Source organism: Flavobacterium jejuense, assembly GCF_006491595.2.
Classification (GTDB): Bacteria; Bacteroidota; Bacteroidia; order Flavobacteriales; family Flavobacteriaceae; genus Flavobacterium; species Flavobacterium jejuense.
The window spans coordinates 286,821-344,491 of the sequence record NZ_VEVQ02000004.1; the positions used below are offsets into that span (position 1 = coordinate 286,821).

At 30.1% G+C, this 57,671-nt stretch carries 45 protein-coding genes (2 of these 45 cut by a window edge); 27 read left to right on the forward strand and 18 right to left on the reverse strand.

The features are described from left to right. The 3 genes from feoB to FIA58_RS08260 form a co-directional block, all read right to left on the reverse strand. Positions 1-1,525, reverse strand: partial view of a ferrous iron transport protein B gene (gene feoB / locus FIA58_RS08250; RefSeq protein WP_140962003.1) — the 5' portion only. Its footprint begins 590 nt before the window's first position; only the first 1,525 of its 2,115 coding nucleotides appear in the window; it begins with the start codon at positions 1,523-1,525; its stop codon lies off the left edge, out of view. A gap of 3 nt (positions 1,526-1,528) precedes the next feature. Beyond that, on the reverse strand, positions 1,529-1,765 hold the full coding sequence (locus tag FIA58_RS08255; protein WP_140962004.1) for a FeoA family protein: 237 nt from the start codon (positions 1,763-1,765) through the stop codon (positions 1,529-1,531). 81 nt (positions 1,766-1,846) lie between these two features. Continuing rightward, a complete protein-coding gene (locus FIA58_RS08260; RefSeq protein ID WP_140962005.1) occupies positions 1,847-2,509 on the reverse strand; it encodes an SCO family protein in 663 nt (220 codons plus the stop codon). Positions 2,510-2,637: 128 nt separating this feature from the next. Here FIA58_RS08260 and FIA58_RS08265 point away from each other — a divergent pair, with 128 nt between their 5' ends. The 3 genes from FIA58_RS08265 (at position 2,638) to FIA58_RS08275 (ending at position 11,143) form a co-directional block, all read left to right on the forward strand. Next, a complete protein-coding gene (locus FIA58_RS08265; protein WP_140962006.1) occupies positions 2,638-6,087 on the forward strand; it encodes a T9SS type A sorting domain-containing protein in 3,450 nt (1,149 codons plus the stop codon). Positions 6,088-6,140: 53 nt separating this feature from the next. Then, positions 6,141-8,999, forward strand: coding sequence for a M4 family metallopeptidase (locus tag FIA58_RS08270; RefSeq protein ID WP_140962007.1), 2,859 nt, complete (start codon positions 6,141-6,143; stop codon positions 8,997-8,999). Between the two features lie 71 nt (positions 9,000-9,070). Continuing rightward, positions 9,071-11,143 carry a M13 family metallopeptidase gene (locus tag FIA58_RS08275; RefSeq protein WP_140962008.1) on the forward strand — a complete coding sequence of 691 codons (2,073 nt, stop codon included), beginning with the start codon at positions 9,071-9,073 and terminating at the stop codon, positions 11,141-11,143. A 52-nt stretch (positions 11,144-11,195) separates the two neighbouring features. On the opposite strand, the gene FIA58_RS08280 is transcribed toward FIA58_RS08275, so the two are convergent. Continuing rightward, entirely contained in the window at positions 11,196-13,400 is a 2,205-nt protein-coding gene (locus FIA58_RS08280; RefSeq protein ID WP_140962009.1) for a bifunctional alpha,alpha-trehalose-phosphate synthase (UDP-forming)/trehalose-phosphatase, read from the reverse strand. Between the two features lie 73 nt (positions 13,401-13,473). On the opposite strand from FIA58_RS08280, the gene FIA58_RS08285 reads away from it, so the two are divergent. Next, entirely contained in the window at positions 13,474-15,276 is a 1,803-nt protein-coding gene (locus FIA58_RS08285) for a glycoside hydrolase family 15 protein (RefSeq protein ID WP_140962010.1), read from the forward strand. A gap of 17 nt (positions 15,277-15,293) precedes the next feature. Here the strand turns inward: FIA58_RS08285 and FIA58_RS08290 are convergent, their stop codons facing one another. The 9 genes from FIA58_RS08290 to FIA58_RS08330 are packed head-to-tail and all read right to left on the reverse strand — an operon-like array spanning position 15,294 to position 22,504. Then, positions 15,294-16,220 (reverse strand): DMT family transporter, encoded by a 927-nt coding sequence (locus FIA58_RS08290; RefSeq protein ID WP_140962011.1) that lies wholly within the window; start codon positions 16,218-16,220, stop codon positions 15,294-15,296. Between the two features lie 2 nt (positions 16,221-16,222). Beyond that, positions 16,223-17,059, reverse strand: coding sequence for a Rossmann-fold NAD(P)-binding domain-containing protein (locus FIA58_RS08295; RefSeq protein WP_140962012.1), 837 nt, complete (start codon positions 17,057-17,059; stop codon positions 16,223-16,225). Then, positions 17,052-18,479 (reverse strand): hypothetical protein, encoded by a 1,428-nt coding sequence (locus FIA58_RS08300; RefSeq protein ID WP_140962013.1) that lies wholly within the window; start codon positions 18,477-18,479, stop codon positions 17,052-17,054. Before FIA58_RS08300 ends, FIA58_RS08295 begins: the two co-directional genes overlap by 8 nt. A gap of 13 nt (positions 18,480-18,492) precedes the next feature. After that, complete coding sequence (locus FIA58_RS08305) at positions 18,493-18,843, reverse strand: hypothetical protein (protein WP_140962014.1); 351 nt, start codon at positions 18,841-18,843, stop codon at positions 18,493-18,495. A 42-nt stretch (positions 18,844-18,885) separates the two neighbouring features. Further along, on the reverse strand, positions 18,886-19,434 hold the full coding sequence (locus tag FIA58_RS08310; RefSeq protein ID WP_140962015.1) for a GNAT family N-acetyltransferase: 549 nt from the start codon (positions 19,432-19,434) through the stop codon (positions 18,886-18,888). Beyond that, a complete protein-coding gene (locus FIA58_RS08315; RefSeq protein ID WP_140962016.1) occupies positions 19,434-19,973 on the reverse strand; it encodes a YfiT family bacillithiol transferase in 540 nt (179 codons plus the stop codon). Before FIA58_RS08315 ends, FIA58_RS08310 begins: the two co-directional genes overlap by 1 nt. A gap of 25 nt (positions 19,974-19,998) precedes the next feature. After that, entirely contained in the window at positions 19,999-20,484 is a 486-nt protein-coding gene (locus tag FIA58_RS08320; RefSeq protein WP_140962017.1) for a hypothetical protein, read from the reverse strand. 14 nt (positions 20,485-20,498) lie between these two features. Continuing rightward, positions 20,499-20,978 (reverse strand): DUF6265 family protein, encoded by a 480-nt coding sequence (locus FIA58_RS08325; protein ID WP_140962018.1) that lies wholly within the window; start codon positions 20,976-20,978, stop codon positions 20,499-20,501. Beyond that, complete coding sequence (locus FIA58_RS08330; protein ID WP_140962019.1) at positions 20,978-22,504, reverse strand: carbon-nitrogen hydrolase family protein; 1,527 nt, start codon at positions 22,502-22,504, stop codon at positions 20,978-20,980. The genes FIA58_RS08325 and FIA58_RS08330 overlap by 1 nt, the downstream gene beginning before the upstream one ends. Before the next feature lie 148 nt (positions 22,505-22,652). Between FIA58_RS08330 and FIA58_RS08335 the strand changes: the two genes are divergently transcribed. The 3 genes from FIA58_RS08335 to FIA58_RS08345 all read left to right on the forward strand — a co-directional run bounded on the left by FIA58_RS08335 (position 22,653) and on the right by FIA58_RS08345 (position 25,479). Then, positions 22,653-24,440, forward strand: coding sequence for an SLC13 family permease (locus FIA58_RS08335; RefSeq protein ID WP_140962020.1), 1,788 nt, complete (start codon positions 22,653-22,655; stop codon positions 24,438-24,440). A gap of 208 nt (positions 24,441-24,648) precedes the next feature. Beyond that, positions 24,649-24,972 (forward strand): single-stranded DNA-binding protein, encoded by a 324-nt coding sequence (locus FIA58_RS08340; RefSeq protein WP_140962021.1) that lies wholly within the window; start codon positions 24,649-24,651, stop codon positions 24,970-24,972. 66 nt (positions 24,973-25,038) lie between these two features. After that, positions 25,039-25,479 (forward strand): HRDC domain-containing protein, encoded by a 441-nt coding sequence (locus tag FIA58_RS08345; RefSeq protein WP_140962022.1) that lies wholly within the window; start codon positions 25,039-25,041, stop codon positions 25,477-25,479. Here FIA58_RS08345 and FIA58_RS08350 read toward each other — a convergent pair. The 5 genes from FIA58_RS08350 to metG all read right to left on the reverse strand — a co-directional run bounded on the left by FIA58_RS08350 (position 25,476) and on the right by metG (position 31,252). After that, positions 25,476-26,375 (reverse strand): histone deacetylase family protein, encoded by a 900-nt coding sequence (locus FIA58_RS08350; protein ID WP_140962023.1) that lies wholly within the window; start codon positions 26,373-26,375, stop codon positions 25,476-25,478. The two genes, FIA58_RS08345 and FIA58_RS08350, sit on opposite strands and share 4 nt — an antisense overlap. A 6-nt stretch (positions 26,376-26,381) precedes the next feature. Continuing rightward, complete coding sequence (locus FIA58_RS08355) at positions 26,382-27,782, reverse strand: hypothetical protein (protein ID WP_140962024.1); 1,401 nt, start codon at positions 27,780-27,782, stop codon at positions 26,382-26,384. A gap of 89 nt (positions 27,783-27,871) precedes the next feature. Continuing rightward, positions 27,872-28,501, reverse strand: a complete 630-nt coding sequence (locus tag FIA58_RS08360; RefSeq protein ID WP_140962025.1) for a chloramphenicol acetyltransferase — start codon at positions 28,499-28,501, stop codon at positions 27,872-27,874. After that, entirely contained in the window at positions 28,501-29,187 is a 687-nt protein-coding gene (locus tag FIA58_RS08365; RefSeq protein ID WP_140962026.1) for an HAD family hydrolase, read from the reverse strand. The genes FIA58_RS08360 and FIA58_RS08365 overlap by 1 nt, the downstream gene beginning before the upstream one ends. A 1-nt stretch (position 29,188) precedes the next feature. After that, the gene (metG, locus tag FIA58_RS08370) at positions 29,189-31,252 is read right to left on the reverse strand and encodes a methionine--tRNA ligase (RefSeq protein WP_140962027.1); all 2,064 of its coding nucleotides are present in this window, start codon (positions 31,250-31,252) and stop codon (positions 29,189-29,191) included. A gap of 185 nt (positions 31,253-31,437) precedes the next feature. Here metG and FIA58_RS08375 point away from each other — a divergent pair, with 185 nt between their 5' ends. The 20 genes from FIA58_RS08375 to FIA58_RS08470 form a co-directional block, all read left to right on the forward strand. Continuing rightward, positions 31,438-32,337 (forward strand): S66 peptidase family protein, encoded by a 900-nt coding sequence (locus FIA58_RS08375; RefSeq protein ID WP_243754652.1) that lies wholly within the window; start codon positions 31,438-31,440, stop codon positions 32,335-32,337. Positions 32,338-32,347: 10 nt separating this feature from the next. After that, positions 32,348-32,707: a YraN family protein gene (locus tag FIA58_RS08380; RefSeq protein WP_140962029.1), complete on the forward strand. Its 360-nt coding sequence runs from the start codon at positions 32,348-32,350 to the stop codon at positions 32,705-32,707. 54 nt (positions 32,708-32,761) lie between these two features. Next, positions 32,762-33,427, forward strand: coding sequence for an aspartate kinase (locus FIA58_RS08385; RefSeq protein ID WP_140962030.1), 666 nt, complete (start codon positions 32,762-32,764; stop codon positions 33,425-33,427). Positions 33,428-33,533: 106 nt separating this feature from the next. Next, complete coding sequence (gene porW / locus FIA58_RS08390; protein WP_140962031.1) at positions 33,534-36,125, forward strand: type IX secretion system periplasmic lipoprotein PorW/SprE; 2,592 nt, start codon at positions 33,534-33,536, stop codon at positions 36,123-36,125. Between the two features lie 30 nt (positions 36,126-36,155). After that, positions 36,156-36,551 (forward strand): bactofilin family protein, encoded by a 396-nt coding sequence (locus FIA58_RS08395; RefSeq protein WP_140962032.1) that lies wholly within the window; start codon positions 36,156-36,158, stop codon positions 36,549-36,551. A gap of 312 nt (positions 36,552-36,863) precedes the next feature. Further along, positions 36,864-39,752 (forward strand): TonB-dependent receptor, encoded by a 2,889-nt coding sequence (locus tag FIA58_RS08400; RefSeq protein WP_140962033.1) that lies wholly within the window; start codon positions 36,864-36,866, stop codon positions 39,750-39,752. 93 nt (positions 39,753-39,845) lie between these two features. Next, positions 39,846-40,307 carry a T9SS type A sorting domain-containing protein gene (locus FIA58_RS08405; protein ID WP_140962034.1) on the forward strand — a complete coding sequence of 154 codons (462 nt, stop codon included), beginning with the start codon at positions 39,846-39,848 and terminating at the stop codon, positions 40,305-40,307. Between the two features lie 3 nt (positions 40,308-40,310). Next, entirely contained in the window at positions 40,311-47,279 is a 6,969-nt protein-coding gene (locus tag FIA58_RS08410) for an RHS repeat-associated core domain-containing protein (protein WP_140962035.1), read from the forward strand. A gap of 26 nt (positions 47,280-47,305) precedes the next feature. Further along, entirely contained in the window at positions 47,306-47,746 is a 441-nt protein-coding gene (locus FIA58_RS08415) for a hypothetical protein (RefSeq protein WP_140962036.1), read from the forward strand. Positions 47,747-48,089: 343 nt separating this feature from the next. Continuing rightward, the gene (locus FIA58_RS08420; protein WP_140962037.1) at positions 48,090-48,302 is read left to right on the forward strand and encodes an AtpZ/AtpI family protein; all 213 of its coding nucleotides are present in this window, start codon (positions 48,090-48,092) and stop codon (positions 48,300-48,302) included. A gap of 49 nt (positions 48,303-48,351) precedes the next feature. After that, a complete protein-coding gene (locus tag FIA58_RS08425; protein WP_140962038.1) occupies positions 48,352-48,744 on the forward strand; it encodes a hypothetical protein in 393 nt (130 codons plus the stop codon). 117 nt (positions 48,745-48,861) lie between these two features. After that, positions 48,862-50,037 (forward strand): F0F1 ATP synthase subunit A, encoded by a 1,176-nt coding sequence (atpB, locus tag FIA58_RS08430; protein WP_140962076.1) that lies wholly within the window; start codon positions 48,862-48,864, stop codon positions 50,035-50,037. A gap of 36 nt (positions 50,038-50,073) precedes the next feature. Next, positions 50,074-50,265 carry an ATP synthase F0 subunit C gene (atpE, locus tag FIA58_RS08435; RefSeq protein WP_026992764.1) on the forward strand — a complete coding sequence of 64 codons (192 nt, stop codon included), beginning with the start codon at positions 50,074-50,076 and terminating at the stop codon, positions 50,263-50,265. 88 nt (positions 50,266-50,353) lie between these two features. Beyond that, complete coding sequence (locus FIA58_RS08440) at positions 50,354-50,854, forward strand: F0F1 ATP synthase subunit B (protein ID WP_140962040.1); 501 nt, start codon at positions 50,354-50,356, stop codon at positions 50,852-50,854. Positions 50,855-50,856: 2 nt separating this feature from the next. Continuing rightward, the gene (gene atpH, locus FIA58_RS08445) at positions 50,857-51,390 is read left to right on the forward strand and encodes an ATP synthase F1 subunit delta (RefSeq protein ID WP_140962041.1); all 534 of its coding nucleotides are present in this window, start codon (positions 50,857-50,859) and stop codon (positions 51,388-51,390) included. A gap of 44 nt (positions 51,391-51,434) precedes the next feature. Continuing rightward, the gene (gene atpA, locus FIA58_RS08450) at positions 51,435-53,009 is read left to right on the forward strand and encodes a F0F1 ATP synthase subunit alpha (protein WP_140962042.1); all 1,575 of its coding nucleotides are present in this window, start codon (positions 51,435-51,437) and stop codon (positions 53,007-53,009) included. Positions 53,010-53,084: 75 nt separating this feature from the next. Further along, positions 53,085-53,942 (forward strand): ATP synthase F1 subunit gamma, encoded by an 858-nt coding sequence (atpG, locus tag FIA58_RS08455; RefSeq protein ID WP_140962043.1) that lies wholly within the window; start codon positions 53,085-53,087, stop codon positions 53,940-53,942. Between the two features lie 159 nt (positions 53,943-54,101). Beyond that, the gene (locus tag FIA58_RS08460) at positions 54,102-54,788 is read left to right on the forward strand and encodes a hypothetical protein (RefSeq protein ID WP_140962044.1); all 687 of its coding nucleotides are present in this window, start codon (positions 54,102-54,104) and stop codon (positions 54,786-54,788) included. 5 nt (positions 54,789-54,793) lie between these two features. Further along, a complete protein-coding gene (locus FIA58_RS08465; RefSeq protein ID WP_140962045.1) occupies positions 54,794-55,915 on the forward strand; it encodes a DNA repair protein RecN in 1,122 nt (373 codons plus the stop codon). 30 nt (positions 55,916-55,945) lie between these two features. Then, positions 55,946-57,671: the 5' portion of an OmpA family protein gene (locus FIA58_RS08470; protein ID WP_140962046.1), read on the forward strand. It continues 89 nt past the right edge of the window; only the first 1,726 of its 1,815 coding nucleotides appear in the window; it begins with the start codon at positions 55,946-55,948; the stop codon falls past the right edge of the window.

The window sequence follows — 57,671 nt, forward strand, 5'->3', positions numbered from 1 at the left end:
ATGCTTTTGTTTTTTCGATTACATTTAAAGCTACATTTTTAAACATAGGTACTTTGTAAGAAGGCATTTCAATAACGAAATAAGATTTACAATTTAATTTTAAAAAGTAGTTTAATAAAGTAGCAGAAAGTACAGCCATTCCAAAACCTATTAAATATAACAACATAAGTGTTAAACCTTGTAAGCTAAGAAAACCAAACACTCTTTCTTCTGGAATGATTAAAGAGATTAATATAGCATAGACAGGTAATCTTGCTGAACAAGTGGTGAATGGAGTTACTAAAATAGTTATTAAACGTTCTTTCCAGTTTTCAATATTTCTAGCACTCATAATCGCAGGAATGGCACAAGCTGTTCCAGAGATTAAAGGGACAATACTTTTTCCTGAAAGTCCAAATCTTCTCATTATTTTATCCATAAGAAAAACAACACGACTCATATAGCCACTTTCTTCAAGTATAGAAATAAATAAAAATAAGAAAGCTATTTGAGGTATAAAAATTACAATTCCACTTATTCCTGGAATAATTCCTTCGCTTAAAAGATTGGTAAATTCACCTGCAGGAAGATGGTTTTTTGTGTAAGCACTCAAAGAGGTAAATGTTTCATCTATAAAATCCATCGGAATTTTACTCCAATCAAAAATAGATTGAAAAATGAGCATCAATATTCCAAAAAAGATAAGATATCCAAAAACTTTATGTGTTAAGACGCGATCTAATTTGGCACGCAAGTCGGTAGCTTTTGATGCATCAATTTTTTGGCCAATTTTTAAAGTGTCATTTATAAATTGATATCTTTTTATTGTTTCTTTTTGTTGTAATCGTTTTAAATCGGAATGTGATTTTGTAAAAGAATTTTTAATTTCATTTCGTTCTAAATTTAAGAAATTAACGTCTTGCGTGATTACTAACCATAATTTATACAAAAGCTGGTTTGGAAAGGCTCTTCTTAAATTGTTAAAATAATCTGGATCTATAACAGAAGCGTTTAAACAAGGTTCGGTTGAAAGTGATTCATAATTTAAGATAAGCGATTTAAGTTCAGAAATACCAGTTTTTTTTCTAGAACTCACTAGTGCTATTTTAGTTTTTAATTCTCTTTCTAAAATTGGAAGATCAAATTCAATTCCTTTTAAACTCATTCTATCAGCCATATTAATAACTAAAATGGTAGGAATTTCTAAATCTTTAATTTGGGTAAAAAGGAGTAAATTTCGCTTAAGGTTTTCCACTTCAGTAACAACTACAGCTACATCTGGAAAATCTTCATCTTTTTTGTTTAAAAGTAATTCAATGACAACATTTTCATCAATGGAACTCGCATTTAAACTATAGGTTCCTGGTAAGTCAATTATTTTTGCTTTAACATTATCTGATAGTTTGCTAGCCCCTTGTTTTTTTTCAACAGTAATTCCAGGGTAATTCCCAACTTGTTGGTTTAATCCTGTTAATTGATTAAAAACAGAAGTTTTGCCCACATTTGGATTTCCAATTAAAGCAACTTTTATGGTAGATTTGGACATTAATTAAATCGTGGTTTCTAAAGTTACGATTATTTCTTTTGCAGTTTCTTTACGAATAGCAACATGAGAATCGTTAATATTAAAATAGTATGGGTCACCAAATGGTGCGATTTGAATTAATTCAATAAAATTGCCTGGTAAACAACCCATTTCTAATAATTTCAAAGGAATTTCATCTACATTTATTTCGCTGATGTAGCCTTTTTCACCTTTTTTAAAATTTGATAAATTTTTTTCCAAACTTATTTAGATTGAATTAAAATACAAAGGTAGCTAATAATTAGAAATAGAATGGTTTTTTTGAGTAAAATTTAAGAATTCTTATTCGCAAAGAAAGAGGATATCTTCATATAATTTCTTTACTTCTTCAAGATTTGTTCCATCATAAAAACCACGAATTCTTCTTTTTTGGTCGATTAAAACAAAATTTTCAGTATGAACCATATCATATAATTCTTCTGGTTTTCCTGTTTTTACAACTAAGTAGGATTTTCTAGCTATATAATAAATGTCTTTTTTATTTCCTGTAACTAAATTCCATTTTTCATCAATTACACCTTTTTCTTTTGCATAGGCTTTAAGTACTGGAACACTATCAATATCAGGTGTAACAGAATGAGATAATAACATAACTTCTGGATTATTTTTAATCTTTTGTTGTAGCCATACCATATTATCAGTCATAATTGGACAAATAGAGGGGCAAGTTGTAAAAAAGAAATCAGCTACATATATCTTACCTTTATAATCTTCTTGAGTAATAACTTTACCATTTTGATTAATAAAAGAAAAATCTGGAATAGTATGATTATATCCGATGTGTTGTATGGTTGAATCTACAAGCTCAGGATTTACGTCTCTAGGGTTAAATATTTTTAATCTTTTTTGAGGTTTTAAAAGGGAATAAATACCTATGAATATAATAATAGAGATTATAGTAAATAGGATAATAAAACCTGAGTATTTATTTTTACGTATATTCATAATAGAATACAAATTTAATTTTTTATACCTAATATATTACAAAGACAGTTGTTAATCTTTTAAAAATCAACAAACTTTCAGGTAAAACTAGTTATATTTGCAAAATTTAAAATTTAATAGTTAATATTATGAAAAACAGCTACTTTTTTTTATTGTTGTTTACTGTTTTGGGTTATTCTCAATTTAATCCTTCCGCACCATGGAAAGAAAATAACGTATTAGCTAAAAAAGGAAAATTAACTTTAGATGAAGAAGTTAATTTATTTAATGAATATTGGTCTACCAGAAATAAAAATATAAAAGGATCTGGATACAAACCTTTCATGAGGTGGGAAAATCATTGGAAAAATTTAGTCAATGATCAAGGATATGTTATAACTCCACAAGAATTTTATACTGCTTGGAATGAGAAAAACAATGCTAAATTGAATAAAAATTCAACTTTTTCTTTACCAACAAGTAATTGGCAAGCAGTTGGGCCGTCAACACATACAAATACTGGGTCATGGTCTTCTGGACAGGGAAGAGTTAATGTTGTGTACCAAGACCCTACAAATGCGAATACGGTATACATTGGAGCTCCTGCAGGAGGAATTTGGAAATCAACTGATGCAGGTGTAAATTGGACTCCATTATCTGATTATTTACCACAAATAGGTGTTTCAGGTATTGTAGTAGATCATACAAATTCAAATATAATTTATATAGCAACGGGAGATAATGATGGTAGTGATTCTTACTCTGTTGGTGTCTTAAAATCGATTGATGGAGGACTAACTTGGAATACTACAGGTCTAAGTTTTAATACGACTAATACCTATGCAGGTGATATTATTATGCATCCTACAAATCATTTGATTTTATTTTGCGCCACTAGTACAGGTTTATACAAAACTATAGATGGAGGAACTTCTTGGACAAATGTAAGATCAGGAAATTTTTCTAGAGGTTCTGTACGTTTTAAACCTAGTGACCCAACAATAGTGTATGGTGTTACTAATACTATATTTTATAAATCTATAAATACGGGTAGTACTTTTACTCAAATAACTTCTGGACTACCAGCATCTTCAAGTCGATTACGACTAGATGTTACTCCCGCAAACCCAAATTATGTTTATATATTAAGTCATTGGAGTAGTTTGCCTCCATTTGATCCAGTAAATCAACCAGATAATAATAGAAATGGTTTTCAAGGAATTTATAGATCTACAGACAGTGGTACTACTTTTACATTAAGAAATAACAGCACTAATGTTTTAGAATCACCTCAGTCTTATTATGATTTAGCATTAGCAGTATCTGATACAAATGCTGATGAAATTTATACAGGTTGTTTAAATGTATGGAAATCTACTAATGGAGGAACTTCACTTACAAAATTAAACAACTGGAATTCACCTACTGCTCCAGCTTATACACACGCGGATATTCATTATTTAAGATTTTATAACGGAAACTTATTTTGTGGTAGTGATGGGGGTGTTTATAAATCTACAAATGGAGGAACCAGTTTTACAGACTTAACAGCTACAGCACAAATAAGTCAATTTTATAGAATTTCAGTTTCAAAACAATCCGCAGGAAATATGGTAGGTGGTCTTCAAGATAATGGAGGTCATGCCTACAGTGGTGGTGGATGGAAAAATTATTATGGAGCTGATGGTATGGATACAGCTATAAATCCAAATGATCCAAATGCATATTATGGATTTATTCAGTTTGGAGGAACACTGTATTTATCTAATAATGCTGGAAATAATAGAACAGGAAGTGTCAGTGCTCCAGCTGCAGAAACAGGTACAAATGACGATGGAGGAAATTGGATTACTCCTTTAAAAATAAATAGTGCTGGAGAAGTATTCGCAGCTTATGAGAGATTATATAAGTTGAATGGAGGAAGTTGGGTTCAACAAAGTTTAGGGACAATTGGTTCAGGTAATATTGAAAATATTGAAATTTCTCCAATTAATGATGATATCATGTTTGTTTCGAATGGAACAACTTTATATAAAAGTATAGATCACGGAATAAACTTTACAATTTCATATACTGCTTCCTCAACAATTACATCAATTGAATGTCATAATTCGGATGTAAACATTATATATTTAACTACTAGTGGTGCTTTTGGAAAGGTTTTACAGTCTACAGATGGAGGATCGAATTTTATAGATATTACCTCTGGAATACCTAATGTTGGTAAAAATATAATTGTTCACCAAAACCAAAATACAGACAACCCTATTTATGTAGGAACTAGTTTAGGTGTATATTATAAAGATGACACAATGTCTTTATGGGAACCGTTCGATACTAATTTACCAAACGTATCTGTTACTGATTTAGAAATTAATTTAAATGATGCAAAATTAATTGCAGCCACTTACGGTCGCGGAATTTGGCAAACAGATATTCCCATTCAGATTCCTTCAAATGATATAAAGTTAGTTCAGATTCAAAATCCAACAACAAACATTAGTTGTGGTGCAAATCTTTCTCCTGAAGTTGAAATTAAAAATAATGGTTTAAACCCTATAACTTCTGCGACTTTTAATTACACTATAGATGCTACACCATATAACTATAATTGGAATGGTAATTTATCTCCTAATACTTCAACTGTTGTAGTTTTACCTTTTGTCACTTTGTCTAGAGGGCAACATAGTATTTCTATTTCCACTACTACAACTAATGATGCTTTTCCAGATAATAATAATGGAAGTACAACATTTAATGTAAACGATAATGGAACAATAGGAATAGTGAACACTTTTACAACAGCAGCAGATGAACTTATTTCTTATAATGAAGGAAGCACAGGATCTCAATGGACAAGAACAGTACGTTCAGGAGGTTTAATGGACAGTGCTGGTAATTCCGTTTATTCTACAAACTCAACAGGTAATTATCCTGACAATACTAAATCATATTTAGTTTCTCAATGTTATGATTTAACTTCGATTTCAAATCCTGAAATAAGATTTTCTTTTAAATATGATTTAGAAAATAATTGGGATATAGTTTATGTGGAATATTCTACAGATTTTGGTGCTAACTGGAGTGTGCTAGGTGAAAAAGGACCTAATTGGTACAATAGCGATAGAACAAACGCAACATCTGGAGCATCAGATGATTGTCAAAATTGCCCAGGAGCACAATGGACAGGAGCAAATACAACAAACACTTCTTATTTTTACCCATTAAATACTTTAAATTCAGAAGCAAATATTATTTTTAGAATTGTTTTTCATTCTGATCAATCGGTTAATAAAACAGGAGCAAATCTTGATAATTTTGTTATAAATGGAACCACATTGTCTTCAGATTCCTTTGAATTAGATTCTGTTTTTGTATATCCAAATCCTTCTAATGGATTATTTACTGTCTCAACTAAAAATAGACAAGTTACTTCAATTGAGGTTTATGATGTCTCTGGAAAAAATATTCTTAACAGAACAGATATAGAAAGTTCTAATGAAATAACATTAGATTTAACACATGCTTCAATTGGAATTTATTTTATGAAAATTAACTCCGAAATAGGCTCCATTACTAAAAGAATTATAAAAAAATAAAAACAAAGAAGTTGGCTTATATAGGTCAACTTCTTTGTTAATAATTTAAGGTTATGAAATATAAATTGCTTCCAGTTACACTTTTGTTTTTATCTGTCTTTTTTGCCCAAAAAAAAGACCAAACAAAAATTAATTTAGAGAAACAAAAAACCTTATATCTTACCTCAAACAAAAATTCTTCAGAACAGGCATTAGTTCAATTTGCAAAATTGTATGATTTAAATGACAATTATTCTTTCGAACAGTTATATTCTAATGAGGATAGAATTGGGCAAATACATAGGAAATATGGACAATTTTACAAAGGTATAAAAGTTGAATTTGGAACAGTAATTACGCATTCAAAAGAAGGAAAGATTAGAATGATTAATGGAGAATTATATAATGCAAATGAATTGTCATTAGTTCCTCAATTAAGTGCAAATGTTTGTTTACAGTTAGCTATTCAAAAAATAAATGCAACTACTTATTTATGGCAAAATGAAATGCAAGCTAAATTAATGGACTACAAAAAGCCAAAAGGAGAACTAGTTATTTTTCCTGATAGCAATACTGAAACAATTCATTTGGCATACAAATATGATATTTATGCTACTAATCCTATTTCCAGACAAGAGATTTATGTAGATGCAAATAATGGACAAATTTTATTTTCAAATCAAATTATTAAACACGCAACCAGTTTAGTAACAAATAAAGAAATTAAGGAAAGAAAGAAACTTCTTGAAGAGAAAATAATTTTTTCTTCAGGAACTGCCGATACAAGGTATAGTGGTACAAAAAATATTGAAACAACTTTTAACGCAGATAATTCCAATTATACTTTAAGAGATCAAACGCGAGGTTCTGGGATTTTTACTTTTAATTGTCAAAATTCAAATACTTTTCAAAATGTTGATTTTACAGATGATGATAATAATTGGTCATCTATAGAATTCGATAATGTTGCAAAAGATAATGGTGCTTTAGATGCTCATTGGGGAGCTGAAACCACTTATGACTTTTGGTCAACTATTTTTGGTAGAAATAGTTTTGATGATAATGGTGGTGCTATAAGAAGTTATGTTCACTATGGAATGGATTATAATAATGCAAGTTGGAATGGTTTCGCAATGAGTTATGGAGATGGGGATAGTTTTGATATTTTAACATCAATTGATGTATGTGGTCATGAAATTGGTCATGCCGTTTGCACTTATACGGCTAACTTAGTGTACCAAAATGAATCAGGAGCCATGAATGAAGGGTTTTCGGATATTTGGGGAGCTTGTATAGAGCATTACGGAAGAACAGGTGGACTTTTAAATCCAATTCCAAGTTCAGTTTGGCTAATTGGTGAAGATATTGCTTCTTCAGCACTTCGCTCTATGGAAGATCCAAACTCTAGAAATGACCCAGATACGTATTTAGGAACAAATTGGTATTCTGATACAGGGGATAGTGGTGGTGTTCATACTAATTCAGGAGTTTTGAATCATTGGTTTTATATTTTAACCATCGGAAAATCCGGAACGAACAACGCTCCTATTCCAGATACTTATTCTGTTACAGGAATTGGTATGCAGAAAGCTTCTGAAATTGCTTATTTAGCAGAACGAGATTATCTAACTCCAAATTCAACTTATGCAGATGCTAGAAATGCAACCATTACTGTAGCAAATGATTTATATTGTGCTAACAGTCCAGAAGCAATAGCTGTTACTAATGCTTGGTTTGCAGTGAACATTGGTGATGAATATGTTGCAGCAGCAGATGATGTTGCTCTACAAGCGATAGATAATTCTGAAACTATTTCTTGTACAGCCTCTTCTATAACAACGAATGCTTTACTAAAAAATCAAGGTTTAAACCTAATAACTTCAATATCTATTTCTTATACTGTTGATGGAAATAATCCAGTGAATACAACTTGGACAGGAAATTTAGCTCCTTGCTCTGAAGCCATTTATCCAATCACAGTAAATGGATTAACAAGGGGTACTCATAATTTGAGTGTTACCACTACTATCGTTAATGACGGAAGACCAGAAAATAACACAAAGGAAATTATTTTATTAATTAACGATCAAGGTTCTGTAGGTGTAATTAATGAATTTACTTCAACTTCGGATGAATTAATTTCTTATAATGATGGAGAAATAGGTTCTCTATGGACAAGAGGAATTCATACCGATAGTCCTACTAATGATATGGATAGTAATGGTAATACTGTTTATACCACAAATACCTCAGGAAATTATCCTGATAATACAAAAGCATATTTAATTTCGCAGTGTTATAATTTATCGACAATTTCAAATCCAGAGATTAGTTTTTCTATGAAGTATGATTTGGAAAACAATTGGGATATTGTATACGTAGAATATTCAACTGATTTTGGAGCTAATTGGGCAGTTTTAGGTTATAATGATATTTCTAATTGGACTAATTGGTATAACAGCGATAGAACGGAACAAACTTCTGGAAACGATTGTTTTAATTGTCCTGGAGCACAATGGACTGGTACCAATACAACTTTAACAACATACACTTATCCTTTACAAACTTTGAGTACTCAATCTAGTGTAATTTTTAGAATAGTATTTCATTCAGATCAAGCAGTTCATGAATTAGGTGTTAATATTGATGATTTTGTAATAAATGGAACTTTGTCAAGTACTAGTTTTAATCAAGATGTAATAGCAGTGTATCCTAATCCATCAAATGGAATTTACACTATTTCATTAGGGAATGTTCAGCCTATTTCAATTAAGGTATATGATATAAGTGGTAAAACTATTTTGTTTAAAAAGGATATTTTGGTAAGTGAGAATAGGACAAGTGTTAATTTGACTGCAGTTTCAAAAGGGATTTATTTTATTGTAATAAATTCAGAAAAGGGAATAATTTCTAAAAGAATTGTTAAAGAATAAAGGCATATTTTAAGAAATAATGCAAATAAGGTATATTTGTCTAACAACGGTACTTTAAAAACTTAATAAAAATGAAAAATTATATTTTTAAAGGAAGCTTGGGCTTCCTTTTTTTGGTTTCGATTCTTAATTCCTGTAAATCAAGTGAGGGAACAGTGAAAGAAAAGGGTTCAGCTATTGGAATCAATACAAACTTCATGGATAAAACGGTTGATCCAGCAGATGATTTTTTCCGATTTGTAAATGGCCAATGGTTAGATAAAACAAAAATTCCTGCAGATAGAACTAGATGGGGTAGCTTTGATGAACTTCGAAAGAAGACTGATGAAGATGTAATGATTATATTAAAAGATGCTTTGAAAGATAAAACAATCGAACCTAATTCAGATCAAGGGAAAGCATTAAGTCTTTATAAGTCTATTTTAGATACTGAAACTAGAAACAAACTAGGTATTACGCCATTAAAGCCTTATTTAGATAAAATTGATAAGGTAAAAAATGCAGAAGAAGTAGTAACATTGGTTACCCAAATGGAGCCTGAAGTAGGTTTAGGATTTTTTGGAAGTTATATTGGAACTGATGCCAAAAATAGTTCAAGAAATGTTGTTTACATTGGAACAGGAAGTTTAGGATTACCTGATAGAGATTATTATGTTTCTGATGCAGCTGATAATAAAGAAAAAAGAGAAAAATATGTACTTCATGTAGCAAAAATGCTTAAATTCATAGGTGAAGATGAAGCTACTGCGAAAGCAAATGCTGAAAAAATATTAGCTCTAGAAACTAAAATGTCAGAAGCGACATTTGACAGAGTAGAAAGAAGAGATAGAAGAAAAAGCTATAATCCAATGACGGTTGCTGATCTAGAAAAAATCACTCCTACTGTAAAATGGAATGATTATTTAGAAGGAGTAGGTATAGGAAAAATAGATTCTTTAATTGTTTCACAGCCAAAATACATGGCAACTTTAGAAACTATTTTTAAAGAAAATGACTTAGACGCTTGGAAAGCTTATATGAAGTGGACACTTTTAAGAGGTGCCTCTGATGAATTAAGTACAGCTATTGAAGATGCCAACTTTGAATTTTATGGTAAAACATTAACAGGAGCAGTAAAACAAAGACCTGCTGATGAAAGAGCTTTACAAGTAGTAAATAGAAGATTAGGAGAAGCTTTAGGGAAATTATATGTGGCTAAGAAATTTCCACCAGAAGCGAAAGCGAAAGCACAAGCTATGATTGCTAATGTGTTTAAAGCTTTTGAAAATAGAATTGACAATTTACCTTGGATGACAAAAGAAACTAAGGAAAATGCCAAATTAAAATTAAAAAAATCAAGAGTTAAAATTGGTTATCCGGATGTATGGGAAGATTATTCAAAATTAAGTATTACTGCTCCAAAAGATGGAGGTACTTATTTTAAAAATTCAAGACAATATGCTATTTGGAGACATAATGATAATTTAGAAAAATTAGGAAAGCCAGTAGATAAAGAAGAATGGGGAATGTCTCCACAAACGGTGAATGCTTATTTTAATCCATCAAATAATGAAATTGTTTTTCCAGCCGCTATTCTTCAGCCACCTTTTTATGATTACAGAGCAGATGAAGCGGTAAATTATGGTGGAATTGGAGCTGTTATTGGTCACGAAATCTCTCATGGCTTTGATGATTCAGGATCACGATATAATGCAGATGGAAACTTAGTAAACTGGTGGAGTGATGAAGATTTATCCCAATTTACAACATTAGGAACAGCACTTGCAGATCAATATTCAGCGTTACAACCTTTACCTGGAATTTATGTAGATGGAAAATTTACTTTAGGAGAAAACATTGGAGATTTAGGAGGTGTTAATGCTGCTTATGATGGTTTGCAAATCTATTTAAAAGAAAATGGAAATCCTGGTTTAATTGACGGTTTTACTCCAGAACAAAGATTCTTCATTTCTTGGTCAACAATATGGAGAAGTAAAATGCGTGATGAAGCTATTAAGAGTCAAGTAAAAACAGACCCTCATTCTCCAGGAATGTATAGAGCTTATGTACCTTTGCAAAATGTAGATGCTTTTTATCAAGCATTCGGAGTAGAAGAAGGAGATGGTATGTATGTAGCTCCAGAAAATAGAGTTAAAATTTGGTAATATTAATTTCAGATTAAAACAAAAACCACTTCAACAGAAGTGGTTTTCTTTTTTAAAATAATTCAATTAAAAAAGCTCTAACTTTTTCAGTGTCTTTAATATAATATTTTGCTTTGGTTTTTTGAAATCCAACTTTAATTGTTGTTGCATAATCGGGTAATTCTTCAAACATAAATTCATCTGTATAATCATCACCAATGGCTAAGATATAGTCATAATCAGTATTGATTAATAAGTGGGTGCTTGCTTTTCCTTTGTTTACACTACTATTTTTTATTTCAATTACTTTGTTCCCATTCAAGATGCTTAAATCATGATTAGCAATCAAACTAGATAAAACGGTATTCACTTCCAAGGTTCTTGTTTCGGCTAATTCTGGATCTGCTTTTCTATAATGCCAAGCTAAAGAGTATTCTTTTTTTTCTACAAATGTTCCAGGAGTATTATCTGCAAAATTTTCTAAGACGGGTAAGATACTTTCCATCCATTCATTTTTTAAAATAGCTAATTCTTCCCATTCTTGTTCTGGCTTTTTTAGCCAAACACCATGATCGGTAATTAAAGTATACTTTTTATTAGGGAACCAATTATGAAATGTTTCTTTATCTCTACCGCTAATTAGGGAAAGAGTCGTGTTTTTTTGACTACTAATTTTATCTAATAATTCATACAATTCATTGTCAGGTGAAGCCTCTTTAGGATTGTCTTTAAAGGAACTTAAAGTGCCATCATAGTCTAATAAGATTAATCTGTTCTTTGCTTTTTTAAACTTTTTAATTTCATTTTCTTTTTCATTTTTACTAAAGAAAGTGGCTTGAACCGTTTTTTGATTTTTATTAGTATTTGACAGTGATTTCATGAATTCACTTGCCCATTTTTCTACATTATATCGTTTTAATCTTTTTTGTAAAATTTTCATTCTAGAATTTTGCTCTTCTTCAGACATCTCTAATGCTTGTTTTATAGCATTTGAAAATTGTTCAAAGTTATTTGGATTTATGATGATGGCTTCATTCATTTCTTTTGATGCTCCTGCCATTTCACTTAAAATTAGTACTCCATCCTGATTTGTTCTTGTAGCAACATATTCTTTAGCTACTAAATTCATTCCATCTCTTAGAGGTGTTATTAAGGCAACATCAGAAGAAGTATATAAATCAATTAAATTTTCAAAAGGAAAAGAACGATAGAAATACCAAATAGGTGTCCAATTTACCGTTGAAAATTTACCGTTAATTCGTCCAACTAATTCATCTGTTTCTCTTTTTAGTCTTTTGTATTGTGGTACATTTGATCGAGAAGGAACAGCTAACATTATCAAACGTACTTTTTCCTTATATTCGGGATATTGATTTAAAAAATATTCAAAAGCTTTTATTCGATTTGGAATTCCTTTAGTATAGTCTAATCTATCAATTGAAAGGATAAGTTTTGTGCCTGAAGCTGATTTGTGATGTTCTTCTAATCTAATTTGTAAGTCAGATTTTTCTGCTTGTGTGTTTTCGTTTTTTAATTTGGAAGCATTATAAAATTTATCATAATCAATTCCCATGGGAAAAGAATCTACTTTTATAACTCGATCATCATAAATAATTTGATTAAAATTCACCTCCAAACGCAAAATCCTTTTTACAGAACTTAAAAAGTGTCTTTCATAATCATAGGTGTGAAAACCAATTAAATCAGCACCTAACATTCCTTTTAATAATTGTTCACGCCATGGAAAAATTCTAAAAATCTCAAATGATGGATAGGGAATATGTAAAAAGAAACCTATTTTGCTATTTGGTCTATGTTCTTTAACTAATTCAGGAAGTAATAGTAGTTGGTAATCGTGTATCCAAATAGTGTCTCCATCTTCAGAATTATCTAAAACAACCTTTGCAAATTTTTCATTTACTTCTTTATAGGAAAGCCATTGACTATTTTCAAATGAAGTATATTCTGTAAAGTAATGAAAGAGTGGCCACAAGGTTTTATTACTAAAACCTAAATAAAAATCATCAATATTATCTTGTGTTAGCGGAACGGGAATGCATTTCTCTTTCAACAAAGCCTTTTCCACATTTTCTTTATTCTTTTGAGTTAACTGTGTTTCTTCTAAACCAGACCAACCTATCCAAATACCATCTCCATCAGCATGTACAGATTTCATCCCTGTTGCTAAACCTCCTACACTAGGGAAAACTGCTAACTTTTCATTTTCTAAAACTATTTGTACAGGTAATCGATTAGAGACTATAATATTTTTCGACATATCTAGGTTTGGCTTGTTTAACTATAATATTTTTCGTTAATTTAAGGAAAATAACACGGGTAACAAAAACTTTATGAATAATTTAGACTACGGAATAATAGGGAATTGTCAAAGCGCAGCATTAATTTCAAAGACAGGATCATTAGATTGGTGTTGTTTGCCTGAGTTTGATTCTTCTTCCGTTTTTGCTAAATTATTAGATGAAAATATTGGAGGAAGTTTTTCGTTTTCCGTTTCCGAAAAGTATGTAATCTCTCAAAATTATCTAGAAAACACCTGTATTTTAGTAACCACTTTTGCAAGTGAAGAAGGTGTTTTTGAATTGCATGATTTTATGCCAAGGTATCTTAAAGAGCATGACAAACATCATAATCCACCAGAAATTATTAGATATTTGAAAAGGGTTTCAGGTGAACCAAAATTTCGTGTCAACTATAATCCAAAATTAGAATACGCAATTGCAGAAACAGTTGCTTATATCAAAGAAGATTTTATTGTTAATTTAACCAATGTAGAAGAGTTTGATACTTTATTTTTATATACTGATTTTAATAAAGAAGCTGTTTTAAACGGTGAGGAAATTACGCTTAAAAATGACGGATATTTTTTAGTTGGTTATAATGAAAAAATCCTAAAATTAACGCTACAAAAAATCCAATTAGAATTAGAACGCACAAAAGTATATTGGTTGAATTGGATGGAATTAACTCCAAAATATAAAAAATACAACGAAGAAATTGCTAGAAGTGCTATGACCTTAAAATTATTGAGTTATGACAAAACGGGAGCTGTTCTAGCAGCTGCAACCACTTCTTTACCAGAAACAATAGGTGAAGTTAGAAATTGGGATTATCGTTTTTGTTGGATTCGTGATGCTTCAATGGTTGTAAAAGTAGTTTCTAAATTAGGACACAGAGAAATTGCACAACGCTACCTAAAATTCATTATTGATTTAATTCCAGACAAAGGTGAAAAACTTCAAATCATGTATGGAATCAATAAAGAAAAAACATTAACGGAAAAAACACTACATCATTTAAGTGGTTATAAAAACTCTAAGCCCGTTAGAATCGGAAATGCAGCTTATTCGCAAAAGCAAAATGATATTTATGGTATTTTAATGGATGTAATTCATCAACAGGTGACTAATTTTTCAATAGATATTGATAATGGAGAAAACTTATGGACTATTACAAAAGGTATTGTTTGGGTTGTAAGTAACCACTGGAAAGAAGCAGATAAAGGCATTTGGGAATTTAGAGAAGAAGACCGTCATTTTACTTTTTCAAAAGTGCTTTGTTGGGTTGCGATAGATAAAGCCATAAAAGTGGCTGAAATATTCAACAAGCAACATAAAATGAATAAGTGGAAAGTATTAGAAGCGGCCATTAAAAGTGATATTCATGAAAATGCATGGAACGATGAGGTAAAAGCATTTACACAATCGTATGGTTCTAAAGAAATGGATGCTTCTGTATTATTAATGGAACCTTATGGGTTTATTGACGCAAAAGACCCTAAATATGTGAGTACCGTTAAAGCCATTGGTAAAGAACTAAATAACGATGGTTTATTATACCGCTATAAAATTAAAGATGACTTTGGCTTACCTTCCTCTTCTTTTACTATTTGTACCTTTTGGTATATAAACGCATTGTATAAAATTGGTGAAGAAAAAAAAGCTAGAAAGCAGTTTGATCAATTATTATCGTACAGTAACCATCTTGGTCTGTTTAGTGAGGATATTGATTTCAAAACCAAAAGATTATTAGGAAATTTTCCTCAAGCCTATTCCCACTTAGCGCTAATAGAAACTGCAATTAATCTATCCAATATAACGGATGAAGAAATGATGATGGAAGAAGTGTTTAGTTAATTTTTTTCAATCCATTATTAAGTGTTTCTTTTAATGGATTTGTTTACCAAAAACAATCCCGTTAGGGTAATAAATCCTCCTATTGCTATTGAAATTGTAAAAGGTTCGTTGAATAAAATATATCCAAAAAATAAAGCTACAATCGGATTGATATAGGCATACAAGCTACTTACCTCTTTTGGCAATGTTTCCAAAGCATATATAAAAGCGATAAAGGTTAAAACAGAACCAAAAACCACTAAATAAGCAATAGACCACCAAGAAATAGCTGGAATTTCAGATAATGGAACGGTTTCACCTGTAGTTTGAATGACACTAAATATGGCTACACAAGAAATGAGCATTTGCAATCCTAAACTAAAATACGGATTGAAATTAGTTCGGTTTTCTCTGATATATATAGAAGACAAAGCCCAAGTAAAAGTGGCAATTATTGATAAAATAATACCAAAACGAAATTCAGGATTTAAAAAATCATGTAAGTAATCGTAGAAAATGACACAAATTCCAGAAAAACAAATTACTAACCCCAAAACGGCTTTCCAAGACACTTTTTCACCTCTAAAAAAACTAATAATAACAATCCAAAGGGGGAAAATAGAACCAATAATAGCTCCTAAACCACTTGAAATGTATTTTACACCCCAAGTACTCAAACCATTACTTAGCATAAAATTTAAGATACTTAATACCAAGATGTTTCTCCATTGTCTTTGGTTTGGCCAAGGTGCTTTTTTGTATAAAAAGTAAGCCAAGTACAAAATACCACCAAAAAATTGTCTTAAAACGACCAATTGCATAGCTGGCATGTGTTTTACACCTTCTTTGGAAGCAATCCAAGTGGTGCCCCAAAAAAAACTAATCCAACACAAAGCAATAAAAGGCAAACCAATAGCACTTTTTTTTTGCTTGATATACTCATGGAAAACACTAAAATAAGCCATTTTTAAATCTCTTTTTTAAAGGTATAAGACAATACAGTTTCTATTTTAGTGCTAAGGATAATCTTTCCTTTTGAGGCTGTATCTTTGACAAAGATAGGAAAAGCCAAATTCATATTTTTAGCTTTTTTGTGATAATATTCTTGTCTTGTTGGGTGTTGTGGAGCAACTGCATTATAGATTTGATTACCAATTTGTTTGAAGTATTCTGGAGTGTCAAGAAGTTTTTTTATAAGCTCTGTAATAATCCCAATACAATCTTCCTGATGAATAAAATTAATGGGCCCATCAGGATTTTCTACATTTTCTTTTCCAGCTAGATATTTTATGGGATGTCTGTCTTCTCCAATTAAACCTCCAAAACGTAGAATTATGGTTTCAAAATTTGTGTTATCCAATAATAATTTCTCTACTTCAACTAATTGTCTACCGCTTTCTGTGTCAGGATTTGTTGGAGTTTCTTCTGTTATTTCTTCAATTGGAAATACATCCGTATAAACAGAAGTCGAACTTACGAAAAGTATTTTTTTAATACTTGATTTTTCTATTTGGGTAACCAAAGTTTTTATTTTAGTCACAAATGAAATAGAAGTATCTCTTCTCAATCCAGGAGGAATATCTATAATTAAAACTTCAGAATCGTTTAAAAAACCAGTTATATTACCTTCAACCTTGTTTTCGAATAGCGAAAGTAAAAAAGGTTGAATTTTATGGGCTTCTAATAAAGTAAGTTTGTTCTCAGAAGTTGTGGAACCTTTAACTGAAAAACCGTTTTCAAGTAACACTTTGGCTAAAGGAAATCCTAACCAACCACAACCTAGTATGGAAATTTTTTTATTCATAAACTTCTTCATCTTCGAATTCTAATGTTGGGATAGGTAAATTATTAAAATCTATTTTTGATAATATTTCCAATTGTTTCGCTTCAATCATATTAAAATCTAAAATTTGATTTGGAAAATATGCTATTGTAAAATCATCCATTCCTTTTTCTCTACCAATAATTTGACAGGCTTTAAGATATGCTTCTCTTGAATAGGAAAGAAGTTGCATATAGTGAGAATGCAATGGCTTTTCTGGGAGTTCTATTGAAATTAAATAATTTTCATTTTCAGCTATTATTTTGGCAATAGTATTTGCAATTTCATCACAAGAAATAGAATTGTTGTTTAAAAGAATTTCATTTTCACTTGTTAAATGCAAAGTAATAAGGTTTTCATAGTTGAGCTTAATAGAATTGCTTTCAAATAAACCAACAGGATGTTCTTGGTAAACAATTTTTTTCAATTTTGTTTCTTTTGGCAAAGCTGCAAAAGCGATTTGATAATTAGAGTTTCGATTTATTATTCTTAGTATTTTATCAAGATTCCCTATAGAAACATTTTCATCTACATTCAATTGAATAAAAGATTTGAAAATACTATACTGAGGATATTTATCTTTTTCCAAAATATTCATCAAGAACCCAATAGAGTCTAATTCTTGGTTATTATAGATAATTTTTAAATCTTTAGTAATAAAAAATTCTTTCTTTTTATGTCTTAACGAAAGCGATTGTGTAAAAGGAACTTTGGGCAATTGGATATTTTCTTTTATGTAAGGATTTTGAGCATGTTGTTTTTTAAAATACTGTTCAACATTCATCAGATTAATTTTGGTAAAACCAAAAGCTAAAACGGAAAGTAATATAAAAGAACCCATCAAGTATTTGAAATAATTGTTAATGGTTAAACCTAATCCTTGCCAGGATTGTAAAAACAAAGCAAGTACTATTAATACAAACAAATAAGGATATTCTTCATAAAAACTAAAATACTCATAAAAGACAGGAGCATAATTTACTTTTTGTCCAAAACCAACCATGTTTAAAAAACTATACATTGTAGCGAATCGTAAAAACCATAATAAGAAAAACCAAATCCATATATTTTGGTTGTGAACTATTTTTTTACGCTTGAATTGAATTCTTTTTTCTCCAAATTTCTTATTTGTATCGAAAATAATTTTTAGAAAATAACTTTGCCCAATAATTAAAGCCAAAAAAGCATAGAATAAATTGTAAAAAAGGAGTTCGTTTTCAGAAAATGCCAAATAATTGAAATGATCACTAAAAGTAAGTAAACGAAGCAAATCTCTACTAAAAATAAAAAATTGGTAAACAGAAAAACTCAGCAAAATACTTACTACTAAACCAGCCCAAAATCTAAATTTTGAAACGTGAATGGGTTCTTTAAAAGAAATCTTTTCTCTTTTCTCTTTCATCTTTTCTCTTAAACTAACTATCCTTTTTCACCAAAACAAAACCATCATTTTCAATTGCCATATAACCTTGATCGTATAAAAAGTAATACGTATTACCTGTTTTGGTTTGGTAAATAGAAGTAAAAAAGTCAAAATCGAAACCTTTGCTCAGTAATTTAGTTCTAGTCGTTTTGGTTTTGTCATCCGGATTTAATTCGCAAAGAATACGATAATTTTTACGCAATTTATTGTTCACATTACGCATCAAGTTATTCTGATCTTTGTTCATTTTATTATTGTAAGCATTCCTACAACCATCGGAACAGAATTTTTTATCTTCTCTTCCTATAATTTTTTCGTTGCATTCTAAACAGTTTTTACTCATAATCTGGTCATTTCGTGGAACGAAGCAATCTCATTCCGTTTTTTATTTTCTCTCATCAGTTTCTAAAATAGCATATTCAAAATTATCTGACCAACCTGATTTTAAAGGTAATATTTGTCTTCCTCTTCCTTCTCTTATCATGCCTACTTTCTCCAAAACTTTAATTGAGCCAATATTTCCAACAGCACAACCCGCTTGAACTCGATGCAATTTTAATGCATCAAAACAAAAGCTCAGTATGCTGTTTAAAACTTCAGTTGCAAATCCATTATTCCAGTAATCAGAATGAATTTTATACCAAACTTCTGCTCTTTTGTATTTTTTATTGCCAATTTTTATTCCAAATAAGCCAATACTCTTGTTATCCTTTTTTTGCTCAATAATAAAAGTATAATTTGAAATTTCTTCACATTGATTATCTTCAATCCAAGGTAAAATAATTGCTTTTGTTTCCTCTATACTTTTTGGAAGACCTAATGCATTAAATTCATCTGTTTCTGGTAAAGCATGTAATTGATGAATGAATTCTAAATCGGATAATTGAATCAATCGTAATTTTGTTCTTTCTGAAACTATTTGTAATTCATTCATTATTCAAACTTATTTTCATGAAGTAAAGCTTGTTTAATGTGCGCCAAATGATGTTTGCAATGCCAAGCATAAAGTCCGGCTACACTTTTTAAGGTAAAAGATTGCTTACTTTCTGGATGATAATAGGTTTTTTCCCAATCTTTTTCATCCATATTTAGTAAAACCAAATGCCATCTGTGATGCAAGCCTTTTAGAATCAATAACGAATAAGAAATATCATCATCCGTTCCATCAATTAATTCGGCCCATAAATCTTCTGCGTAAGGTTTTATGGTTGGGTTTTCTTCTGTGAGTGCCAACTTAAAACGAATAAAAGCATTCAAGTGACTGTCTGCACAATGATGCACTACTTGTTTGATATTCCAACCATAAGGACGATATTTCCACTGTAATATTTCTTTGGAAAGTTCATTGGTAACAGCCACAACATATTCTGGAAAATGCTGAATTTCAGAAATCCAAGAATGCAAAATATCATCTGTTATTACTTCTGGACAGTTGAATGGTCCTATTGGGTATTTTAGTTGTTCTAGTTCCATGTTAATTTGTTAGTTTTCTTTCGATTTATTTTTTCTTTCCTATTACTACCATTTTAAATTCACCTAGATCTAAACTATTGATTTCTTTAAGGTTTTCAAAAACGATATAAACTTGATTTTCAAATTTTATATTTATAAATCCAATTAAATCAATCTCTTTAGAATATTTCAAATCGAGTTTATCTAATTCTTTAATTGTTTCTTTTAAGTTTGGAATATATTTACCTTCTTTAAAAAGCCACCAATCTTGAATATGAATTTTTTTTCCACCATCTAATTTAGGAACATAATTGTTTAATATTTCTTTAAGTGATGAATTATTATCAAAATGGAATTCAAAGTTTCCATATTTCCATATTTTTGAAGACTCTATAGTTTCATTATTGAGCCAATCATCAGGATAAAAGCCATTCGCTAACAATTCATTTTTGTGAACTCCAAGAGAAATAAAATTAAATTTACCTGTCTTAATAAATTGAGTCAAATTTAATTGTAAACTATTTTTAGTCATATTTTAAATAGTTTTCACTTCTTAAAATTAAAAATCACTTCTTCTTTAGAATCTTCAAAATAAGCATACAAATTCACTTCGTTATTAGACACTTTTTCAAAGGTGAAATTATCAAAATACAAGCGGTTTTTTTCTTTTTTGATGAATCTAAAATCTTCTGATTCATCTTTTTCTTCCCAACCTTTTAAATTGGCATCAAAATGTTTGATTTGATACAATAGTGTTTTGTCTTTTTCAACAATATGTCCTACTTCATAAAAAACTACTTTTCCATCAACGACCAACTTAAAATTAAACAACATAGAACCACCTAATGGTTTGCTCCAGTTTTCTTGAAAAACACCACCAAAAGCTTCACCTGTCCAATTCCCTTCTAGCCATTCTATGTCTTTTAGAGAGGCTTTTTCAGACCCTTTTTCATCATTATAATGCAAGGTGTTTTGAGCAAAACAAAATGACGTGGTCATAGCAAATAAGAAAAGGAGTTTTTTCATTATTTCAGTTTTTTAAGTTGGTACAAGTCATGTCTTCTGTCTTTCATGGTGTTTACGCTTCCATGTTCGTGTAATTCTTTTAATAAATCCATATCAACATCAACAATTAGAGTCATTTCTGTGTTTGGAGTTGCTTCTGCTTTAATTCCGTTACTAGGAAAAGCAAAATCGGATGGAGTAAACACAGCAGCTTGCGCATATTGAATATCCATATTATTTACTTTTGGTAAATTACCCACACAACCAGCCACTGCAACATAACATTCATTTTCTATAGCACGAGCTTGCGCACAGCTTTTTACACGAGTGTAGCCATTTTGCGTATCAGTTAAAAAAGGAACAAATAAAATATTCATGCCTTCATCAGCCATTAAGCGAGATAATTCTGGGAATTCTACATCATAACAAATCATAATTCCTATTTTGCCACAATCGGTATCAAATGTTTGGATGGTATCACCACCAGTAATTCCCCAATGGAACACTTCGTTAGGTGTAATATGAATTTTACGATACATTTCGTTAGTTCCGTCTCTTTTACAAAGGAACCCAACATTATAAACATGTTCGTCTTCTATATATGGCATACTTCCTGTTATAATATTGATGTTGTAGGAAATGGCGAATTCTTGAAATCTAAGCTTGACGGCTTCCGTATGACGCGCTAATTCTCTAATAGCTTCTGCTTCAGATAAATGATTGTAATCAGCCATTAAAGGAGCTGTAAAGAATTCAGGAAATAGCGCAAAATCACTGCTATAACCAGAAACAGCATCAATAAAAAATTCGGCTTGTTCAAATAGCGCTTCTAGATTATTTAGAGAACGCATCTGCCATTGGATTAATCCTAAACGCACGACACTTTTTTCAGTATTAATTAATTTTGGACTATCATCATAATAAATATTATTCCATTCTAATAAAACAGCGTATTCTTGTGATTCGGTATCGCCTTCTAAATAGTTTTTAAGTACACGAACTTCATGGAAATCGTTACTTAATTGAAATGACAAAACAGGATCGTATATTTCTTTTTTCTTTACTTTTTCAATATAAATTTTTGGAGTAATTTCATCTTTGTATTTTCCATAATTTGGAATTCTTCCTGCAAAAATGATGGATTTTAAGTTCAATTGTTCGCATAATTCTTTTCTTACATCATACAATCGTCTGCCTAATCGAAGACCACGATATTGCGGATTGATAAACACATCAATTCCATATAAAACTTCTCCATCAGGATTGTGAGATTTGAAGGAATAATTGGAAGTTATCGCTTTATAGGTTCTTGTTTTAAAAGCAAAATCCTCTGTTACTAAAAGAGATAAAGCAGAACCTACAACCACTCCATCAACAACAATTACTAATTGCCCTTCAGGAAACTTGCTTAGTAAGGTTTCTATTTGATCTTCTTTCCAAAATGAATCTGCCATTTCAGGGTACGATTCAATCATGGATTTTTTCAGTTCTTTATAATCTTCAATTTGTAAATTTCGTAACTCAATGGATTTAATATTTGCTGGCATATATTTATTGGATTTGTATCAAATATAGCAAATAATATTTCCATTTACAAACGTTTACAATTACTATGGAAATGTTATAATTTTCTCTTGAAATCATGTAATTTTTTTTCTAAATTCTTTGCTATTTTTATATTTAAATTAGTGTAATATGACTTTTGAAATAGGTATTGTTTTAGGAATATTAGTAATTGCTTTCATACTATTTGTAAGCGAAAAATTTACTGTTGATAAAACAGCCTTTTTTATTTTAATAAGTTTGTTGGTTTTTGGAATTGTAACTCCTGAAGAATCGGTTTCTGGGTTTTCTGATAATTCGGTTTTAACCATTCTTTGTTTGATGATCATAGCCATTGGTTTAGAAAAAAATGGTGTAGTTGCCTTGATGGCTCAAAAGATAATACCTATTATGAATTGGCCTTTTTGGGTTTTCCTTCCTTTGCTGATGCTAACTGTAGGTGTGTTTTCTTCCTTTATAGCTACAACAGCAGTAGTTATTATCTTTATTAAGTTGGTAAACGAATTAGATAAATTGGGAAAAATTAATAAATCAAAAGTATTATTACCTATTTCATTTGCAGGAATTTTGGGAGGAAGTTGTACCTTAATGGGAACCAGTACAAACTTAATAGTATCAGGAATATCTAATAAAAGTGGTATTGGAAAATTTTCATTTTTCGAATTTTCATTAGCAGGTGTTATCTTTCTTCTTATTGCAATACCAATTATCTTTTTTTTATCTAAAATCTTTCTGCCAAAAAACCAAAATGAAGACAAACTAGATTTATCAGAAAAATTTGCCTATGTAACTTCTGTAAAAATTAGGGAAGGTTCTAAGTTGATAGGTAAGAAACCTTACGATACCGAAATTTGGAATGAGAATGATATTCGATTAATAAAAATACAAAGAGGAAAGCGTTATTTGAGAACTGATTTGAAATCGGAGATTCTTCAAGAAAATGACATTCTTTGGTTGGATTTAACGATTGAAGATTTAACTTCAAAGTCAGAAAGTTTAGGTTTAAATATACTAGGAGTTGATCAAAATTTAATAGAAGATCAATATACTAATGAATATCACGAAGTAATTATTCTACCTAATTCTAGATATGTGAATATGTCTGTGAAGGAATTTAATGAAAGATTGCCTGAAAATATATCGGTAAAAGCCATAACAAGTGAAAGAGAGTATGAGAAAAACCCAAATATGTTTGTGAAATTCTTCTCAAAAAAATTTATAAATCCAGGAAACAGAGTATTATTGACAGGTAATTTAAGTGAAATTCAAAAAATAGCCAATTCTGACAATTTGCTTTTTGCCAATTCGGTTTTGACCGTTCCTAATATCCCTAATTATAAAAAACTAATTTCTTTTCTTGCTATAATTGTAGTAATTGTCCTTTCTGCAACCAATACCTTTTCTATTCTCAAGAGCTCATTAATTGGAGTTGCCTTATGTTTATTTACCGGTTGTATTCAATTAAAAGATGCTTATTCAGGAATTAATTGGCAAGTGATTTTTTTGTTGGCAGGTATGATTCCTCTTGGTATTGCTATGAAAAATACAGGTACAGATGATTTTATTGGTGAACATCTTTATGCATTATTGAAATCGGTTCCAACATCAGCTGTAATTGCAATGGTTTTTGCATTTACTTTGCTAATGAGCGGTTTTATTTCCAATAATGCAACAGCCATTATATTAGCACCTATTGTAATTATTGTAGCTCAAAAAATGAATTTAAACCCAAAACCTTTATTATATGCTTTAATGTTTGGAGCTAATTTTAGTTTTTATACTCCAATGGGTTATCAAACAAATGCCATTATTTATGGTATGGGGATTTATAAATTCAAGCACTTTTTGTTTATAGGTGGAATTCTTTCATTAATTTTATTAGTGGTTGCGTCTCTTTTATTACCAATATTATATACTTGAAAATCAAGCATATATTCGTTTTCAAACGGTTACAAATACTTACAATCGAAAGTAAACGTATACTTACCGAATACTATTTGAAAGTTATCTAATCTTTGCACTGTCGAAATGAAACGGTTACAATTGCAATATCAAAAATCAATTTCAATTAAAAAGTTTTATTAAACAGAATAACAATTTATATAAACCATTTAAAATTTTACACGCCATGAAAAACAGAGTACAATTAATCGGACATGTAGGTCAAGAACCAGAAATAAAAACATTAGAAGCTGGAAAAAAATTAGCCAATTTATCAATCGCTACCAATGAAGTATATTACAAAGAAAACGGAGACAAAGTAGAGAAAACAGAATGGCACAGAGTAACTGCTTGGGGAAAAACTGCAGAAATTATTGAGAAATACGTCACTAAAGGAAAAGAACTTGCTATTGATGGTAAGTTAACCTATAAAAGTTACGATGATAAAGACGGAATCAAACGTTACATTACAGAAATTGTAGCGAATGAAGTTTTGCTTTTAGGGAAATAATTTTATCCAATTCAGCTTCTTCTTTTTTTGAAGAGGCTGAATTTTTAATTTCAATTTTTTAGCACTATGAATATTAGAGTTTTCAATATACGATTGAGTAAAGAGTTTTGTATAGTAGATCAAAACCGAATGAATGAATTTTTAGATACTGTTGAGGTAAAATTAACTTCAACCAATTTTGTAACCACTGGAACAACCGATTATTGGTCTGCAGTGGTTTTTTACGAACCTAAAGTCCAATTGCAAAAAGAGTCAAAAGACAAATTATGTTTTGAAGATTTAACGGATAAAGAAAAAGAAATTTTTTTAGCATTAAAGGAATGGAGAAATGATTTTGCTTCTAATTTGGGTTGGTCTGCTTTTAGAGTTTGTCATAATTCACATTTAATGAACATTGCAAAAAACAAACCTGAAACAATTGATGAGTTGTTAAATATTAAAAGTTTTGGAGTTATAAAAACAGAAAAATATGGTGAGGAAATTATTAGTGTTTTAAACGCTTTTTAGAAAATATTTTTAGCCACTCTATAGGTATTAGCATGTGCTTCAATAATAGTTTTAATTTCTGGAGAATAACCACCACCCATGGAAACTTGAACTGGAATTTGATATTGTTTACATAATTTGAAAATAATTTCATCTCTTTTTTTGCAACCTTCAATCGTACAAGAGAGTTTGCCTAATTTATCACTTTCTAAAATATCAACACCAGCTAAATAAAAGATAAAATCAGGTTTTTGTTGTTCAAATAATTTTGGGATAACCATTGAAATAGTTTTCAAAAATTCTTCATCAGTTGTTCCATCAGGAAAAGCAATATCTAAATCTGATTTTTCTTTTTTAAAGGGATAATTGGTTTTACCATGAGTAGAAAAGGTAAAAACATTGGGATTGTTTTGAAAAATTTCAGCAGTACCATTGCCTTGATGAACATCTAAATCTATTATTAGAATTTTTTTAGCCAATTTTTTGTCCAATAAAAATTGTGCTCCAATAGCTTGATCGTTTAATAGACAAAAGGCTTCACCATGATTAGAATACGCATGATGAGTGCCTCCAGCGATGTTAAAGGCGACTTTGGTTTCAAATGCTTTTTGGCAACCCATAATGGTTCCTTGAGCAATTCTCAATTCACGTTCTACCAATTCATTTGAAAGTGGAAATCCAATTTTTCTAGCTGCTCTTGCCTCTAAAGATAAATTCAGTAAATCATCAACGTATTCTTTAGTATGTACTTTTAAAACAGTATTTAAATCACACTTCTTAGGTTCAAAAAAATCTGCTTGTTGTACCGTTCCTTCATGAAGTAATTGTTGTGGCAATAATTCATATTTCAACATGGGGAAGCGATGTCCTTTTGGTAAAGGATGCTTAAATATGGAATGAAAAGCTATTGGAAACATATAGTATCAATCAAAACCATCAGTGAATTTACTCAACACAATCTCATTTGTATTTTTGTCATAATAACTCAAAATGTAGTAGTCTTGATAAGGGAAATAGTGTTCATATTTTACATTTCTATTTTCAGATGTAAATCGTGCAATTTTATCAACAAAAAGGGGTTTAATGGCACTTTTTGTTTGTTCAAAATTAGAATCGAATTGGACATCAAAAAAGATATTTTTAGTAACGAAATTTTCTCCTAAAAAATCAGAATAAAAACCAGTACCCGTAGCAATGGATGATAATCCTAATCCTACACCTAAAACAATGTCACTATTTCGTACAATTTCTCTTGAAGTTCCAAAAGTAGCAACATAACTTCCATTTAAGTTATATATAGATGCTCCTATATTTCCATCAAGTATTCTTTTTATAAATTTTTTACTATTCTTAATTTTTCTGGGAGAATTATTACCAGTTTGAGTAAAAAATGTGGTTGTAAAAGGAAGAGTTTTGGTTTCGTTAATTTGGTATTTTTGAATAAGATCTTTATTTGAATAATCTAGAATTTGAATTTCAAAAACCTCTTTATTTAATTCTAATAGCACTAAATAATTTTCAAATAAGAGTGAATTGGTTTGCTTTATATCTTCTAAACTGTTTTGATTAAAAATAGTTTCTTTTATGTCAAAAGAGTTTAAGTTAATTTCAAAAACTTGTGTTTTTGTAGTCGTATTGTCTAGAGTAATTACCAATGTGCCATTTCGCAAATAATACTTTATAGAATTAGTTCCAAAAACATAAGAGTTAAATCCCTTAGTGTTAATTTTAGTAATTCCAAATTGGTTAAGTAATTTTAATAAGGTTGTTTCTTTCTGGTTTTTGTTTTCAATTGTAAATTTTGAAAAATCGAGTTCATTTGTTGTTACTTTATGACCTTGAATGGAAATTAATTGAAGTGATTGAGACTCTTTTTTTTCAGTTAGAAAATATAGAATTCCTTTTTCATAAAAATCAGAAAAAATAATTTGATTTTTTAAACTGAGGTTATATTGAATCGTTTTAGTTGTATGAGAGTTAAAATCAAATTCGATGCCTATAAACCTTTCCATATCTTCGGTTGCCCAATAGCACACAGGATTATTGTTTTCTGTAAATCCTGAACCCATCATGTAACGAAAATTAAATGGTCTTTTGATAGATATACTATCCGAAAAGAAAATAGCATTATTAAATTTTAAGCCAATAAGTTTTTCTTTATCAGAAGTAAAAGAAAAGATTTCTGCTGTTTCAGGATTAACTTGTGTAATTAGTTGGTGAAAATCAGCACTTTTTTTTAATTCGACAGAAACATCAGCCAATTTAATTTGGCTAAAAATAGAAAAACTAAAAAAAAGATAGTACAAAAGAGAAAGCTTTCTCATAAATAAGATTTTAAATCAAATATAGCTTAAAACGGATTTATTTTCAGTTAAAAGTATGGTAAAACTTTAAAAAAATAAAGCGACATTGATTAAATTTCTTCATTTAATAAACGTTGTAATTTCTCTATAAATAATCCCATGTGATAGCCATCTACTAAACCGTGGTGAGCAGTAATTGACATTGACATAGTTTTTTGTTCATTATTTGAAATTAATTTTCCAAAAGATATTTTAGGACAGCTATCTGGAGAGCTAAAACTTCTGGCATGCGTTAAACCAGTGAAATTAATCCATGGAATAGCAGAAAAATGAATAATATTTTCAGGAAATTCTCGAGTTAGCAAACCAGGTGTGTTTTGTATTCTTGTAATTTCTCCTCTAACCATTTCTTGAAAACCATTTACATTTTCTATATACTCCATAAATGAAAAACCAAAAGTTTTGTCATCTCTCATGATTGTTGCTGAGGCATGAATTTCATCATAAATATAAACTTTATCCTCTTGAATTCTATATCTAAAGTTTTCAATTTTATTGATGGCTAAAATACTTTTGTGCAAATAATAGGTAAAAAATGGAATTTGTAATTTTTTTGCATTTTCATAAGCTAAAGTAACATCAATAGGACAAGTAATGCTAAAAAAAGGTTCTTCAAATTTTGAAAAAAACTCAAAATGCTCTTTCCGATTCCACGTTTCAATATCAAGTAATCGTTTCATTACAAAAAAGCTAAAATTTCAGTTATAGAGGTAATTGACTTAAAATTTTCATGTTCAATTTCAAAATCAATTTTTTCATATTCCCAAGTGGTATGATAAGGAACATGAACACCATAACCACCAATATTCAGAATAGGTAACACATCAGATTTTAAAGAGTTACCAATCATTAAGAATTCTGATGCTTTAATATCTAAACGACCAAGCATTTTCTCATAATCTAGCTCTGTTTTATCGCTCAAAACTTCAATGTGGTGAAAATAATGTCCTAAACCTGAATCGTGTAATTTTCTATGTTGGTCTTTTAAATCACCCTTAGTAGCTACAATTAATTTGTATTTTCCTTTTAATTCCTGTAAAACTGCTTCAACATTTGGCAATAACTCTACTGGTCTTTGTAATAAATCTTTACCAATTGTAATTATTTTTTCAATTCCTTTCCCAGAGATGGTGTTATTTGTAATTTCTAAAGCCGTTTCAATCATAGATAACGTAAACGCTTTAATACCAAAACCATATAAAGGCAAGTTTTTAACCTGATGATTCAATATTAAACCTAAAATCTCTTGATGAGAAGCAAAATCTTGAAAAAGTTCAGAAAATCTTGCTTGCGCTTCATCAAAATAAGGTTCATTGTGCCATAAAGTGTCGTCTGCGTCGAAAGCTATTGTTTTAATATTATTCATCTTAACTAATCAAAGTACCATTTAAAACTCCTTCAGCATCTGGATTTACAAATACTAATTTTCCTTCAGCATTATTAGTCATTAAAATCATCCCAGCACTTTCTACACCTCGTAAAGCTCTTGGTGCTAAATTTACTAAAACAGTTACTCGTTTGCCAATAACTTCCTCAGGTGAAAAATGTTCTGCAATTCCTGAAACGATAGTTCGTACATCAATTCCTGTGTCAACTTTTAAAACTAAAAGTTTGTTTGCTTTTGGCATTTTTTCAGCTTCCAAAATGGTTCCAACACGAATATCTAATTTTGTAAAATCGTCAAATGTGGCTATTTCTTTTTGTGGTTCAGCTTTTGCATTTTCCATTTTATTGGCAGTTTTTGTAGCTTCTAATTTGTCTAGTTGTTTTTGTATTTCTGCATCATCTATTTGAGTAAATAAAATTTCAGACTGTCCTATTTGATGACCAGCAGAAAGTAAATCTGATTTAATAGAAATGTCATTCCAACCAATGTTGGACTCGTTCAGCTTTAAAATTGTTTTTAATTTTTTAGCAGTAAAAGGTAGAAACGGTTCACATAAAACACTTAATGCTGAAGCAATTTGTAAGGCCACATACATTTGGGTTTTTACTCTTTCTGGATTTTCTTTTATCATTTTCCATGGTTCTTCGTCTGCCAAATATTTATTACCTAAACGAGCAACATTCATTACTTCACCTAATGCTTCTCTAAAACGATAGCGTTCAATTGAACTGGAAATAACTGATGGATATGCTTTTAATTCGGTCAAAGTTTGTTCATCAACTTCAGTAAATTCATTTGGTTTTGGAACAATTCCTTCGTAATATTTATTAGTTAAAACAACTACTCTATTAATAAAGTTACCGTAAATCGCAGCCAATTCATTATTGTTTCTAGCCTGAAAATCTTTCCAAGTGAAATCGTTGTCTTTAGTTTCTGGAGCATTTGCCGTCAAAGCATAACGTAAAGCATCTTGTTTGTCTGGGAAATCTTGTAAATATTCATGTAACCAAACTGCCCAATTTTTAGAAGTAGATAATTTGTTTCCTTCTAAATTTAAAAATTCGTTTGCTGGAACATTATCGGGTAAAATATAACTCCCTTCAGCTTTCAACATTACTGGGAAAATAATACAATGAAATACAATATTATCTTTACCAATAAAGTGAACTAATTTTGTTTCTTCGTCTTTCCAATATGGTTCCCATTCTTTTCCTTCTCTTTCAGCCCATTCTTTGGTAGCTGAAATGTAGCCAATAGGAGCATCAAACCAAACGTATAATTTTTTACCATCAGCACCTTCCACAGGTACATCTATTCCCCAATCTAAATCACGTGTTACTGCTCTTGGTTCTAAACCACCATCAACCCAAGATTTTACTTGTCCGTAAACATTCGATTTCCAATCATTTTTGTGACCTTCTAAAACCCATTGTCTAAGAAAAGCATCATATTCATTCAAAGGTAAAAACCAATGTTTTGTCTCTTTTAAAATTGGAGTTTCTCCCGTAATAGTTGATTTAGGATTAATTAAATCAGTTGCATTTAAAGATGAACCACATCTTTCACATTGATCACCATAAGCTTCAGGGTTCTCACATTTCGGACAAGTGCCTGTTACAAATCGGTCTGCTAAAAATTGATCGGCTTTAGCATCATATAATTGTTCGGTAGTTTGCTCAATGAATTTCCCATCTTGGTATAATTTTTTAAAAAATTCCTGAGCAGTATCATGATGAATTTTTGATGAAGTTCTTGAATAATTGTCAAATGTAATCCCAAAATCTATAAAAGATTGACGAATGATACCATCATATTTATCAATTACTTCTTGTGGAGTAATGCCTTCTTTTTTTGCTTTCATTGAAATAGCTACTCCATGTTCGTCACTTCCACAAACAAAAACAACATCTTTTCCTTGTAAACGTAAATATCTTGCATAAATATCACTTGGCACATAAACACCAGCCAAATGTCCTATGTGTATAGGACCATTAGTGTATGGTAAAGCAGCAGTTACAGTATATCTTTTTGGATTTTCTAACATAATTCAATTGTATTTTAGATTCTGATATTCATTCAGAAAAACATGCAAAAATAATTCTTTAGGAATGATTTGACGAATTTTTATATCTTATTTATGTATTTTTGGGTTAAACTTTTCTATTTATGAAGTTTAATTATATTGTATTACTAATTTTTGTCTCATTATACTCTCATTCTCAACAAAAAATGAAAATGCCATCGTATCTTAAAAAAGGTGACACTGTTGCCATTATCTGTACTGCTAGAAAATTTATGCCAGAAGAAGCTAAACCTGCTATTGAATTGTTAGAATCTTGGGGTTTGAAAACTAAACTAGGAAGAACTATCGGTTTGGATAGTTGTCAATTAGGAGGTACTGATGCTGAACGTGCTGCTGATTTGCAAGAAATGATGGATGATAATGATGTGAAAGCCATTTGGTGTGCTCGTGGTGGTTATGGAACGGTTCGAATTATTGACTTGTTGGATTTTACAAAATTTAAAACTAATCCTAAATGGATTATGGGTTTTAGTGATGTAACGGTATTACACAGTCATTTGAATACGTTAGGAATTGCATCTCTGCATTCCATTATGCCTTTTACTGTTCCAAGAGCTCCTGAAAAAGTAAAAGAAACTTTTAAGAATGCTTTATTTGGTAAAAAGTTAGAATACAGCATTCCTTCTAAATCTTATGATTTTAAAGGCAAAGCAAAAGGGGAACTTGTAGGAGGAAATATTTCTATTCTTTATAGTTTATTAGGTTCAAAATCTTCAATTAATACCAAAGGGAAAATACTTTTTATTGAAGATTTAGACGAATATTTATATCATATTGATAGAATGATGTATAATTTAAAACGCAATGGGTATTTTGAAAATGCTGCAGGAATTATTGTGGGAAGTATGCATGATATGCACGATAACGAAATTCCATTTGGACAAAATGAAGTCCAAATTATTACAGCTATCGCCAAAGAGTATAAAATTCCAATTGCTTTCGAATTTTGTGCAGGTCATCAAAAAGACAATCGTACTTTAATTTTAGGAAGTCAAGTTGAATTTGAAGTTAACGATAAAGAAATCACATTAGTTTTTAAAAACTAATTACTCGAAAATGGCTGAACACAATGAATTAGGTAAAATAGGAGAAGAAAAAGCAGTAGTATTTCTTCAAGAAAAAGGATATGAAATTTTAGAAACTAATTGGACATTCGACAAAGCAGAAGTTGATATTATTGCTCAAAAAGGTATTATACTGGCAGTGGTAGAAGTTAAAACTCGTTCCAGTATTGATTTTGGTTTGCCACAAGATTTTGTGAAACCAAAAAAAATTCAATTACTCTTAAAAGCGATTAACGAGTATGTTATTTTAAATGATTTAGATGTTGAAGTTAGGTTTGATATTATTGCCATTCATAAAGAAAAATCAAAATTTGTTATAGAACATATAGAAGAGGCGTTTTATTATTTTTAAGTTATAAATGTAACATTTTGTGTTTTTTATTATATTTGTAAAAAATAACACATAATGAAAACTATTTCTTCTGTTGTAGAACAATATATTAAATCGAAACCATTTCTTTTAAATTCCTTATCACAAGGAATAATTAACCTCACTTCTTTATCTAGAGTAATGATGCCTTATCTAGAAAAAGAACTAGGAAAAGACATAAAGCAAGGAGCGGTAGTAATGTCATTGAAAAGGCTTTCAGAAGAATTAGATTTTAAAATTAACCACAAGATTTCTAGGGTATTAAAAAATACTGGAGAAATAACTGTTCGTTCCTCCTTAACCGATTATGCTTTTATTATTTCGGATACACTTTTGGATAATCAAGCCAAATTATTATCAGAAATTAATAAAGAATCAGATGTTTTTTATACTTCTTCAAGAGGAGTTAATGAATCAAATATTATCATTAGTACATCAGCTTCATATTTAGTTGCCGATTTATTAAAAACAGAAAAAATAACACACAAAATTGAAAATCTATCTTCAATAACAGTGAAACTCCCTCAAGAGAATGTATCTGTTCCAGGTGTTTACTATTATATTTTCCAGAGATTAGCTTGGGAAGGTATAATTATTCATGAGGTGATTTCAACTACAAATGAATTTACTATTATTGTTAGCGATAATCAAATTGATATTGCTTTTAAAGCTATTAAGGATTTAAAAACTATTCAGGATTAGTATAAAAATACAATTGTTTTTTTTTACATCAAAAAAAGAAATGTATTTTTACCATTCTTTATACTAAAAAGAGAAATTTGTAGTTAAAGAATTAAAGCGTTTTATCTTGAAAAACAATATACTTAAATACTCATTTACAGTTGGTTTCCTTTTTTTTCTAATAGCATGTTCTGTTAAGAAGGATAAGTTTATCAATAGAAATTTTCATGCTGTTACTACAGAATATAATATATTATATAATGGTAACATAGCTTTAGATGCAGGTAAGGCTGATTTGGTTGTAACATATAAAGATAATTTTTGGGCAATATTACCTGTTGAAAGGATGCCAATTCAGGAAGAGGATATGATGCCTGGAGAAGCGAAAAACCCAAATTTTGAACGAGCTGAAGAAAAGGCAGTAAAGGCTATTCAAAAACATTCCATGAATATTAAAGGGAAAGAGAAGAATCCTCAGATGGATGAAGCTTATCTTTTATTAGGAAAAGCACGTTACTATGACAATCGTTTTTTACCTTCTTTAGAAGCCTTTAATTATATATTGTATAAATATCCTACTAGTGATAAAATTTATCAAGCTAAAGTTTGGAGAGAAAAAGTAAATATTCGTCTTGAAAATGAGGAGACAGCTATAAAAAACTTAAAAAAGTTACTTGAAGATGAAAAAATTGAAGGGCAAGATTTAGCAGATGCAAATGCAATGTTGACAGAAGCCTATATGAATACAGAATCAAATGATAGTGCAATTGCTACTATTAAAGTGGCAAAAGAAAATACAAGTAATAAAGAGCAAAAAGCTAGATATTCATTTATTTTAGGACAATTATATGAGTCTTTGGAATATGGTGATAGTGCTTATGTTGCTTTCCAAGAGGTGATTGATATGAATAGAAAATCACCTAGAAGGTACGTTATTCAAGCTCATGCTAGACAAGCGGCTCAATTTGATTATAAAAATGGAGATACACTATTATTTACTGAAAAATTTAATAAGTTAATTGAAGATAGAGAGAATAGACCTTTTTTAGATGTTTTGTATCATGAAATGGGTCTTTTTTATGATAAACAAGAAATAGATTCAACGGCTAAAAAATGGTATAATAAATCTTTAAGGGCATCTTCTCAAGATCGTTATTTAATGGCTTCTAACTATAGAAATATTGGGGAAATGTATTTTAAGAGTGCAGAATATAAAGTTGCAGGTCAGTATTATGATAGTACTTTAATTCAAATGGATAGCAGAACAAGAGAATACAGAAAAATTAAAAAGAAAAGAGATAATTTAGAAGACGTAATTAAATATGAAACCATTGCTCATGAAAATGATAGTATTCTTTCTATAGTAGCGATGGGAGAGAGCGAGAGGAAAAATTATTTTGAAGAATATATTAAAAAAATAAAAGCAGAAGATGAGTTAAAAGCAAAAATGGCGGCAGAGAAAGCAGAATTAGAAGCTATAAAACAAGAAAACCAATCCATATCAGCTGCTAAAAATTTGAATTCGGGTAATTTACCACCAAGTTTTTTACCACCAAATGGTCAAGAAGAGCAAAGCACCTTTTATTTTTATAATCCAGTAACTGTAGCTTATGGTAAAAAAGATTTTCAAAGTAAATGGGGTAATCGAAAATTAAAAGAAAATTGGAAGTTATCTGAAGCTAAAAATAATTCTTCAAATCCTAATGAAAATGACGAAGATGAGAATGCAGTTACAACTAATGACTCTTTAGACGAGATTGTTAATAAGCCTGAATATGATGTTTCTTTTTATCTTTCTAAAATACCAACAAGAAAGTCTAACATTGATTCTTTAGCAAGAGATAGAAATTTTGCCTATTATCAGTTGGGAATCATTTATAAGGAAAAATTTAAAGAATATGAATTGGCTACCAATAGATTAGAGCAATTGCTTAAAAATAACCCAGAAGAAAGGTTAATACTTCCAGCTAAATATAATTTATATAAGATATACGAAATTATTAATCCAAATAAAGCACAAAGTTATAAAGATCAAATTATCTCTGAATATCCAGAAAGTAGATATGCTCAAATTCTTAAAAACCCTTCTTTAAATGTTGATGATGATGATTCTAGACCAGAAGTTGTTTTTAATAAGTTGTACAAGAAGTATACAGAGAATCAATTAAGAGAAGTTTTTGTAGAAGTTCAGGATAGAATTGAACAGTATTTAGGAGAAGAGTCGTTGCCAAAATTTGAAATGTTGAAAGCTAATGTTGTTGGAAGGCTTAAAGGTGTTGAAGAATACAAAAAGGCACTCAATTATGTTTCTTTAACATACCCAAATACAGATGAAGGGAAAGAAGCAGAGGACTTACTTCAAAATCATATTCCAAAATTAGAGGCTTTAGACTTCGTAACTAATGAATCCGATTCTTGGAAATTAGTTTTTCCAAAAAAAGTTGATGAAATTGAAAGTGCTAAAAAGTTAATAGAGAAAATTGATAAGTATTTAAAATCAAGAAGAAATGATGATTTAAAAAGTTCTGTGGATATTTATACAATGGATGAAGATTTTATTGTTATACATGGTTTTATTACTGAAGAAGTAGCTAAGGCAACTTTAAGTGTTTTACAAGAGTATAAAGATTATAAAATAAAAGATAAAGTATATACTATTTCTTCACAAGATTATAAAATAATACAAGTAAAGAAGAAATTTCAAGAATGGATTAAATAAAACAACATATAACCCCAAACTAACTATATTATGTTTGATAAGAATAAAGCCCCCCAAAGTAACCCATTGGGCAAAACGAATAGAATTGTTCAAGGCACAACAATAAAAGGAGATATTGAAACGAAAGAAGATTTTCGATTAGATGGAATTTTAATAGGTAATTATATTTCAGGTGGAAGATTGGTAATCGGAACATCAGGTGAAGTTCAAGGAGATATTAAGTGTAAGAATGTCGATGTTGAAGGGAAGTATACAGGAAAGCTAGAAGTAGATGAATTATTAACCGTGAAATCTACAGCTTGTATAAAAGGTGATGTTATTGTTGGAAGACTTTCTGTAGAGTCAGGTGCAATTTTTGAAGCTACTTGTTCAATGAAATCAAAGCAAAATAGTACAACTGAAGCTATAAAAGTGGATAAAAAGTAGTGCTTTTTACGATAATAAACGACAAAAATCCCTTTTTTAAAGGGATTTTTGTCGTTTATTAACCTTAATTTAATAAAACATTAACTTAAAGTTATTTTTATTTTTTTCCTAAATAAATGGCTTTAAAAATTAATTATTCATTTTTTTATAAAACTCATCATAATAATAGAATGAAAATTTTAACAAAAAAAAAACAGATATTTTCATTAAAAAGAAAAAAAACACACTTTAATGTTATTTTGTTAAAAAATCCAATTTTTTTTTAACTTTTTTTTTAGACAAACTTTGCACTCGTTTAAAAAATAACTTTTTATGAAAAAATTAACCTATTATTCACTGATCTTTTTTTTAATTTTAAATTTATTTCAGGGATACTCACAAACAAAGTTTAAAGGTGCTGTTAAAGACGATAAGGAGAAACTTTCTTTATTTGGAGCCTTAGTATCTATTAAAGCTGATGGGACTACAGCAGTAGACCAAGTTTCTGTGGATTTTGATGGAACTTTTAAAGTAACTACTACAAAGACTTTTGGTACAGTTGAAATTTCAATGAACGGATTTATAACTAAGTCCATTCCTTTTTATGGTAAAGGAGACGAATCTACAGTTGATTTAGGAGTGATTTATTTGGAAGAAAATTCAGTTACTGAAAGAGATATTATTGTAACTACATCGAGTATTGACGTTATTAAAGATAGAAAAACACCAATTTCTTCTTCAACAATGAGAAATTATGAAATGCGTGAAAAAGCATCAAATAAAGATTTTATTGAATTAACAAGTCAAATGCCTGGAGTTTATACTTCTAGAGTAGGTGGTGGTTATGGAGATACTAGAATGAATGTTAGGGGTTTTGAGCAAAACAACATTTCTCCAATGATTGATGGTATTCCTGTATATGATTTAGAAGCAGGAATTGTGGATTGGGCAAATATTGCCTCAATGAATGATGTGGCTTCTTCTATACAGTTACAAAGAGGTTTGGGAGCTTCTAAGCTTGTGAATTCATCTGTTGCAGGGACTATGAATATGATTTTAAGAGATGCGAATTATGATAAAGGAGGGTTTTTATATAATTCTGTGGGTAATGATGGATATAAGAAGTTCGTAGGTTCTTTTGCTACAGGATTGTTGCAAAGTGGCTTTTCAGCAAATATTTTATTAAGCTCAACCTCAGGAGACGGATATGTAAATTCAACTAATTTTGAAGCTTATTCTTACTATATTGCTTTAGGCTTTAAGAAAAAGAAGCATGATTTTCAATTTAAAGTTTTTGGTTCACCACAATGGCACAATCAAAGAGTTTCAGATATTGCTTTATCAACTTATATTGAAAGAGGGAATGGTGTAGATGAGCCAAACTACAAATACAACCGTGATTGGGGTTATTTAGATAACGAACAAAATGCTACAAAAGTAAATTTTGGACATAAGCCTTTGGGTATTTTTCAATGGGATATCAATTTTACAGATAAAACACAACTATCAGCTAAATTATATGGTTCTAAAGGAACTAGTGGAAGTACAGACTTCTCTGGTGGAATATTAGGTTCTTCTGCACAAGACATAACAGATGTTAATGGACAAATTGATTTAACTTTTATCAGTCAATATAATTCAGATACACTTGATCCAGATCCTACAAGTGTTTATAATAGAGATCCTAATTATATTGATGGAAATGGTAATGAATTTTATATAAATTCTCCATATGCAGGTGCTTATATTGATTCTAATGACAATACTGTTTATACATATGATTCAGGTATAACTCTATTATCTGAAATTACCAATCAAACTTTTTATGGTGGTATTTTAAATTTAAGTACACAATTAACTGATAATTTTAAATTAAATTATGGTTTAGATGCTAGAAAAACTGTTTATAATAAAACCAGAATTGTAAATAATTTATTTGGAGCTGATGGTTATGATCTTGATTTTTCTAGTACTCCAAGTTATTCATTGAATACAAATAATACAGCTTTGCCTGAACCATTATTTGATTTTACAAAGAAAAATTTAGGAGCTACTCCAGTAGATTATAAATACGATGCTAAAATAGCTTATTTAGGTTCTTATGCTCAAATTGAATATGATATTTGGAAATTAAATTTCTTAGCTCAAGGAGGGTTTAACAGACAATTTATTCAGAGAGTTAACTATTCTTTAGGAAATTATGCTGAATCTAATCCTGGTTCAGGAGTGTATGACATAGATAATAATACAAGTGAGTCTACTAGTGAATTATCGATTGATGGTTATAATGCTAAGTTTGGTGTGAACTTTAATGTTACAGCTAAACATAATTTATGGGCAAATGCTGGTTTTGTTTCAAGACCACCAGTTTTCGTAACAGTTTTTAGCGGTTTGAATAATGATATCAATCCTAACTATAAAAATGAAAAATTCAAATCAATAGAGATAGGTTATGGTTTTAGATCTAGAAGCATAAGTTTAAATATTAGTGCTTATTCATCAGATCATAAAGATGCAGAAACACCATATTATAGTCCTGAACAAGGAAATTTTGGTACTACTTCTGGAATTAATAGAGTTAATAGAGGAGTTGAATTAGATGTAACAGCAGCTCCTATGAGAAGATTAATTTTGAAAGGAACATTGTCTTTAGGAGATTGGAAATACAGTTCGAATGCAACTTTTTATGATCTTCTTCCAGGTAGTACAACTCCAGTTTCTACTTTGTACATAAAAGATCATAAAATTGGTGGAGCTCCACAGTTGATGGCTTCTATGTCTGCAAGTTATGAGTTTTTTAAGAATTTTAATTTGGGAACAAATTTAAAATATTCTGATAAGATGTATGCTTCTCCATCATTAGAGAGATATGATCCAAATTTTATTGTTTATAAGGAAAATGCTACATTTTTTAAGAATCCTATTTTGTTACCAGATTTTACTGTAGTTGACGCTTTTGCATCTTACAGATTTAGAATTAATGTGGTGAACTATATAGATTTACGTTTAAACGTTGATAATATTTTCAATAGAAAGTATATTTCTGAGTCAAATTCAAGTTATGAAGTTGATAGCCCAGATCCAACAACCTTTGATGTAGCAACATTAAGTGGCCCTTCTTTTAGAGATAATGGAAATGTTTACAGAGGATTAGCTGGGGGTAACAATGCTTTCTTCGGTTTAGGAAGAACATGGAACTTTACCGTTAGATATGAGTTTTAAAAAAGAAAAATTTATATAAATTAACAACAAAAAGACTATAAAATATAGTCTTTTTGTTGTTAATTTTTTTATTAATTAATAATACTATATTTTATGAAAAAAATCTTTTTCATCCTTATTTTTATTGTCACATCATCTATATCTGCTCAAGTAGATAGAATTTTGTTTAATTATGATTCAGCTGGGAATCAAATAAAAAGGGAATTATGTATTAATTGCTCTTCTTCTTTGATAAGAACTTCTCAAGAAGAAATTATTAAAGAAATTGTAGATTTAAAAGAAGAGGATTTATTAAAATTTGAGTCAGAGGACTTACTATCTTATTATCCAAATCCAGTAAAGGAGGAACTCTTTTTAAAATGGGAATTAATAAGCAATAATGTTTCAAAAGTCGAAATATATTCTTTATCAGGACAACTAATAAAATTCTTACCCAATTTAGAAAAAGAAAATTCTAAGATAATTTCTTTTCAAGAATATCCTTCAGGAACATACTCTGTGTTGCTGTCATATACAAACGGTGAACAAAAATCAATTACAATTATTAAGCAATAACCCATGAGGAAGTTTTTACTATTAGCATTTTTATTTATTTGTATTAGTTCTTACTCACAAACAAATAATTATCACGATACACAAGGGCAGTTTGAAGTTTCTGAAAATGGTCAAGCCGTTTATACTTTGCCCATAGCTCTACCACCAAGTATTCAAGATGTGGGACCAACCATAAATTTAATATATGCAAATGGTCAAATGGGAGGTATTGCAGGACAAGGTTGGAGCATAAGTTCAATTTCTGCCATAACTAGAATGGCAACACGAAAAGACATTGACGGTTATGTAGATGGTGTTGATTTTGATGTTAATGATAAATTAGCATTAGATGGACAACGCTTACAATTAGTATCGGGAAATTATTGGGAAGACGGGTCTGTTTATAAAACAGAAGTATTATCAAATTCTAAAATTGAATTATTTGGTTCTGGAACAGCAATGTATTTCATTGTAACTTCTCCAGATGGTTCTCGTTCATGGTATGGTAATTATGGAGGGATGAATGCTGTGGATTTAACAGCTTTCTATATCGTTCGTTTTGAAGACACTACTGGTAATTTTCTTACATACCATTATATTAAACCCTACAACAAAGCTTTATGTATTGGTGAAATTAAATTTAGTGCCAATGTTAATGGTTTATCTACACCATTGAATAATATAAAATTCAATTATAAGTTGGCTAAAAGAGCTGAATATGCTTACATAAAAGGGATCAAACACGAGAAAGCAGAATTGTTAGACAATATTCAAGTTAAAACAAATAATGTTTTATTTCGAAAATACCAATTAACACATATAGTTGATCCACAACTTGGATATGAGCGTGTTTCACAAATTCAGGAGTTTAATGGAGCTTTAGAACCTGCAAATCCTGTTGTATTTGAATATAATACTACATCTAATCACAATCAAGGAACAGAAATTAAAACTACCTATAATAATAATCTTTATTTTAATAATATCGATTTATCGGGTGATTTTGATGGCGATGGAAGATTAGATTTCATAGCAGATAATGGATTATATCGTAATTTATTTCAAGGGAATTCTGGACAAGCTCCCATTACATTACCCTCAGCTTTTTCTTCCATCAGAAATGAGGCTAAATTTACAGCAACAACTTTACTAAATGAGAAGCTAAACCAGTTTAATTCTATGGTAGGTTCAGCAGAAACAACTACTGATATTACCTTTAAAATCTTTAACTATGATCAAAACAATATTGTTAATACATATAATAAACAAATTGTATTTGATAACATGGGAAATAATCCTAATAATTTTACAATTAATCCTAGACCAGGTTCTATTCCAACCCCATATTTAAAAACAAATAATGAGTATTATGAAGGCGATTATAATGGTGATGGAATTTCTGAAGTTTTAATAGTTTCTTCTATTAATGAAATTACAATTGGGGATGGTAGAGATAGAATAAGAACAAACGAAGGTTATAATTATCATATTTTAGATTTAAACATCAATAGTTCTGTTGTATTAAATAGCTCAGGTTATGTAAATGTTCAAAATTCTTCAGTATTAGACGGTTATATACCACCAGTAGTAATTAGCCCAAAAGGTGATATTATTCATACTTCTGTTCAAAAATTACATAAACGTTTTGTCTTAGATGCTAATGGAGATGGAAAATCAGATATACTTATTATTAATGATAATAAGACATATAAAATTGTAACTTTTAATCAATTAACTCAAGCGCCTTGGATTGAAGCTGAATTAATTGGCGAAGGAATTATTGATAATTATTCAAAAACAAAAGACATTCTATTTGGTGATTATAATGGAGATGGAAAAATGGATATTATGTTGCCTGATACTGAGGGTGGTGCTAACCAATCATTATGGCATATTTATTATAGTAATCCTAAACCAGCAGGTGGTTCATTTTTTGAAAAAGAATCTCATAATATAGTGGAATACTGGCCTAATACGGGTAGCTATTACAATACTCAAACACATTTTAGTAAATACTATGCTTTAGATACCAATGGCGATGGTAAATCGGATATGGTACGTGTTTGGTTTAAATATTATAAACCTAATTGGACGATTAATGATCACAATACGCAATGGCAAATTACTACGTTTGTGAATAATATTGGGAACACACAAATACCTAATGGATCTAGTAAATTTACAGCAGATTATGTTTCTCCTTGTGAGACTATTAATACCTCTTTTGGATCTTTTCAAAATTGCAATCACGATAGTGATTCTCCAGATATTGTTATACCAGTAGTCTCTAATTATAGATATGCGGGTTTAAATAGGGACATAGTTGTAGTTCACAATCATTATAATAAAGCTTATTTTATTAAATTTAATAAAAATGTTGCTCAAGATGCTCGAATTACTAAGGTGACCTCTTCAGGAGGGAATATTGTAAATGAAGTAGAATATGCTACTATGGAATCAAGTTCATTGAATAATGGATTTGGCAATTTGAATGAATTTTATTCTTCATCTAATAGTTTGAATTACCCTTATTTAGAAATTAAACGTTTGCCGACTAATTATTTGGTTAGTAAAATAAAAAATACAGTTGAAGGAATTTCAAGATTTCAAGACTTTAGATATCATGGTTTACAAGTTCATTTGCATGGATTAGGTAGTATAGGGTTTAAGAAAACGGCTAGAAGTGAGTGGTATCAAAATTCTAATTCAAAACGTGTTTGGACTATATCAGAAAATAGACATGATTGGAGAGGAGCACCAGAGCGAGTTTATACTCAATTATTAGATGCAGGCTTTGCTTTTTCATTTGTAAATTCTGGTAATCCTATTGGTATAATAAATAGTTCTATAAATGCTTATCAAGCTGATATAGTAAACAATAGTTATAGATTAGCACTTACTAGTAAAGAAACGAAAGATTTTGTAACAGGTGTAACCAATAAAGTAGGATACACTTATGATAATGATTACTTATTACCTGTAACGGTAACTACTAAAAATTATACAAATAATCCAAATAGTCCAGATGCAACTAAGGTTGTAACTTCTATTTTTGATAATAATCCAAATGGGACGGGTTCAGATTATCATATTGGAAGACCAATAGAAATCACTACAACCACCACTGCATATGGGGATACTTTTTCTACAAAGGAATCATTTAATTATGCAAATAATAGATTAGTGCAAACGAAAAAGAAAGGAAATGTCGATGCAGATAGCGATAATTATTTAGTGGAAGATTATGAGTATAATTTAGTTGGAAATTTAATTAAAAAAACGATAAGTACCAGTGGTTATACTGCTCCGCAAGCAATAAGCGCTCCTAGAGTTGTAGAATACACCTATGATTCAACAGAACGCTTTGTAAAAACGTCAAAAGATATTGAAGGCTTAGTTACTACAAATGTATCTTTTCATCCTTTGTATGGATTGGTAACCGAGACTAAAAGTCCTTTTGATCTGACTAGTAAAACGGAATATGATAATTGGGGCAAAACAATTAAAATAACAGATTATTTAAATAAAAATGTAAATGTCACTTATGCTAAAGTAAGTAATGAATATACAGTTACAAAAAATGGAGATGATGGTAGCAGTAGTATTGAGGTTAGCGATGCTTTAGGAAGAATTAAAAAAACAGGTGTAAAGACCATTAATGGAAATTGGTCATACAAAAGTGTGGAATATGATATAAAAGGTAGAAAATATAAAGAAAGTGACCCTTATGAGAGTACACCTGCTTTATGGACGGTATCTTCTTTTGATGATTATAATAGATTAATTAGTACAGTTGCACCAACAGGTTTAACAACGACAATTAATTATTCAGGTTTAACTGTTACAGCAAATGATGGAACTAAGACTACAAGTTCTACTAAAAACGCAAATGGTCATGTTATTTCTTCTTCTGATAATGGAGGAGTAATCAATTTTAAATATTTTGCCAATGGTAATTTAAAGGAGTCTGACTATAGTGGAACTAAGGTTAAAATGGAATATGATGAATGGGGAAGAAAAACCAAACTAATAGATCCATCTGCAGGAACTTATGAGTACAAACAAAATGTTTTAGGAGAAGTTTATTATGAAAGTACCCCTAATGGTGTAACTAATACAAAATATGATGCTTTTGGAAAAGTTATTGAAACCTCAATAAAAGGATTAAATACAAATTCTAAAGAAGTATTTACCTATGATCCTACTACCAAATTAATTACGTATAGTAAGTTTGAGGATTTTATTAATGGTTCTTATGATGAATATACTTATGAGTATGATAGTTATAAAAGATTATGGAGGACTAATGAAAATAGATTTTTAGCCTTTTTTCAAAGAGCTACATTGTATGATGATTTTGGAAGACCTGAAAGAGAATTCTATAATATGATAAATACTGCGGATGGAAAACAAAGTGTTAAATGGACAAAAAACACTTATAAAAACGGATATCATTGGCAAGTATTAGATGCTGATTCTAATCAAATTTTATGGCAAACTAATGAAGTAAATGCGAGAGGACAATTAACTAGCGCTAATTATGGTAATGGTATAGGGTTAAATCAAGGATATGATCAGTTTGGTTATTTACAACATTCTAGACATTTTAATGTTATGGTGAATCCAGTTGTAGATGTATTAAATTTGTATACTACTTTTGAACCACAAAGAGGAAATCTTACCTCTAGAACCAATAGTTTATTCAATTGGACAGAGAATTTCCAATATGATAATCTAGATCGATTGACTCATTATACAAATGGTCAAGGAGTACAAGTAGAACAAATTTACGAGACGGATGGTCGTATTAAAGAAAACACATTAGGAAAATACAACTATAGTAATACTGCAAAAAAATATCAAAACACTTCAATTGATATAACAGCTGAAGCAAAAGCCTACTATGAAAATAGAGTAGGAATATTTAATGACAGTATGGAGCAACAAGTAGGTTGGATATTCTATTCTAATAATTTATTTTCTTATGACAATACAGTTAGTAAAACTGGAACAACTTCTTTAAAAATTAGTAACCCAACTACAAATGAAGCAGTTATTCATTCAGAAAACTGGGTAAAAAATGATAACACTCAACCTACAGAATATACGTATTCAGTATGGGTAAAGAGTGATGGTAGTAATCCAGAAGCTGAGATTTTCTTGTTTATGAAAACAGAAAATGAAACAGGCTACTTTACCTTGGTAGATCAAAAAGTAACTGCTACTTCAACGGAATGGGTAAAAATTGAGAAAACAGTTTTAGTTCCTGCAAACATTAAAAAATTAAACATCCGTTTAGATAATAACGCTACTGGAGTTTTATGGTTTGATGATGTGCAGATTAGAAGGACAAGTGATCCAACACCGATAGAAAGACAACTGAATATTTCCTATAATGTTTGGAAGAGTCCTTTTGAAATTCATGAAACAGGCGTGGATCGTATTAGTTTTACATACAATCATATGAATAACCGTAGTGCGATGTTCTATGGTGGCATGCAGGCTGATAAAATGCAACGTCAATACCGTAAGCACTATTCTGCAGATGGTAGTATGGAAATTAAACACAATACCTACACGGATGAGGTGGAGTTCGTGACTTATGTTGGAGGAGATGGATACACAGCACCTGTAGTTTATAAAACAGATGGAGCAATAGGAGAATATTTGTTTTTACACAGAGATTATTTAGGAAGTATTGTTGCTATTTCAGATATCTCAGGAAATGTAGTTGAAAAGCGTTTGTTTGACGCTTGGGGAGATGTTATAAAAATAGTAGATGGTCAAGGTACTACTTTAACAAATTTTGCGTTATTAGATAGAGGTTATACAGGACATGAGCATTTACAAAGTGTAGCTTTGGTTCACATGAATGGTCGTTTGTATGATGCAAAAGTACATCGTTTCTTACAACCAGATAATTATATACAAGACCCATACAATACACAAAATTATAATCGTTATGGATATGTGTTAAATAATCCATTGAAGTACAACGATCCTAGTGGTGAGTTTGGTATATTAGCAGCGGTAATTGTTGGAGCTGTTATAAGTGCAACTAGTTATACTTTAACAGCACTATTAGCGGATGTCCCTTTTACACCAGGAGGTTTTCTTAAAGCTTCCTTTATAGGAGCGTTAAGTGGAGCAGCCTCATTTGGTATTGGTGAAGCTGCCCAAGGGATACAACAATTTGGAACACGGTTTGTCTTTCAGGCTTTTGCACATGGATATACGCAAGGATTTGTTTCTGGAATACAAGGCGGAGATTTCTTTCAAAGTTTTGCAGCTGGAGCATTAAGTAGTATGGCAGCTGGTTTATGGTCTGGTGGTAGTTTAAAAGGAGGAGACGGCAATTGGGGTGGTCTTGGAGGGAAATTTTCACAAAGTACTGTTGGAATACTTTCTTTTGGAACTATTGCAGGTGGAGCTGGAGCAACTTTAACAGGAGGTAACTTTTGGACAGGTGCTGCAACTGGTTTGGTTGTTAGTGGGTTGAATCATGCGATGCATGGAGGATTTGGTAAAAAATATAAATTTAATGTTATGTTAGATGAAAGTGGAGCAAGAAACGCTGGGCATCATGCTATTTCAGGTGAATTAGATGATGGAAAATATAGGTTTATTTCTAAAAATGGAACTTCAGATCCAGATGATGCAAATTTTAGTGGTGAAAGTTATTATACTGATAAAACTTTTGATAACATCGATGATATTCAAACATATTATGGTACTGAAATTACACCTGGTCATTCTTTTAATAAAATAGATGTTTATTCGATGACTAGAAATCAAATGAATAAAGCATTTACTGCTGGATTAATTGCTGCTAAACAAGATTATCATTTGTTTACAAATAGTTGTACTCATCTAGTTACAAAATCTCTTAATGCTGCTTATGGTATTCCTCGTTGGTATGAATATCGTATTATTCCAAGATTAAATCATAATTTTCAAAGATATTTTTACAAAAATTATCTTTATTCAGAATAATGTCTTAGTATTTAAACAGTTATTTTATGAGAAATATATTTATTATGAGCATTTTAATTATTAATTTTTCTTGTTCTAAAGATGATTTTATTGTAAATCCAAGAAGTGTAAAAGAGTCAAAAGAAAGAAATGCTTTTATTAAAGAGTTCGTTGGGGATAATTCAATCATTACTATAAATAATAATAAGTATTTATTGAAAGAAATTTATTTATCATACAAGATTGATAGTAAAAAAGTCCATAAACAAGCTATGTCTTTAATTTTTAAAACAATTGATTTTAAAACTCAAAAACTTGATTGTCCTGATGATTATACCAAATTTGAACTAATTGTAGGTGATAAAAAGTATGATATGTCAACTAATTCACGTAATTTGGTAAGTACAATACCTATTAATACAAGTAATTTCACATTAATATATTATGATAAAAAAATAAAGAACAGTATAAATTTTAAAGAAAAATAAAAAAATAGTTTTAAAACTATTAAATACAAATCTTGTCGTGTTGTAGTTTTATTTTTTGATATTTCTTTTTAAATTATAACTTGTTTATTCATGGTTTTTTAGCTAATAACATCTTGTGAATAGAATATAAGTTACATAGTATTGAGACTACAGAAATAAGTAGTTGTACTCTTTTTATTGACAACTGCTATGCTTATTAAGGTATCGCTGGCGGTAACAATGCTTTCTTCGGTTTAGGAAGAACATGGAACTTTACAGTTAGATATGAGTTTTAAATAATATTTTGAATTAGTTTTAAAAGAGGTTGTAAAATACAACCTCTTTTTTATTTTATATTTGTCAAGTGAAAAAAAACAATTATAATAAGTGGTTGGCATTGATTACTATTCCTTTTCAAATGGGAGCAGTAATTTTTATTTTTAATTATTTAGGAAAACTTCTAGATGAAAAATATCAAACAACTTACTATGTAAAAGGAGTAACTCTATTTGGGGTTTTTATAGCACTTTATTTTATAATTAGGCAAGTAAATCAAATTAATAAAGAGGACAAATAAAACTTTATAGATAAAAATAAAGAATTGTCAAAAGACAAAATTTAAACAAATGAAATTCGATAAAACATTATACATACAATTTATATTATTTGTAATTGTGATTTTTTTAGCCAATTTATTAATAGTCTCTATTTTTCAATTGGAAACTAAATTTGAAAAAACAACTTATTCTTTAAGAAAAATGCTTGTTTTTTTTACTGTTTCAAGCCTTGTTTTATTAGTAATTCATGATTTTATACGGTATAAGAATAAAGATATCTTAGGATATGTTTTTATGGCTACACTAACAGTTAAAGTAATTTTAACTTATACTTTTATTGCTCCAGTACTAAAAGCAACTGTTGTAAATAGTTTTGAGAAAACCTATTTTTTCTGTTTATTTATTGTTTATTTATTTGTAGATGTCTATTTTACAGTTAGATTATTAAACAAAAAGACATAAAAGATAAAAAAAATAGCAAATTCACAAAAAAAAGTATTTTAGAAACTTGAAATATTAATTAAAATTGTACTTTTGCAAAAATTTTTAACGACCGTAAAAAGAACATTTTATAACGTTATGGTGATTTCAAAAAGACCACTTCATGTATTAGTAGCTATCGCACTTGCGATGCTGCCTTTTTTTAGTTCAGCAAATACTATTTCAGACTCTACTCATGTAGCTGTTGAAACAACTCACGAATCTCATGTTGAAGGACATGAAGCAGAAGAGCCTTTAGATAAAAAATCTAAAATCAAAGCTTTCATTGATCATCACTTACAAGATTCTCATGATTTCAATTTCTTTTCTGATGAAGAAAAAGGATTACATTATGGGTTTTCTTTACCTGTGATATTATTTGATGATGGTTTGAAAGTTTTTTCTTCCTCAAAATTGCACCATGGTGAAGCTGTGGCTGAAGTTGATGGTAATTATTATAAATTACATCATGGTAAAATTTATAAAACAAATGCTTCGGGAGAATTAAACATGGATGAACACCATCATCCAACAAATGATAAACCTCTTGATTTTTCAATAACTAAAAATGTTGTGGCAATGTTAATTACCGCAATGTTAATGTTCTTCTTGTTTGTAGGTTTAGCTAAATCTTATAAAAAAGGACCAATTCCAACAGGATTTGGTAGAGTTTTAGAACCGCTTATTATTTTTATTCGTGATGAAGTTGCTTTGCCAAATATTGGTGAGAAAAAATATAGAAAATTCATGGGTTATTTATTGACAGTGTTTTTCTTTATTTTAATTTTAAATTTATTTGGGTTGACACCACTAGGAATTAACGTTACTGGAAATATAGCAATAACAGCTTGTTTGGCTTTATTTACCTATATTGTTACTCAATTTAGTGCTAATAAAGATTACTGGAAACATATTTTTTGGATGCCAGATGTTCCAATCTTAATGAAAATCGCTTTAATTCCAATTGAGATTTTAGGAACATTAACAAAACCATTCGCATTAATGATTCGTCTTTATGCAAATATTTCAGCAGGACACATTGTAGTGATGAGTTTAATAGGATTGATTTTTATTTTCAAGAATTGGATTGCTGGTCCATCATTTTTTGGATTAACATTATTTATTTCAGTTATTGAAATATTAGTGGCTTTTTTACAAGCATTTGTATTCACAATGTTATCTGCATTATTTATAGGTATGGCAGTTCAAGATCATCATCATGATGTAGAGCATAGTGAAGATATGTTAGGAGAGCATGATAACGCTATAGTTTAATTTGATTTTTTTGTTTAATTATTATATATATACATTATGGAAATTCCAGGAATTGTTGGTGCAGGTTTAGTAGTAATCGGTGCTGGTTTAGGTTTAGGTAAGATCGGTGGATCTGCAATGGATGCTATCGCTCGTCAACCAGAAGCTGCAGGAAAAATTCAAACTGCGATGATTATTATCGCGGCTTTATTAGAAGGAGTTGCTTTCGCAGCACTTTTCGCAGCTTAATTAAAACAAATTAACAAAGATCTGCAACGGTTGGTTGCAGGTCTTGTTTTTAAAAAGAAATTAAAAAGAATAAATATAATTTTCAACAATGGATAAGTTAATTAACGATTTTTCATTTGGATTGTTTTTTTGGCAAGCATTAATATTAATAATATTAATACTTTTATTAGTTAAATTTGCATGGAAACCAATCATGAATTCTATTACAGAACGTGAGGAAGGAATTAAAAATGCTTTGTTAGCAGCTGAAAATGCTAAGAAAGACATGCAAAACCTAAAAGCAGATAACGAAAAGTTATTAGCAGAAGCACGTGCTGAAAGAGATACAATGATTAAAGAAGCCCGTGAAATTAAAGAAAAAATGATTGCAGATGCTAAAGGAGAAGCACAAGCACAAGGAGAAAAAATGATTGCTCAAGCAAAAGCAACTATTGAAGGAGAGAAAAATGCAGCTATGGCTGAAATTAAATCTCAAGTTTCTTCTTTATCTTTAGAAATTGCAGAAAAAATATTAAAAGGAGAATTAGCTAACAATGAAGCTCAAACGAAATTGGTTGAGAAGATGTTAGATGATGCTAAATTAAATTAAGTATGGCAACAAGTAGAGCAGCTATTCGATATGCTAAAGCTATTCTTGATATTGCACAAGCAAACAATACTACAGCAACTGTAAATAACGATATGTTAGCTATAGCAACTGCAGTAAAAGAAAGTAAAGAATTGAAAGATTTTTTACATAATCCTGTTGTAAAAGGACCTGCTAAATTTGCTGCAATATCAGAAGTTTTTGCTTCAGCACAAGAAGAAACAAAAGGATTATTTCGTTTATTACAAGAGAATAGTAGATTTGAAATTTTATCTGCAATTGCTTCTCAATATAATACCTTGTTTGACGAATTAAATAATGTAGAAACGGCTATTGTTACAACAGCTATTCCTATGACAGCTGATTTAGAAACAAAAGTATTAGCTAAGATTGCTACTTTTTCAAACAAAAAAATAACACTTAAAAATAATGTGGATCCAGCTATAATTGGTGGTTTTATTTTACGAATAGGTGATAAACAATATAATGCTTCTGTTGCAAATAGTTTGCAACAATTAAAAAGAGAGTTTAGTAATTAATAATAGTGATCGCACTTCTTTAAGTGTTAAAATTATAAATTAAAATGGCTGAAATTAAACCTGCTGAGATATCAGCAATATTAAAAAAGCAATTATCAGGTTTTCAATCTGGTACTTCATTAGAAGAAGTTGGAACAGTACTTCAAGTAGGTGATGGTATTGCACGTGTTTACGGATTATCAAATGCTCAATACGGTGAATTAGTTCAATTCGATAACGGATTAGAAGCTATCGTTTTGAACCTAGAAGAAGATAACGTGGGTGTGGTATTATTAGGTCCTTCTACAGGAATTAGAGAAGGTTCAAATGTAAAAAGAACACAACGTATTGCTTCTCTTAAAGTAGGTGAAGAAATTGTAGGTCGTGTAGTAGATACATTAGGGAACCCTATCGATGGTAAAGGTGCAATTGGTGGTGAGTTATATGAAATGCCATTAGAAAGAAAAGCACCTGGAGTTATTTTCCGTCAACCAGTAACTGAACCATTACAAACAGGTATTAAAGCAATTGATGCTATGATTCCAGTTGGTAGAGGACAACGTGAGTTGGTTATTGGTGACCGTCAAACAGGAAAAACAACTGTTTGTATCGATACGATCTTAAATCAAAAAGAATTTTACGATGCTGGTAAACCAGTATATTGTATATATGTTGCTGTAGGGCAAAAAGCGTCTACAGTTGCTTCTATTGCAAAAACATTAGAAGAAAAAGGAGCAATGGCTTATACCGTTATTGTTGCTGCAAACGCTTCTGATCCTGCTGCAATGCAAGTTTATGCTCCATTCGCTGGTGCATCAATCGGAGAATATTTCCGTGATACAGGTCGTCCTGCTTTAATCATTTATGATGATTTATCAAAGCAAGCTGTTGCTTATCGTGAGGTGTCTTTATTATTAAGAAGACCACCAGGACGTGAGGCATATCCTGGAGACGTTTTCTATCTTCACTCAAGATTATTAGAGCGTGCTGCTAAGGTGATTGCTGATGATGATATTGCTAAAAACATGAACGATTTACCTGATTCGTTAAAACCAATCGTAAAAGGTGGCGGTTCATTAACAGCTTTGCCAATTATCGAAACACAAGCGGGTGACGTTTCTGCATATATTCCAACAAACGTAATTTCGATTACGGATGGTCAAATTTTCTTAGATGGGGATTTATTTAATTCAGGTGTTCGTCCAGCAATTAACGTAGGTATTTCTGTATCTCGTGTTGGAGGTAATGCTCAAATTAAATCCATGAAAAAAGTAGCTGGTACATTAAAATTAGACCAAGCTCAATATCGTGAGCTTGAAGCTTTCGCTAAATTTGGTTCTGATTTAGATGCAGTTACTTTAAATGTAATTGAAAAAGGGAAACGTAACGTGGAAATCTTAAAACAAGCAGTGAATGACCCATTTACTGTTGAAGATCAAGTTGCAATTATTTATGCAGGTTCTAAAAACTTGTTAAAAGAAGTTCCAGTTGAAAAAGTGAAAGAATTTGAAAGAGATTTCTTGTCTTATTTAAATGCAAAACATAGAGATACTTTAGATGCTTTAAAAGCAGGTAAATTTGATGATAATATTACCGATGTTTTAGCTAAAGTAGCAAAAGAAATTTCTGCAAAATATTAATTAATTTTCAATTAGTCAATGTGTCAATAATTCAATTGGCACATTGATGAATTGTCAAATTGACCAATTTATAAAATGGCAAACTTAAAGGAAATTAGAAATAGAATTAGTTCCGTTTCATCTACGATGCAAATTACATCGGCAATGAAAATGGTTTCTGCAGCAAAGCTTAAAAAAGCACAAGATGCTATCACAGCAATGCGTCCATATGCAGAAAAATTAACGGAATTATTACAAAACTTAAGTGCTACTCTAGATGGAAATACTGGAGGAGCTTTTGCTGAACAAAGAGAAATAAATAAAGTTCTTGTAGTTGCCATAACTTCAAATAGAGGATTATGTGGGGCTTTTAACTCTAATATTATTAAAGAAGTTAAAAACAGAGCTGAATTTTATAAAGGAAAAACAGTAGATGTTTTTGCCATTGGTAAAAAAGGAAACGATGTTTTAAGAAAAACTAATGCGGTTATAGATAATCAAAGTGCTATTTATGATGATTTATCTTTCGAAAATGTATCAGCAATAGCTGAAGTTTTGATGGATAAATTTGTAGCGGGTGATTATGATAAAATTGAATTGGTTTACAATCACTTTAAAAATGCAGCTACTCAAATTGTAAAAACAGAACAATTTTTGCCTTTAGCACCTATAACTGGTGGTGAAGCTATTTCTTCTGATTATCTTTTTGAACCTTCTAAAGAAGAGATTGTGTTAACTTTGATTCCAAAATCATTAAAAACACAATTATACAAAGGAATTAGAGATTCATTTGCTTCAGAACATGGTGCTCGTATGACAGCTATGCACAAAGCAACTGATAATGCTACAGAATTAAGAAATCAACTAAAATTAACTTATAACAAAGCACGTCAAGCTGCCATTACAGGAGAAATCCTTGAAATCGTAGGTGGAGCAGAAGCTTTGAATAATTAATTTAAAATAAAAGACTTATTTGTAAGACTATTTGGATTTCCAAATAGTCTTTTTTTCTTTATATTTGATATATGTAAATTTTTTTAATTGAATTTTATTCAAAAATGTAACTTTAACAAAGTTTTTACGTATAATTAAAAACAATATAACCATCAATCCATGTCAAAAGAAAGTTTTAATTGGAAAAGTTTATTCATAAACGAATCAGAAAATTCCAATAAAAAAGAAGAGTCATCAAAGATAAATACATCGAGTCAAACGACACATACTCCAGCACAAACTAATAAATTTCCAGAAGAAAAAATTGCTCAATCTACAAATGATACATTTGCAAACCCATTTGTAAATGAAATTTTAGGAGTTTATGAAAAAGGATTCGAATCTTTAAATTTAAGTGATTTTGACTTTTTCGAAATGTACAAATCAGTTGTAGCTGTAGGAATTACAAATCCACAAAGCTATCAAATGGCTTTCACAATGGGAAAATCAATTAAACCAGATTTGACAAAAGAATACTTATTAGAAAAATCAAAGTTTTATATTGAAGAAATTAATAAAGTACATACCAAATACGATTCTACAGGAAATGCCAAAAAGCAAGATTTAACGGGTTTGGTTCACAAAGAGAAGCAGTCTCTAACGGGTTCAATAAATGATTTGGAAGCAAGAATTTTGCAAATGCAACAAGAATTGCAAGAAAAAAAATCTTTATTAGCAAACATTGATAGTAAAAATGAAGATAAATTAAAAGAACTTCAATTAAAAATAGAAGCTAATAATTTTGCCAAACAAAAAATTGTAGACTCGATTAATTTAGTAATAAGTGGCATCAATCAATATTTATAATCAACATGAATAAATTCGAACAAGAAAAAAGTACTTTATTAGAACTTCCTATTTTAAAGCACTTTGATGAAGCAAAAGGTGAAATTGCATTAAAAGCAAATAGTCTTAAAAAAGGGGAAAAAGGGCTGTTTTGGGTGATCGCATTAGGATTATTAGGAATAGGTGGTTATCTAACTTGGACTTACATTATTCCACCATTGTTTACTATGCTAGGACAAGTTATTGCACTTTCTGCAACAGCTATATTCCTGATTTTTCTAGTAATGATGTTTCCAGTAATAATGAAAGCGCTTCGATTTGCAACTAGAAATATTCATAGAGCTTTAATTCAAAACAATCCATTCAATGAATTGGAAGAGCAAAAGCAAAAGATGATTAAAAATAGAGAAGTTTTTAAGAATACCAAAGCCAAATTAAAAGGACTAAAAAATGAAATGGAAATGGAAGCTTCTAAATCTGAAAAAGAAGCTAAAGATTACCAAGAACAATTAATTAGTTTACAACGTCAATCGGAAAAATTAAAAACAGCGATGGACGAAATGGTGAGAATCAATGGTGCTGCCGCAAAAGATACAGATGAATATGTAGCTTTACAAAGTGAATTGGCTAAAAAATTAAGTAATTCACAACGTATTTCTAACCAATACGAGCAAAGTAAAAGTTTTATCCAAAAATATGGTGTAAGAGCAAATGTTTTAGGTAAAATGGATAGAAAGTTAACCCTAGCAGGAACAGCAATCGACATTAAAATTGCCGATTTTGATGCGACTATTACTATGCTTAGAAAAGAGTATGAGTTTGCTAAAAATGCCAAAGAAGCTACAGAAAGTGCTAAAAATGCTATGATGTTTACCAAAGACTGGGAATTAGAATATGCTTTAGAAGTAGTAACTTCAACTATCGCTCAAGATATTGCTAGAACATCTGAAAATCTATTAGATATTGATTCCTTAACATCTAAGTATTCTGTTGATAATGACGAGTTATATTCAAGATTGGATTCATTAGCAGACAAAATTAAAACAGGAGACAACACCATTCCAGATTCAACAAAATACACGAATCCTAACTACAAAATGTCTAAAGAGGACAAACAGAATGCAGGTGGATTTGGAGATATATTTTAACTAACAAAAAACTAAATTATTTATATAAACATGGGAAAAATTCTTAGAACAAATAAGCTAACAACATTTTCTGAATTACTTATTGTTATTTTAGGTATTGGAGGAATTTTAGGAGCTATCTATTTTTTGTCACCAGGACTTAGAACGGAAGTTTCAAAGAAATTAGATGGTATTGAATTGAATGATACTGATGTAAACAATGTTGTAAACGCAGATAAACTTGAATTGCCTTCAAAAGACATTTCTAATGAAGTCGCTAATAAACCAAAAGTAAGAATTGCTGGTTATGCATGGAATGCTCAGTCTGGAATTATCGTTTCAAACGGTGGACCAAAAACCACTAAAGGTTCATTAATGGAAAAAAACGGTGTAAATCTTGAAATCATTCGTCAAGACTGGTTATCAGAATTACGCAATATGCAAATGAAATTTATTGAAGAATTTGATCAAGGTGCTAAGTTTCCTACTTCAGATAAAAGTGCATTTGCTGTAATGATTATGGGTGATGGTGCTCCATTTTATATCAGTTCGGTACAAAAATCATTAGACGAAAAATACGGAAAAGACAAATACCATTTACAAGTAATGGGTGCTGTTGGGATGAGTTATGGTGAAGATAAATTAATTGGACCACCAAGTTGGAAATCAGATCCACAAACGATGAAAGGTGCTGTTATTTCTGCTGTTTTAGGAGATGGTGACTGGGTGACTACTGTAAACTATTGTTTTGCAAACGGTTTAAAAGTAAATCCTGATCCTGCAACTTATGATGCTGATGCAGTAAATATTTATCCATCTGAAAATGATGATTATATCAAATCGGCTGAAGAATTAATTAAATCTCAAACTACAGGTTGGACCGTTTCTTTGAAAGAAGTTTCTAATGGAAAATTAACAGGAAAATCAGTAAATAGAAAAATCGATGGTTGTGCTACTTGGACACCTGGTGACAAATTAGTTTTTGATAAATTATCTGGTTTTGTAGATATTGTTTCAACAAAAGAATTTAATAACCAAATGCCAACGGTTTTAATTGGTTTAAAAGAATGGGCTTCACAAAACCCTAGTATTGTTTCTAATATTTTGAAATCAGCTTTGACCGCTTCTAATCAAATGAAAAACTATGATGATTGGAAAGTTAGAGCTTCTGAAGCAGTAACAGATACGTATCAAATGGAATCACCAAAATATTGGTATGACATGTTCAAAGGTCAACAAGGAACAAAAAACGGATTGACTTATAATATGGGTGGTTCTAAAGTATTCAATTACTTAGATGCGATGCAATATTTTGGATTATCAGATGGTGTTAATAGATACAAGTCAGTTTATAATCAAGTAGGTACTTATTTAACAGAGCTTAATCCATTTGGATTTAATGAAAATGTAGGTAAAGTTTCTGCTTATGAAGATGCTGTCAATTTATTTTATCTTAAAAACATTAATGATATTCAGTCTACTGCTCCTGAAAAAGCAGATTATACAGAACAAGCGACTGAAGTAATGGCTTCTGGAGAATGGAGAATCAACTTTAATACAGGAAGCGCTCAAATTTCAGCTAGTTCTACTAGTGAATTAGAGAAAATATATAACCTTTTAATTCAAGCGGAAAACACAAAGTTAACTATCGTTGGTCATACGGATAACGTAGGTAATCCAGATTCAAACTTAGTTTTATCAAAAAACAGAGCGGAATCGGTTGTAGATTACTTAAGAAAAAAAGGAATTCCATTAAATCGTTTCCAAATGATTGATG

What these genes read in the sequence shown, in the direction of transcription:
- FIA58_RS08275 (WP_140962008.1), top strand. Translation starts at nt 9,071, where the DNA reads ATGAAAAATTATATTTTTAAAGGAAGCTTGGGCTTCCTTTTTTTGGTT.
- atpE (WP_026992764.1), top strand. Translation starts at nt 50,074, where the DNA reads ATGGAAATTCCAGGAATTGTTGGTGCAGGTTTAGTAGTAATCGGTGCT.
- FIA58_RS08405 (WP_140962034.1), top strand. Translation starts at nt 39,846, where the DNA reads ATGAAAAAAATCTTTTTCATCCTTATTTTTATTGTCACATCATCTATA.
- FIA58_RS08280 (WP_140962009.1), bottom strand. Translation starts at nt 13,400, where the DNA reads ATGTCGAAAAATATTATAGTCTCTAATCGATTACCTGTACAAATAGTT.
- FIA58_RS08365 (WP_140962026.1), bottom strand. Translation starts at nt 29,187, where the DNA reads ATGAATAATATTAAAACAATAGCTTTCGACGCAGACGACACTTTATGG.
- FIA58_RS08460 (WP_140962044.1), top strand. Translation starts at nt 54,102, where the DNA reads ATGTCAAAAGAAAGTTTTAATTGGAAAAGTTTATTCATAAACGAATCA.
- metG (WP_140962027.1), bottom strand. Translation starts at nt 31,252, where the DNA reads ATGTTAGAAAATCCAAAAAGATATACTGTAACTGCTGCTTTACCATAC.
- FIA58_RS08335 (WP_140962020.1), top strand. Translation starts at nt 22,653, where the DNA reads ATGACTTTTGAAATAGGTATTGTTTTAGGAATATTAGTAATTGCTTTC.
- FIA58_RS08380 (WP_140962029.1), top strand. Translation starts at nt 32,348, where the DNA reads ATGGCTGAACACAATGAATTAGGTAAAATAGGAGAAGAAAAAGCAGTA.
- FIA58_RS08375 (WP_243754652.1), top strand. Translation starts at nt 31,438, where the DNA reads ATGAAAATGCCATCGTATCTTAAAAAAGGTGACACTGTTGCCATTATC.
- FIA58_RS08400 (WP_140962033.1), top strand. Translation starts at nt 36,864, where the DNA reads ATGAAAAAATTAACCTATTATTCACTGATCTTTTTTTTAATTTTAAAT.
- FIA58_RS08315 (WP_140962016.1), bottom strand. Translation starts at nt 19,973, where the DNA reads ATGGAACTAGAACAACTAAAATACCCAATAGGACCATTCAACTGTCCA.
- FIA58_RS08395 (WP_140962032.1), top strand. Translation starts at nt 36,156, where the DNA reads ATGTTTGATAAGAATAAAGCCCCCCAAAGTAACCCATTGGGCAAAACG.
- FIA58_RS08265 (WP_140962006.1), top strand. Translation starts at nt 2,638, where the DNA reads ATGAAAAACAGCTACTTTTTTTTATTGTTGTTTACTGTTTTGGGTTAT.
- FIA58_RS08305 (WP_140962014.1), bottom strand. Translation starts at nt 18,843, where the DNA reads ATGAGTAAAAACTGTTTAGAATGCAACGAAAAAATTATAGGAAGAGAA.
- FIA58_RS08260 (WP_140962005.1), bottom strand. Translation starts at nt 2,509, where the DNA reads ATGAATATACGTAAAAATAAATACTCAGGTTTTATTATCCTATTTACT.
- atpG (WP_140962043.1), top strand. Translation starts at nt 53,085, where the DNA reads ATGGCAAACTTAAAGGAAATTAGAAATAGAATTAGTTCCGTTTCATCT.
- FIA58_RS08295 (WP_140962012.1), bottom strand. Translation starts at nt 17,059, where the DNA reads ATGAATAAAAAAATTTCCATACTAGGTTGTGGTTGGTTAGGATTTCCT.
- FIA58_RS08270 (WP_140962007.1), top strand. Translation starts at nt 6,141, where the DNA reads ATGAAATATAAATTGCTTCCAGTTACACTTTTGTTTTTATCTGTCTTT.
- atpA (WP_140962042.1), top strand. Translation starts at nt 51,435, where the DNA reads ATGGCTGAAATTAAACCTGCTGAGATATCAGCAATATTAAAAAAGCAA.
- FIA58_RS08425 (WP_140962038.1), top strand. Translation starts at nt 48,352, where the DNA reads ATGAAATTCGATAAAACATTATACATACAATTTATATTATTTGTAATT.
- FIA58_RS08440 (WP_140962040.1), top strand. Translation starts at nt 50,354, where the DNA reads ATGGATAAGTTAATTAACGATTTTTCATTTGGATTGTTTTTTTGGCAA.
- FIA58_RS08310 (WP_140962015.1), bottom strand. Translation starts at nt 19,434, where the DNA reads ATGAATGAATTACAAATAGTTTCAGAAAGAACAAAATTACGATTGATT.
- atpB (WP_140962076.1), top strand. Translation starts at nt 48,862, where the DNA reads ATGGTGATTTCAAAAAGACCACTTCATGTATTAGTAGCTATCGCACTT.
- FIA58_RS08465 (WP_140962045.1), top strand. Translation starts at nt 54,794, where the DNA reads ATGAATAAATTCGAACAAGAAAAAAGTACTTTATTAGAACTTCCTATT.
- FIA58_RS08290 (WP_140962011.1), bottom strand. Translation starts at nt 16,220, where the DNA reads ATGGCTTATTTTAGTGTTTTCCATGAGTATATCAAGCAAAAAAAAAGT.
- FIA58_RS08415 (WP_140962036.1), top strand. Translation starts at nt 47,306, where the DNA reads ATGAGAAATATATTTATTATGAGCATTTTAATTATTAATTTTTCTTGT.
- FIA58_RS08340 (WP_140962021.1), top strand. Translation starts at nt 24,649, where the DNA reads ATGAAAAACAGAGTACAATTAATCGGACATGTAGGTCAAGAACCAGAA.
- FIA58_RS08385 (WP_140962030.1), top strand. Translation starts at nt 32,762, where the DNA reads ATGAAAACTATTTCTTCTGTTGTAGAACAATATATTAAATCGAAACCA.
- FIA58_RS08360 (WP_140962025.1), bottom strand. Translation starts at nt 28,501, where the DNA reads ATGAAACGATTACTTGATATTGAAACGTGGAATCGGAAAGAGCATTTT.
- FIA58_RS08320 (WP_140962017.1), bottom strand. Translation starts at nt 20,484, where the DNA reads ATGACTAAAAATAGTTTACAATTAAATTTGACTCAATTTATTAAGACA.
- FIA58_RS08330 (WP_140962019.1), bottom strand. Translation starts at nt 22,504, where the DNA reads ATGCCAGCAAATATTAAATCCATTGAGTTACGAAATTTACAAATTGAA.
- FIA58_RS08345 (WP_140962022.1), top strand. Translation starts at nt 25,039, where the DNA reads ATGAATATTAGAGTTTTCAATATACGATTGAGTAAAGAGTTTTGTATA.
- FIA58_RS08350 (WP_140962023.1), bottom strand. Translation starts at nt 26,375, where the DNA reads ATGTTTCCAATAGCTTTTCATTCCATATTTAAGCATCCTTTACCAAAA.
- FIA58_RS08300 (WP_140962013.1), bottom strand. Translation starts at nt 18,479, where the DNA reads ATGAAAGAGAAAAGAGAAAAGATTTCTTTTAAAGAACCCATTCACGTT.
- atpH (WP_140962041.1), top strand. Translation starts at nt 50,857, where the DNA reads ATGGCAACAAGTAGAGCAGCTATTCGATATGCTAAAGCTATTCTTGAT.
- FIA58_RS08355 (WP_140962024.1), bottom strand. Translation starts at nt 27,782, where the DNA reads ATGAGAAAGCTTTCTCTTTTGTACTATCTTTTTTTTAGTTTTTCTATT.
- FIA58_RS08325 (WP_140962018.1), bottom strand. Translation starts at nt 20,978, where the DNA reads ATGAAAAAACTCCTTTTCTTATTTGCTATGACCACGTCATTTTGTTTT.
- FIA58_RS08410 (WP_140962035.1), top strand. Translation starts at nt 40,311, where the DNA reads ATGAGGAAGTTTTTACTATTAGCATTTTTATTTATTTGTATTAGTTCT.
- FIA58_RS08285 (WP_140962010.1), top strand. Translation starts at nt 13,474, where the DNA reads ATGAATAATTTAGACTACGGAATAATAGGGAATTGTCAAAGCGCAGCA.